48 protein-coding genes, 4 tRNA genes and 1 pseudogene (2 of these 53 running past the window's edge) are annotated in these 57,425 nt (G+C 62.6%); 12 read left to right on the top strand and 41 right to left on the bottom strand.

Features of this window, described 5'->3' with window-relative positions:
- Together THL1_RS21075 and THL1_RS21080 are read left to right on the top strand one after the other, a co-directional pair.
- A protein-coding gene (locus tag THL1_RS21075) for a hypothetical protein (RefSeq protein WP_069085054.1) crosses the window boundary here: on the top strand, positions 1-2,534 show its 3' portion. The gene continues 268 nt to the left of window position 1, outside the view; only the last 2,534 of its 2,802 coding nucleotides appear in the window; its start codon lies off the left edge, out of view; it ends in the stop codon at positions 2,532-2,534.
- Positions 2,535-2,627: 93 nt separating this feature from the next.
- The gene (locus THL1_RS21080) at positions 2,628-2,828 is read left to right on the top strand and encodes a helix-turn-helix domain-containing protein (protein ID WP_069085055.1); all 201 of its coding nucleotides are present in this window, start codon (positions 2,628-2,630) and stop codon (positions 2,826-2,828) included.
- Between the two features lie 134 nt (positions 2,829-2,962).
- Here THL1_RS21080 and THL1_RS21085 read toward each other — a convergent pair whose 3' ends face one another.
- The 5 genes from THL1_RS21085 to THL1_RS21105 form a co-directional block, all read right to left on the bottom strand.
- Positions 2,963-3,607 (bottom strand): BRCT domain-containing protein, encoded by a 645-nt coding sequence (locus THL1_RS21085; RefSeq protein ID WP_069085056.1) that lies wholly within the window; start codon positions 3,605-3,607, stop codon positions 2,963-2,965.
- Positions 3,600-4,010 carry a hypothetical protein gene (locus tag THL1_RS21090; RefSeq protein WP_237234741.1) on the bottom strand — a complete coding sequence of 137 codons (411 nt, stop codon included), beginning with the start codon at positions 4,008-4,010 and terminating at the stop codon, positions 3,600-3,602. Before THL1_RS21090 ends, THL1_RS21085 begins: the two co-directional genes overlap by 8 nt.
- 474 nt (positions 4,011-4,484) lie before the next feature.
- Positions 4,485-4,561 (bottom strand) — tRNA-Arg (locus THL1_RS21095).
- A gap of 108 nt (positions 4,562-4,669) precedes the next feature.
- The gene (locus THL1_RS21100) at positions 4,670-5,722 is read right to left on the bottom strand and encodes a Glu/Leu/Phe/Val dehydrogenase dimerization domain-containing protein (RefSeq protein ID WP_069085057.1); all 1,053 of its coding nucleotides are present in this window, start codon (positions 5,720-5,722) and stop codon (positions 4,670-4,672) included.
- A 108-nt stretch (positions 5,723-5,830) separates the two neighbouring features.
- Complete coding sequence (locus tag THL1_RS21105; protein WP_069085058.1) at positions 5,831-9,298, bottom strand: indolepyruvate ferredoxin oxidoreductase family protein; 3,468 nt, start codon at positions 9,296-9,298, stop codon at positions 5,831-5,833.
- Positions 9,299-9,498: 200 nt separating this feature from the next.
- Between THL1_RS21105 and THL1_RS21110 the strand changes: the two genes are divergently transcribed.
- The gene (locus tag THL1_RS21110) at positions 9,499-9,966 is read left to right on the top strand and encodes an Lrp/AsnC family transcriptional regulator (protein ID WP_069085059.1); all 468 of its coding nucleotides are present in this window, start codon (positions 9,499-9,501) and stop codon (positions 9,964-9,966) included.
- A gap of 3 nt (positions 9,967-9,969) precedes the next feature.
- Here the strand turns inward: THL1_RS21110 and phnN are convergent, their stop codons facing one another.
- Positions 9,970-10,554: a phosphonate metabolism protein/1,5-bisphosphokinase (PRPP-forming) PhnN gene (gene phnN / locus THL1_RS21115; protein WP_069085060.1), complete on the bottom strand. Its 585-nt coding sequence runs from the start codon at positions 10,552-10,554 to the stop codon at positions 9,970-9,972.
- Between the two features lie 497 nt (positions 10,555-11,051).
- Here phnN and THL1_RS21120 point away from each other — a divergent pair, with 497 nt between their 5' ends.
- Complete coding sequence (locus THL1_RS21120; RefSeq protein ID WP_041770386.1) at positions 11,052-11,378, top strand: Arc family DNA-binding protein; 327 nt, start codon at positions 11,052-11,054, stop codon at positions 11,376-11,378.
- Between the two features lie 124 nt (positions 11,379-11,502).
- Here THL1_RS21120 and mgtE read toward each other — a convergent pair whose 3' ends face one another.
- Positions 11,503-12,945, bottom strand: a complete 1,443-nt coding sequence (mgtE, locus tag THL1_RS21125) for a magnesium transporter (protein ID WP_069085061.1) — start codon at positions 12,943-12,945, stop codon at positions 11,503-11,505.
- A 316-nt stretch (positions 12,946-13,261) separates the two neighbouring features.
- Between mgtE and THL1_RS21130 the strand changes: the two genes are divergently transcribed.
- Complete coding sequence (locus tag THL1_RS21130) at positions 13,262-13,765, top strand: DUF4124 domain-containing protein (protein WP_069085062.1); 504 nt, start codon at positions 13,262-13,264, stop codon at positions 13,763-13,765.
- A 134-nt stretch (positions 13,766-13,899) separates the two neighbouring features.
- Here the strand turns inward: THL1_RS21130 and THL1_RS21135 are convergent.
- The 23 genes from THL1_RS21135 to THL1_RS21245 form a co-directional block, all read right to left on the bottom strand.
- Positions 13,900-13,976: transfer RNA gene (locus THL1_RS21135), tRNA-Arg, on the bottom strand.
- Positions 13,977-14,046: 70 nt separating this feature from the next.
- Positions 14,047-14,123: transfer RNA gene (locus THL1_RS21140), tRNA-Arg, on the bottom strand.
- A gap of 107 nt (positions 14,124-14,230) precedes the next feature.
- Positions 14,231-14,321: transfer RNA gene (locus THL1_RS21145), tRNA-Ser, on the bottom strand.
- Between the two features lie 61 nt (positions 14,322-14,382).
- Positions 14,383-14,568, bottom strand: a complete 186-nt coding sequence (gene csrA, locus THL1_RS21150) for a carbon storage regulator CsrA (RefSeq protein ID WP_003283978.1) — start codon at positions 14,566-14,568, stop codon at positions 14,383-14,385.
- Between the two features lie 185 nt (positions 14,569-14,753).
- Positions 14,754-15,989, bottom strand: coding sequence for an aspartate kinase (locus THL1_RS21155; RefSeq protein ID WP_069085063.1), 1,236 nt, complete (start codon positions 15,987-15,989; stop codon positions 14,754-14,756).
- 100 nt (positions 15,990-16,089) lie between these two features.
- A complete protein-coding gene (gene alaS, locus THL1_RS21160; RefSeq protein ID WP_069085064.1) occupies positions 16,090-18,714 on the bottom strand; it encodes an alanine--tRNA ligase in 2,625 nt (874 codons plus the stop codon).
- Between the two features lie 263 nt (positions 18,715-18,977).
- Positions 18,978-19,982: a low-specificity L-threonine aldolase gene (gene ltaE, locus THL1_RS21165; protein WP_069085065.1), complete on the bottom strand. Its 1,005-nt coding sequence runs from the start codon at positions 19,980-19,982 to the stop codon at positions 18,978-18,980.
- Positions 19,983-20,279: 297 nt separating this feature from the next.
- Positions 20,280-21,278, bottom strand: coding sequence for a succinylglutamate desuccinylase (gene astE / locus THL1_RS21170; RefSeq protein ID WP_069085066.1), 999 nt, complete (start codon positions 21,276-21,278; stop codon positions 20,280-20,282).
- A gap of 9 nt (positions 21,279-21,287) precedes the next feature.
- Positions 21,288-21,578 carry a topoisomerase II gene (locus tag THL1_RS21175; protein ID WP_069085067.1) on the bottom strand — a complete coding sequence of 97 codons (291 nt, stop codon included), beginning with the start codon at positions 21,576-21,578 and terminating at the stop codon, positions 21,288-21,290.
- A 10-nt stretch (positions 21,579-21,588) separates the two neighbouring features.
- Positions 21,589-22,935, bottom strand: a complete 1,347-nt coding sequence (astB, locus tag THL1_RS21180) for an N-succinylarginine dihydrolase (RefSeq protein WP_069085068.1) — start codon at positions 22,933-22,935, stop codon at positions 21,589-21,591.
- Positions 22,932-24,395, bottom strand: coding sequence for a succinylglutamate-semialdehyde dehydrogenase (gene astD / locus THL1_RS21185; RefSeq protein ID WP_069085069.1), 1,464 nt, complete (start codon positions 24,393-24,395; stop codon positions 22,932-22,934). Before astD ends, astB begins: the two co-directional genes overlap by 4 nt.
- Positions 24,396-25,418 carry an arginine N-succinyltransferase gene (gene astA, locus THL1_RS21190; RefSeq protein WP_069085070.1) on the bottom strand — a complete coding sequence of 341 codons (1,023 nt, stop codon included), beginning with the start codon at positions 25,416-25,418 and terminating at the stop codon, positions 24,396-24,398. It lies immediately after the preceding gene.
- Between the two features lie 115 nt (positions 25,419-25,533).
- Positions 25,534-26,550 (bottom strand): arginine/ornithine succinyltransferase subunit alpha, encoded by a 1,017-nt coding sequence (gene aruF / locus THL1_RS21195; protein WP_069085071.1) that lies wholly within the window; start codon positions 26,548-26,550, stop codon positions 25,534-25,536.
- A gap of 141 nt (positions 26,551-26,691) precedes the next feature.
- Entirely contained in the window at positions 26,692-27,912 is a 1,221-nt protein-coding gene (locus THL1_RS21200; RefSeq protein ID WP_069085072.1) for an aspartate aminotransferase family protein, read from the bottom strand.
- A 621-nt stretch (positions 27,913-28,533) separates the two neighbouring features.
- Positions 28,534-29,520 (bottom strand): transcriptional regulator ArgR, encoded by a 987-nt coding sequence (argR, locus tag THL1_RS21205; protein ID WP_069085073.1) that lies wholly within the window; start codon positions 29,518-29,520, stop codon positions 28,534-28,536.
- A gap of 96 nt (positions 29,521-29,616) precedes the next feature.
- Complete coding sequence (gene aotP, locus THL1_RS21210) at positions 29,617-30,381, bottom strand: arginine/ornithine transport ATP-binding protein AotP (protein WP_069085074.1); 765 nt, start codon at positions 30,379-30,381, stop codon at positions 29,617-29,619.
- 19 nt (positions 30,382-30,400) lie between these two features.
- Positions 30,401-31,513, bottom strand: a complete 1,113-nt coding sequence (locus THL1_RS21215; RefSeq protein ID WP_069085075.1) for a succinylglutamate desuccinylase/aspartoacylase family protein — start codon at positions 31,511-31,513, stop codon at positions 30,401-30,403.
- A 4-nt stretch (positions 31,514-31,517) separates the two neighbouring features.
- Positions 31,518-32,216 (bottom strand): ABC transporter permease, encoded by a 699-nt coding sequence (locus tag THL1_RS21220; RefSeq protein WP_069085076.1) that lies wholly within the window; start codon positions 32,214-32,216, stop codon positions 31,518-31,520.
- A complete protein-coding gene (locus tag THL1_RS21225) occupies positions 32,213-32,902 on the bottom strand; it encodes an ABC transporter permease (RefSeq protein WP_069085077.1) in 690 nt (229 codons plus the stop codon). Before THL1_RS21225 ends, THL1_RS21220 begins: the two co-directional genes overlap by 4 nt.
- Positions 32,903-33,010: 108 nt before the next feature.
- Positions 33,011-33,793, bottom strand: a complete 783-nt coding sequence (locus THL1_RS21230) for an ABC transporter substrate-binding protein (protein WP_069085078.1) — start codon at positions 33,791-33,793, stop codon at positions 33,011-33,013.
- 622 nt (positions 33,794-34,415) lie between these two features.
- Positions 34,416-36,371: an acetate--CoA ligase gene (gene acs, locus THL1_RS21235; protein ID WP_069085079.1), complete on the bottom strand. Its 1,956-nt coding sequence runs from the start codon at positions 36,369-36,371 to the stop codon at positions 34,416-34,418.
- 301 nt (positions 36,372-36,672) lie between these two features.
- Positions 36,673-38,166, bottom strand: coding sequence for a sodium/proline symporter PutP (putP, locus tag THL1_RS21240; protein WP_069085080.1), 1,494 nt, complete (start codon positions 38,164-38,166; stop codon positions 36,673-36,675).
- Between the two features lie 646 nt (positions 38,167-38,812).
- On the bottom strand, positions 38,813-39,565 hold the full coding sequence (locus THL1_RS21245; RefSeq protein WP_069085081.1) for a helix-turn-helix transcriptional regulator: 753 nt from the start codon (positions 39,563-39,565) through the stop codon (positions 38,813-38,815).
- Between the two features lie 147 nt (positions 39,566-39,712).
- Between THL1_RS21245 and lon the strand changes: the two genes are divergently transcribed.
- From lon to cmoB, 6 genes and pseudogenes are all read left to right on the top strand, one after another.
- Entirely contained in the window at positions 39,713-42,112 is a 2,400-nt protein-coding gene (lon, locus tag THL1_RS21250) for an endopeptidase La (protein ID WP_069085082.1), read from the top strand.
- A 165-nt stretch (positions 42,113-42,277) separates the two neighbouring features.
- On the top strand, positions 42,278-42,682 hold the full coding sequence (locus THL1_RS21255) for a protease inhibitor I42 family protein (protein WP_069085083.1): 405 nt from the start codon (positions 42,278-42,280) through the stop codon (positions 42,680-42,682).
- A gap of 82 nt (positions 42,683-42,764) precedes the next feature.
- Positions 42,765-43,067 (top strand): annotated as a pseudogene (locus tag THL1_RS21260) (lysoplasmalogenase family protein); the annotation flags it as partial.
- A 26-nt stretch (positions 43,068-43,093) separates the two neighbouring features.
- A complete protein-coding gene (locus THL1_RS21265) occupies positions 43,094-43,666 on the top strand; it encodes a hypothetical protein (protein ID WP_069085084.1) in 573 nt (190 codons plus the stop codon).
- A gap of 65 nt (positions 43,667-43,731) precedes the next feature.
- A complete protein-coding gene (cmoA, locus tag THL1_RS21270) occupies positions 43,732-44,475 on the top strand; it encodes a carboxy-S-adenosyl-L-methionine synthase CmoA (protein ID WP_069085085.1) in 744 nt (247 codons plus the stop codon).
- Positions 44,472-45,440: a tRNA 5-methoxyuridine(34)/uridine 5-oxyacetic acid(34) synthase CmoB gene (gene cmoB / locus THL1_RS21275; protein ID WP_069085086.1), complete on the top strand. Its 969-nt coding sequence runs from the start codon at positions 44,472-44,474 to the stop codon at positions 45,438-45,440. Before cmoA ends, cmoB begins: the two co-directional genes overlap by 4 nt.
- 98 nt (positions 45,441-45,538) lie before the next feature.
- Here cmoB and pdxJ read toward each other — a convergent pair whose 3' ends face one another.
- The 11 genes from pdxJ to rpoE all read right to left on the bottom strand — a co-directional run bounded on the left by pdxJ (position 45,539) and on the right by rpoE (position 55,652).
- Complete coding sequence (pdxJ, locus tag THL1_RS21280; RefSeq protein ID WP_069085087.1) at positions 45,539-46,285, bottom strand: pyridoxine 5'-phosphate synthase; 747 nt, start codon at positions 46,283-46,285, stop codon at positions 45,539-45,541.
- The gene (gene recO, locus THL1_RS21285) at positions 46,278-46,976 is read right to left on the bottom strand and encodes a DNA repair protein RecO (protein ID WP_069085088.1); all 699 of its coding nucleotides are present in this window, start codon (positions 46,974-46,976) and stop codon (positions 46,278-46,280) included. Before recO ends, pdxJ begins: the two co-directional genes overlap by 8 nt.
- Before the next feature lie 8 nt (positions 46,977-46,984).
- The gene (gene era / locus THL1_RS21290; RefSeq protein ID WP_069085089.1) at positions 46,985-47,887 is read right to left on the bottom strand and encodes a GTPase Era; all 903 of its coding nucleotides are present in this window, start codon (positions 47,885-47,887) and stop codon (positions 46,985-46,987) included.
- Positions 47,880-48,569, bottom strand: a complete 690-nt coding sequence (gene rnc / locus THL1_RS21295) for a ribonuclease III (protein ID WP_069085090.1) — start codon at positions 48,567-48,569, stop codon at positions 47,880-47,882. The genes era and rnc overlap by 8 nt, the downstream gene beginning before the upstream one ends.
- Positions 48,566-48,943, bottom strand: coding sequence for a DUF4845 domain-containing protein (locus THL1_RS21300; RefSeq protein ID WP_069085091.1), 378 nt, complete (start codon positions 48,941-48,943; stop codon positions 48,566-48,568). Before THL1_RS21300 ends, rnc begins: the two co-directional genes overlap by 4 nt.
- A gap of 115 nt (positions 48,944-49,058) precedes the next feature.
- Positions 49,059-49,913 (bottom strand): signal peptidase I, encoded by an 855-nt coding sequence (gene lepB, locus THL1_RS21305; protein ID WP_069085092.1) that lies wholly within the window; start codon positions 49,911-49,913, stop codon positions 49,059-49,061.
- Positions 49,914-49,918: 5 nt separating this feature from the next.
- Positions 49,919-51,718, bottom strand: coding sequence for a translation elongation factor 4 (gene lepA / locus THL1_RS21310; protein WP_069085093.1), 1,800 nt, complete (start codon positions 51,716-51,718; stop codon positions 49,919-49,921).
- A gap of 154 nt (positions 51,719-51,872) precedes the next feature.
- Positions 51,873-53,297 carry a DegQ family serine endoprotease gene (locus THL1_RS21315; RefSeq protein WP_069085094.1) on the bottom strand — a complete coding sequence of 475 codons (1,425 nt, stop codon included), beginning with the start codon at positions 53,295-53,297 and terminating at the stop codon, positions 51,873-51,875.
- Between the two features lie 192 nt (positions 53,298-53,489).
- Positions 53,490-54,440, bottom strand: coding sequence for a MucB/RseB C-terminal domain-containing protein (locus THL1_RS21320; protein ID WP_069085095.1), 951 nt, complete (start codon positions 54,438-54,440; stop codon positions 53,490-53,492).
- 8 nt (positions 54,441-54,448) lie between these two features.
- The gene (locus THL1_RS21325) at positions 54,449-55,039 is read right to left on the bottom strand and encodes an RseA family anti-sigma factor (RefSeq protein ID WP_069085096.1); all 591 of its coding nucleotides are present in this window, start codon (positions 55,037-55,039) and stop codon (positions 54,449-54,451) included.
- 31 nt (positions 55,040-55,070) lie between these two features.
- A complete protein-coding gene (gene rpoE, locus THL1_RS21330) occupies positions 55,071-55,652 on the bottom strand; it encodes an RNA polymerase sigma factor RpoE (protein ID WP_069085097.1) in 582 nt (193 codons plus the stop codon).
- Between the two features lie 380 nt (positions 55,653-56,032).
- Here rpoE and nadB point away from each other — a divergent pair, with 380 nt between their 5' ends.
- Positions 56,033-57,425: the 5' portion of an L-aspartate oxidase gene (gene nadB, locus THL1_RS21335; protein ID WP_069085098.1), read on the top strand. It continues 224 nt past the right edge of the window; the window shows 1,393 of its 1,617 coding nt (coding positions 1-1,393); it begins with the start codon at positions 56,033-56,035; the stop codon falls past the right edge of the window.

A 57,425-nucleotide genomic window follows, 5' to 3' on the forward strand; every position in this document is an offset into this window, starting at 1 on the left:
TGACCAAGATGGGTGTGCCGAAGTCCATGATCCAGGTCTACCTGTCGGGCTCCAAGGGCCTGCATGTGCTGGTCCCGGAAAGCCTGTTCACCGGCAGCCGGTTCATGCTGCGCCTGCCGGAAATCTACAAGGAGATGGCCCGCGAATTGTTCGTCATCGGCCTCGACTACGCGGTGTACAGCGGCGGCCGGGGCAACTGCTTCCGCATCGCCAACCTGCAGCGCGCCGATGGCAACTACCGCGTGCCGGTGACCGCCGACGAGCTGGAGACCCTGGACGAGGCGACCTACCGCGAGTGGGTGAAAGGCCCGCGCAACGTGGAGTTCGACGACCCGCAGGGGCTGGTGGCGCATGAGCTACAGGCCATGTTTGAAGAGGCCAAGAAGCGCGTCAACACCAAACGCAAGATCGTGATCATCGCCAGCTCGTCGGACATGGAGAAGATCCGCGAGCCGGTGCCGGCCTGCATCCAGATGCTCTGCGACAACAAGGACATTAAGGGCGACGCCAGCTTCAACCAACAGGCCACCCAGCTCGCCACCTACCTGGTGCGCGCCGAGGTGCCGCAGACCGTGGCCGACAGCCTGGCCTCGCGCTTGGCGAGCAACGGTAAGTCGAGCACGTACAGCACGGCCAAGGCGCGCCGCGACCACATCGAAGCCCAGGTGCGCTACATCGAGCACACCCCCAGCTTCAGCTTTGGCTGCAACCCCATCCGCGCCCTGCTCAGCAAGCGCCCGTGCGACGGCTGCCCGATCTCCGAGGGGGCCAGCGCCGAGGACGGCGACACCGCCCAGTGCGCAGAGGCGCTGGCCGACGGGTACTACGTGAAGGCCGGTGAAGGCCGGCGTCAGCTCTGCAACTACACCCTGGAAGCCGTCGACATGTTCATGGAGACACCCGAGGACGGCACCGCCGAGCGCCGCGTGGCCACCCGCGTGAAGGTGATCAAGGGCGGCGTGGAGCTGGGCCAGGCGGTGATTAAGGAATCCTCGTTCATCAGCCGCTCGGCCTTCGTCCGCGAATTCGAGGGTATGAAAAACCTGATGTTTTGGGGCAACGACGTAGACGTGCAGCGTATCAAAGGCGCGCTTTTCCAAGAGGATCAGGTCATGGGCGAGATTTACCAGGTCTACACCGCCGGGGTTCACCTCGATTTCGTTGGCGACATCCCCGTGTTCACCTATGTCGAGCCGGACATGAGCGTGAACAGCGTCAAGGTGCGCGGCACCCACCAATACCTCGGCACCCTGCAGGCGCGGCCGTACTTCGCGCACTGCACCATGGCCGAGAAGGGTGACCAGGAGGTGGACAATGCACTCTGCCACCTGCTCCAGATCAATCAGCAGCACGAGATCGGGCTGATGGTCGGCTGGTGTGTGGCAGTGCACTTCAAGGCGCATCTGATGCGCCTGTTCAGCCAGTTCCCGATCCTCTCGCTGTGGGGCAGTGCCGGCTCGGGCAAGTCGATGACCGCAGGCCTGATCACCTGGCTGAACGGAACGGACTACATGCAGCTGCACACTGGCGTCAACGCCCCGTCGACCTCGCAATACGGCATGCTCGACTACCTCGCCAGCACCACGACCGTGCCGAGGATCGTCGAGGAATACAACAAGTCGAAGATGACCCGGTCCAGCTTCAAGGACATCGGCGAGCTGATCAAGGCGGCCTGGAACGCCGAAGCCACCCTCAAGGGTCGCCCCAACGCGCGCTCCATGAGCCGGTTCGGCGCCGAGGCCATCGCCATTCCAGCCACCGCCCCGGTGATCGTGATCTCGGAGCAGGAGATCGAGATGCCGGCGATTCAGGAGCGCAGCATTTGCGTCCATCTGACCAAGGCCAAACGTGGCCAACGCCGTCCATATTTCGAGCAGGCCAAGAAGAACCGCGAACACCTGCGGCGCCTGGGTAAGACGCTCATGGCCAGCGCGCTGACTACCTCCCTTGCCGAGGTAGAGAACTTGATGAACGAGGCGTCCAAGTTGCTCCCGGAGGGCATGGATGACCGTCCGCGCTACTCGCTGCAGGTCGTCTTGGTGGGGCTGTGGAAACTGCGCGAAGTCTGCGTGCAGCAGCAATTGCTGGAGACCCTCGCCGTCCTCGAACCGATCATCAAGGTCATTGAGCGCTCTAGCGGTGCCGGCACCGCCTACGTGCAGAGCGAGATCGACCTCGTGATGGAGAAGATCGCGGTGCTTGTGGCGATCTCCCGCGCCGCCGACGAGGCGAAGAACGGCCAGGTTTATCTGCACGAAGGCCTGCAGTACACGATCACTGAGCAGCACCTGATCCTCGACCCGGTCCTGGCCCACGCTGCCTACACCCGCTACTGCGCGCAGGAAGAGCGCAGCGCGCCGGTGATCGACAGCGGCAAGCAATTCCTGAAACTGATCCAGGAGGAACCCTACTTTGAGAAGTGCGAGCCGTATGCCGGTATGGCCGACGGGCGGGAAATGCTCTTCCTGTCGCTGAAGATGCTGAAGGAAAATGGGGTGAACATCAGCCTGCTGGGCTGCGGGAGTGCTGTATGAATCGCCAACTAGCCCCGTAATAGCCCACTCCAACCAAGACCAGTCCCTAGTAAACAATTACCAGTTCATCGTAGGTGTGTAAGGAGAAAAATAATGAATAATGCCAACCCCATCACCCCTATCGCCGTGAGTGTCGAAGAAAGCACTCGTTACTCCGGCCACACCCGCTCCGCGACCTATGAAGCCATTGCCAAGGGGGAACTGATTTCGTTCAAATCTGGAAAGCGCCGTCTCATCCTCGTCAAGGAATTGGAGGCTTGGCTGAACCGCCTCGCAAAAGAAAACGCCCGGTAAATGCCCGGCTGGCCCCAGACATACTGATGGGATGCCCCCTTACTCCGCCCTTCACCAATACCCCTTTGGTGAAGGGTAGCCCTCTTTGTCCCCGCCTTTACGCCCTTCCTGAAACGCAGAGTCCTGCAAAGGCATCAGCCAAACACCGCCTTCTGCCAGTGTTCCTCGCTCACGATCGCAAGTGGCACTCCGGCTTCACGAAGCTCAACGGCTTTCTTGATCTTGGTGCCGTAGGTGCTGTGCAGCCATTGCTCATTGCCGATGGCGCCGACCACCAGGTAGTGGATCTTCTTGCTAACGCCCGCGCCAATCTGGCCGCCGCGATCAATGACCAGCGATTCGCAGTTCTTACGTGGACCGTAGGCCATGACGCCGGTAAACACGAACAGACGACCGTTCCACTGAAGTTCCGGAGCCGGCCTGCAGAGTGGTAGATCAGTGGGCGGGGCGTAGGCATTGTCGCTGGCGCGAGGCACGGAAGTGCTCAAGCCGGCGAAATTGCGCAGGGTGGTCAGCAGTTCGGCTGCTTCCTCTGCATCAAGCACGCCGTCAGCGAGCATGTCGGAAAGGCGGCGGTAGAGAAGGTTGATTACTGGGTCATCAAGCTGTGCAAGATTGCTGGCGATCCAGTTCTCCAGAAACTCGGCCTCTTGCTGGTTAATCCGTCCGTCCGCGGTGATGCCAGCGGCAAGACCGACCAAGGCATCGGCGGAGCGTCTGTCGATGCGGGCTTGATGGAAGAAGCGGCTGTTCTGGAACTCCCCATGCAGATCAACCATTGTTCTCTCCTTCGTCTGCGCTGTTCTGTTGCTCGGCCAGCTTTGCAACGTCGGGCGTGAACGTCACGACCATGCCGGTAGCAGAGCATGTAAGGGTGACTTCAGCTTCTAGGTCGATTTCCAGATCTTGGCCACACAAGCCCTGCCATTGGGCCAGATAGGAGAGCGCGCCGAACTTTTCCTTCTTCTTCAGTTGACGCGCAACACCACCCTTCCAATGTAGGGGCGGCAGTTCTCCAGCTTTGCAGCGCGCGGCCAAGTCAGGATTCTGGGTGGCTAGAGCGCGGCCTGTTTCCCAGCACTTGATCAGGCCACGGTCGGGCCCTTGCCAGGTATCTGCCCAGCCTTGCTTTGGACGGTCAGGTTCCGAGAAGAGATGACGAATGAGGGAGGTGCCTACCATGGTGAACTCCGCTGTCCATGCATTTAGGGCATTCTGCCATCACGCGAAGCCAGTGAACTACAACTGCACCAGACTAAACGCGTCGGTCAAAATCTTGAGCTCCGCTACAGAAGTGATTCCCAGAACATCAGAAGGCGATGGGTGAACGGAAATGCAAGGTGGGCATCCGTTCGACTCAGATCGGCATAAGTGGTGCTAAAGGTAGACATGGGCATTCGGGCCACCCAGTGACACGCAAATTGTTCAACGACTACGGTTTCGAATAGTAGACGCTGGGCAAACACCTGTCGTTAAGCGGGCTTGCCGAAGCAGTCATCTGGGTCGTAACCGTTCGCGCGAAGCAGTATTTAGTGCCGAGAATCCCAAGCAGGGCAGCCTGGCTAGTGCAGTGATGCAGCAGTTCCTTTTGCACCCACCATGCACCCATGGGAAAAGGCTTAACTGACTGCGAGTAGCTGGAGGCCCCTGAATATATGGCGTCCCAGAGTGGGTTCGAACCACCAACCTTCCCCTTAGGAGGGGGATGCTCTATCCAATTGAGCTACTGGGACGTAGCGGGCCCGCCGGAGCCGGCGAGGTCCTGAGGACGGGCGGCATGTTAGCGACGTCCGCGCATTTTGTCATGCCTCGCGGGACAGGTGTCCCGCGAGGCATTTGCCTCAGCGACCGAAGCGCTCTTCGGCGAGGCGGTCGGCCACGGCGGTGGTGGTACGGCCTTCGCTGTCGGCGCGGACGAAAATCTCCCGCAGGGTCTCGCCGATACCTTCGACGTGCTGACGCAGCGCCGCTTCGGTGCCGTTGCTGCGCTCGTACCAGACGTCGATGATGCCACCGGCATTGATGGCGTAGTCCGGCGCGTAGAGGGTGCCTCGACGGCGCAGCTCCTCGGCCAGGCCGGTGTCGGCCAGCTGGTTGTTGGCGGCCCCGGCGATGATGGGGGCGCGCAGGGCTTCCAGGGTCTGCAGGTTGACGATGCCGCCCATGGCACAAGGCGCGAAGACATCCACGTCGAGGCCGTAGATTTCGTTCTGCCCCACCACCTGGGCGCCCAGTTGCTCGGCGGCGCGGCGGGCATTGGCTTCGTGGATGTCGCAGACCCAGAGTTGCGCGCCGGCCTCTTTCAGGTACTGGGCCAGGCTGAGGCCCACCTGGCCAACACCCTGGATGGCCACGCGCAGGCCGGACAGGTCGTCGCGGCCGAGGCGATGCTTAACCGCCACGCGGATGCCGACGAAGGTGCCGTAGGCCGTCGACGGCGAAGGGTTGCCGTCGCGCACGCCACCACCCAGGGCTTCGCGGGTGCCGGCCCCGGCCACGTGCCGGCTGCGCTCGGCCATGATGCGCATTTCGGTGACGCCGGTACCGGAATCAGCGGCGGTGATGTAGCGGCCGCCCAGGCTGTCGACGAAGTCGCCCATGGCCTGGAACAGCGCCTCGCTCTTGTCGCGGTGCGGGTCGCCGATGATCACCGCCTTGCCGCCACCAAGTGGCAGGTTGGCCAGGGCGGATTTGTAGGTCATGCCGCGGGACAGGCGCAGCACGTCGCGCAGGGCCTGTTCGTCGTTCTGGTAGGGCCACATGCGGCAGCCACCCAGGGCCGGACCGAGATTGCTGTTGTGAATGGCGATGATGGCCTTGAGGCCGGTGGCCTTGTCGTGGCCGAAGACCACCTGCTCGTGATGATCGAACTCGACATGGTTGAAGACGGACATGGATGTACCTCGAATCGGTGTTGGCATGTTTCAAGTCGAAGGGGGCCCTCTCCCCCGGCCCCTCTCCCGCAAGCGGGAGAGGGGGGAGGTCTGAGGTCGTAACTGTGTTCAGGCAGCAGGGTCGAACAGGTGCAGCACCTGGATTTCGCTGGCGGTGAGGCGGGCGCGGAGCTGTTTCTCCTGCTCGCGGACCTTGGCCAGGGCGCGTTCCTTCACCGGGCCGTAGCCACGGATCTGCTCCGGCAGTTCGGCGAGGGCGACGGCGGCGGCGTAGTTGCCCGGTTTCAGCTCCTTGATGAGCAGGTCGACCGTGGCCTCGTACTCGGCGATCAGTTGGCGCTCGAGCCTGCGCTCCTCGCTGTAGCCGAAGAGATCGAACGCGGAGCCGCGTAGGAACTTGAAGTTGGCCAGCACGCCAAAGGCCTTGAGCATCCAGGGCCCGAAGCGACGCTTGCGCGGCTCGCCGGTGACCGGATCAGCCTTGGCCAGCCAGGACGGCGCCAGGTGGAACTCCAGGTGGTAGTCGCCCTGGAACTGGGCTTCCAGTTGCTTGCGGAAGGTGGCATCGCTGTAGAGGCGCGCCACTTCGTATTCGTCCTTGTAGGCCAGCAACTTGGCGTAGTAGCGCGCGACGGAACGGGTCAGGGCCTTGTCCTCACCGCTGTCGGCCTTGCGCACACGCTCCACCAGGGCGCGGTAGCGCTCGGCGTAGGCGGCGTTCTGGTAGGCGCGCAAGTGGTCAGCGCGGTACTGGACGATCTCTTCCAGGGTTTCGCAGCGCGGGGCTTCCGCTTCCGCCGGTTTGGCCAGTTTTTCCACGGCGGCCAGGTCGTGGGCAGCACGACGGCCCCAGAGGAAGGCCTGCTGGTTGAGGACGACCGATACACCGTTGAGCTCGATGGCCTTGTCTATGGCTTCAGCGGAGATGGGCACCAGGCCGCGCTGATAGGCGTAGCCGAGCATGAACAGGTTGGTGGCGATGCTGTCGCCCAGCAGGCGGGTGGCCAGGCGGGTGGCGTCGACGAAATGGGTCTTGGCCTCGCCCACCGCTTCCACCAGCGCTTCGCGCATGGCCTGGCCCGGCACCTGGGCGTCGGGATTGCGGGTGAACTCAGCGGTGGCGGCTTCATGGCTGTTGACGACCGCATGGGCGATGCGGTCGTTGAGCTTGGCCAGGGCCTCCTCGCTAGCGGCGACCACCAGGTCACAGCCCAGCAGCAGGTCAGTCTCACCGGCGGCGATGCGCACGGCGTAGATGTCGCCCTGCTTGGCAGCAATTCGGATGTGGGTGACCACCGGGCCGAACTTCTGCGCCAGGCCGGCCTGGTCAAGCACAGTACAGCCCTTGCCTTCGATGTGGGCGGCCATGCCCAGCAGCGCGCCGACGGTGGTCACGCCGCTGCCGCCAACGCCCGGCAGGAGGATGTTCCAGGGGCGGCTCAGGTTCGGCTGACGCGGCTCCGGCAAGGCCACGAAGAGCGCCTTGGCACCCGCGGCTTCCGGCTGGCGCAGGCTGCCACCATGCACGGTGACGAAGCTCGGGCAGAAGCCTTCGACGCAGGAGAAATCTTTGTTGCAGGCGTTCTGGTCGATCTGGCGCTTGCGCCCCAGCTCGGTTTCCAGCGGCAGTACGGAAAGGCAGTTGGACTTGACGCTGCAGTCGCCGCAGCCTTCGCACACGGCCGGGTTGATGAAAGCGCGCTTGGCCGGGTCCACCAGTTTGCCGCGCTTGCGGCGGCGGCGCTTTTCGGTGGCGCAGGTCTGGTCGTAGATCAGCACCGACACGCCCTTGAACTCGCGCAGTTCGCGCTGCACGGCATCCAGTTCGCGGCGATGGTGGAAAGTGACGATGGGCGCGAAGGTGGCGCGGGTCGGGTATTTCTCCGGCTCGTCGGTCACCAGAGCGATGCGCTTCACGCCTTCGGCGAAGACCTGCTGGCTGAGCTGGTCGACGCGCAACTCGCCATCGATGGGCTGGCCGCCGGTCATGGCCACGGCATCGTTGTAGAGAATCTTGTAGGTGATGTTGACCCCGGCGGCGACGGCCGCGCGCAGGGCCAACTGGCCGGAGTGGAAGTAGGTGCCGTCACCCAGGTTCTGGAAGATGTGCGGGGTGTCGGTGAACGGGGCCTGGCCGATCCAGGTGGCGCCCTCCCCGCCCATCTGGGTGAAGGTGTCGGTGTTGCGATCCATCCACTGGGTCATGTAGTGGCAGCCGATGCCGCCCTGGGCGCGGCTGCCTTCGGGCAGCTTGGTGGAGCTGTTGTGCGGGCAGCCGGAGCAGAAGTGCGGGGTGCGCGTGGTGGTGTGCTTGGGTGCGGCCAGGGCCTTTTCCTTGGCGGCGAGGAAGGCCAGGCGGGATTCGATCTGCTCGCTGGAATAGATGGGCGCCAGGCGCTTGGCGATGACGCGGGCGATCATGGCCGGGGTCAACTCGCTGAGGTTGGGCAGCAGGGAGTTGCCTTCCTCGTCGAACTCGCCCACCACGCGCGGGCGCTTATCCACAGGCCAGTTGTAGAGCTGGCCGGTGAGCTGGTCTTCGATGATGCTGCGCTTCTCTTCCACCACCAGGATTTCGTCCAGTCCTTGGGCGAACTCATGCACGGAGATCGGTTCCAGCGGCCAGCTCATGCCCACCTTGAGCACCCGCAGGCCGACCTTGGCGCAGAGTTCGTCATCCAGGCCCAGGTCGTTCAGGGCCTGGCGCACGTCGAGGTAGGACTTGCCGGTGGTGATAATGCCCAGGCGCGGGTTCGGCGAATCCAGGGTGACCTGGTTGAGCTTGTTGGCATGGGCGAACGCGCGGGCGGCGTAGATCTTGTACATGTTCAGGCGCTTTTCCTGCGCCAGGGGCGGGTCCGGCCAGCGGATATGCACGCCGTCTTCCGGCAGAACGAAGTCGTGCGGAATCTTCACCTCGACCCGCAGCGGGTCCACGTCCACCACGGCGGAGGAGTCGACGTTCTCTGCGATGGTTTTCAGCGCCACCCAGCAGCCGCTGTAGCGCGACAGCTCCCAGCCGATGATGCCGTAGTCGAGGATTTCCTGGACGTTGGCCGGGTTCAGCACCGGGATGGAGGCGGCAATAAAGGCATGCTCGCTCTGGTTGGCGATGCTGGAGGATTTGCAACCGTGGTCGTCACCAGCCAGCAGCAGCACACCGCCATGGGCCGAGACACCGGCAGAGTTGCCGTGTTTGAAGACGTCGCCGCAGCGGTCCACGCCCGGGCCCTTGCCGTACCACATGGCGAACACGCCGTCGTAACGGGCGCCGGGGAACAGGCTGGTCTGCTGGCTGCCCCAGCACGCGGTGGCGGCCAGTTCTTCATTGACGCCAGGCTGGAAGTGGACGTCGTTGTCCTTGAGGAAAGACTTGGCCTCCCACAGGCTCTTGTCGAGGTTGCCGAGCGGCGACCCCCGGTAGCCGGAGATGAAGCAGGCGGTGTTCAGGCCGTGGGCCTTGTCCCGTTGCTTCTGCAGCATCGGCAGGCGGGTGAGTGCCTGGGTGCCGGTGAGGTAGAGGTGACCGGTTGCGAGGCGGTATTTGTCATCCAGGCGGATCTCGGCCAGAGACATGCGGGCGCTCCTTTTATTTTTATGGCGACCTCGATGGCAACGGTAGGTGCCATCGTTCGTTCAGTCCGGAGCAGGATCACTGCTTCGGACGCATGCCAAGAATATGACCGGACGGTGCTGATTTTTTCTTTCTATTTTTGGTCTCTGAAGCCAGACTTCCGCATGATCCTTCCAACAAAAACAAAATTTCGGACTGATTCATGCAAAGCCTTCTAAGCCCCATCGACCGCAAGATCCTGCGCCTGCTGCAACATGACGCTGACCTGTCCGCCGCCGAGGTGGCGGAAAAGGTGGAACTCTCGCAATCCCCCTGCTGGCGGCGCATCCACCGAATGCAGGAGGAAGGGCTGATCGAGCGCAAGGTGGCGCTGCTCAATCCGAAGCTGCTGGGGTTTTCGATCACTGTGTTCGTGAACATCAAGCTGTCGGCCCATGGGCGCAACAACCTCACCGAGTTCGAGGAGGCCATCGTCGGCTACCCGGAGGTGTTGGAGTGCTACACCATGGCCGGCGGCTCGGACTACCTGTTGAAAGTGGTGGCCAAGGACATCGCCAGCTACGAGCGCTTCCTGCGCGACCAACTGTTGCAGCGGCCACATGTGCTGGAAGCACACTCGAATATCGCAATGAGCGAGGTCAAACGCACCACGGAGCTGCCGCTGGAGTGAGCCTCAGGCCGAGTCCGGCCAGGCAAGGGAGCGGTGGTCCTCGATGAGTTGCAACAAGCGCTGGCAGGTCTCGGCAATGGAGCCGGAGTTGTCCAGCCGGCAGAGGTCAGGGTTCTCGCCGGCCAACAGGGTGTCGGCGAATCCGGCATTGCGCGCCAGACGGGCTTCGATCTCTTCCGCCGACTCCCGCCCGCGGGCGTGCAGGCGCTGGCGCAGCACTTGGTCATCCACGGTCAGCAACACAGCCAGCAGATGCGGGTAGCGGCGCCGGGCCTCTGGAAGGTAGCCGCGGGAGCCATTCACCAGCACATCGTCGCCCGCAGCCAGCCAGTCGTCGATGACTCGGGGAATGCCATAGGAAAGGCCGTTGGCGAACCAGCTCATGGCGAACTCCCCCTGGGCCTCGCGTTCGGCGAACGCCTCCGCACTGACCGCCTCGGCCAGCTCGCCCCGGGCTTCGGCCGAGCGAGTGATGATTCGGCGCGCGACGCGGCAGCCCTGCCCGCCCCCGGCTCCGCGCACAGCATCGAGCAGGCTGTCCTTGCCCGAGCCGGATGGGCCTATGAGGTAGATCAGCCTGCCGTTCATGTGAGCACCTGGAGGGGTTGGGTCGTGGGCATGGGTCGCAACGAGGAGTCTCAGAGTCTGAGGCGAAAAGTCTGAACCGGTTTTGTGGCAGCGCAAAGGATTCTTTCGTGCAGGGCGTGGTCAGACAACAGCGACTATCATTTGCCGTAATGGCCAGACAGCATCATCGTGCCTTCATTGGACAGGTGAGGCAGTAACGGCTCCGCGACGGTCGGATCGCGGTCAAGGCGGAGGACAGTGCAGCTCCGGCGGGGCACGGCAGAATGCCTGGATAATGTTCAGCCACTCGCAATTCGGACAATTGGTGCTGGCCAAAAGCCGCCATAGCGATCACAATCTGACACCAAATTGACGTCAAGGAAACGTTTTGCTGACCTTAGGGTCATACCGATTCGAATCGCGAAACTGGTGAACAATTGCTGCTAAGAACAGTCAAACCGGTGACAATCTTGCAGCTCATTGCCAGCATCGCTTTCCTGAACTAACCGGTTGAATGTATGCGCCCTATGAAACAGGCTATCTATTCCAGTCGCACGGCTGACAAATTCGTCGTTCGTCTCCCCGAGGGCATGCGCGAACGCATTGCTGTCGTGGCCCGCAACCACCACCGCAGCATGAACTCCGAAATCATCGCCCGCCTCGAGCAGAGCATGCTTCAGGAGGGTGCGCTGGACGAAGGTGTTTCCATGCGCCTGGACAGCCCAGAATTGACCCTGCACGAACGCGAACTGCTGCAGCGCTTCCGCCAACTGTCGCGTCGCCAGCAGAATGCCTTGGTGGCCCTGATCGCCCACGATGCGGAACTGGCGGCCGAGGAATCGTGAGGCCACCCCGCATTGAATGAAGAAGCCGGCAAACGCCGGTTTTTTCTTGCCCGCAGTTTGTGTGTCGAAGCGAGGGAATTGAAAAAGCCGCCCTTGCGAGGCGGCCGCTTCATACGCGCGAGGGTCAGAGCAGGAACAGGGTGGCAAGCCCGAGGAAGATGAAGAAGCCGCCGCTGTCGGTCATGGCAGTGATCATTACGCTGGAGCCCATTGCAGGGTCCCGCCCGATGCGCACCAGGGTCATGGGGATCAACACCCCCATCAACGCTGCCAGCAACAGGTTCAGGGTCATGGCACCCGTCATCACGACACCCAGCGACCAGCTCCCGTACAGGTAGTAGGCGACCAGGCCGATCACCCCACCCCAGACCAGGCCATTGATCAGGGCTACGCCCAATTCCTTGCGCATCAGGCGCGAGGTATTGCCGGTGCCCACCTGATCCAGCGCCATGGCGCGCACGATCATGGTGATGGTCTGGTTACCCGAATTGCCGCCGATGCCAGCAACGATGGGCATCAGCGCGGCCAGGGCCACCAGCTTCTCGATGGAGCCTTCGAACAGGCCGATCACCCGCGAGGCAATGAAGGCAGTGACCAGATTGACTGCCAGCCACGCCCAGCGGTTGCCCACCGATTTCCAGACCGAGGCGAAGATGTCTTCCTCCTCACGCAGACCGGCCATATTGAGGACTTCGGTCTCGCTCTCCTCACGGATCAGGTCGACCATCTCGTCGATGGTCAGACGGCCGATCAGCTTGCCGTTCTTGTCCACCACAGGCGCCGAAACCAGGTCGTAACGCTCGAACGCCTGGGCAGCGTCGTAGGCATCCTCATCCGGATGGAAGCTCACCGGATCGGTCGCCATGACCTCAGCCACCTGCTTGTCCGGATCGTTCACCAACAAACGCTTGATGGGCAGCACACCCTTGAGCACACCGTCGTAGTCGACCACGAAGAGTTTGTCGGTGTGGCCAGGCAGTTCCTTGAGCCGACGCAGGTAGCGCAACACCACTTCCAGGGCCACATCGTCGCGAATGGTGACCATCTCGAAGTCCATCAGCGCGCCGACCTGGTCTTCCTCGTAGGACAGCACGGAGCGAACACGCTCGCGCTGTTGCGCATCGAGGGATTCCATCAGCTCATGGATAACGTCTCTCGGCAGCTCGGGCGCGAGGTCGGCCAACTCGTCGGCGTCCATTTCCTTGGCGGCTGCGAGCAGCTCGTGATCATCCATGTCGGCGATCAGCGATTCCCGAACGGCGTCGGAGACTTCAAGGAGGATGTCGCCGTCGCGCTCGGCCTTGACCAGCTGCCAGACGGTCAGGCGATCGCCCAACGGAAGGGCTTCGAGGATGTGGGCGATGTCAGCCGGGTGCAACTCGTCCAGCTTGCGTTGCAGCTCGACGAGGTTCTGCCGGTGAACGAGGTTTTCAACGAGGTCGCGGTGCTGGCCTTCCTGACGGTGGGTCAGGTCTTCCACCAGCTTGTGGCGATGCAGCAACTCGATTACCTGGGCCAGACGGTCCTGCAGGCTCTCTTGCGGCTTTTTGGCTTCTACTTCAGTCATATAGCGCGCTCCACCCCCAGTGGCAGAGCACGCCAAGAGGGGTCAGACAGTCATTTCGCGATTGTTCAATCGGGATTCTGAGTAACTACTGGGTAATTCCATGATGGTTGTCCGAAGGCCCCGGCGGGGCTGACCGCGCAATGATAACACCGCTGTTCGACTCGGGCGTTACAAAATCATGGAAAGAACAATCGCTTGCATCGCAAAGCTGAGATCGCTTTCACCGTGCTGCGACGACGGCAGCCCGTTGTAGGACACGCCCACGGGCACGAAATCACCCGATACCCTCGAAAGCCCACGCCAAGGAGATGGCACCATGCGACGGCTCTCGATTTTCATCATCAGCACCCTCCCCTATTGCCTCTGGACTCCAGCGCACGCGGCCTCCGTGTATCGCTGCAGCGATGCCGAAGGGGCCATCAGCTTCACCCAGCATGGCTGCCCACCAGGCAGCCAGGTGGAACAACAGCGCACTCGAACACCGAATCTACTGAGCAGCACGCCGATTCCGGATGAAACGTCCGGCCAGTACGTTCCGATTCAGAAATGGGAAGAACCTGAACGAGCACGAGAAATAGTAGTGGTCGGCGAGCAGGACGCCGTATGCGGTAACCAGATTTCAGCGCAGGAACGACGCCTGGCCATCATCCGGAAGCAGATTCGCAGCGGCATGACCCGTGCCGACGTGGAAAGCGCCCTGGGAAAACCGGACCGTATCAGCGGCCGCAATGGCCAGGTTCGGTATCACTATCAACCGAGCAAAAGGACGCGCTATCAGGTGCAGTTCGATGAGGAAGGCTGCGTAAAAGGCGGACGCTGACACAGCACGCCGGAAGGAAGAAGACCTACTGCTCAGCGGCGGGCGCCTTCGCCCAGACAAAGAACAGATGTCCTACTTCTGAGTTTTCTCTGGACAAAAGAAAAGGGCCTGCATTTCTGCAGGCCCTTTCGATATGGCGCACTCAGGAGGATTCGAACCTCCGACCGCCCGGTTCGTAGCCGGGTACTCTATCCAGCTGAGCTATGAGTGCGTGTGGTGTTTTTTAGACCAGATCACCACTGGTTTTCCAAGCGTCCGGACCAAGCCGTACATCTTGAATATGGCGCACTCAGGAGGATTCGAACCTCCGACCGCCCGGTTCGTAGCCGGGTACTCTATCCAGCTGAGCTATGAGTGCGTTGTGGGCGCGCATTATAGGGAACTTTCCGCTTCGGTCAACTGCTTTTTCGAGAAGTTTCAATAACTTATCGATCTAGCGATTGAACCACCCTACAACACGAAATATGGCGGAGAAGGGGGGATTCGAACCCCCGACACCCTTTTGAGGTGTACTCCCTTAGCAGGGGAGCGCCTTCGGCCACTCGGCCACCTCTCCGCAACACGGGGCGCATGATATCCATGTTTTCCCCGTTTGCAAAGCAAAAAATGCAGAAAAATTAGTGGCTTGGTTCTTGGTCTTTCTCTTTCTGTATGCGCTGGTAGATTTCTTCACGGTGCACGGCTACCTCCTTGGGAGCATTCACTCCAATGCGCACCTGATTACCTTTCACGCCTAACACGGTCACAGTGACATCGTCACCCACCATCAGGGTCTCTCCGACCCGGCGAGTCAGAATCAGCATTCCTTTCTCCTTAGGGATTCGTTTCGGGACAACAGTCTGCAAAAAAGAAATGGTTACGGCCCCGACGCGAATTGCCGCCAGAGCTTACACCCAAGTATTGACCAGCCCCGGCAAAAGGAAAGTTCCACCGTAGCGGCCAAAAACGACAAAAGGCGCGGGGTGAGCCGCGCCTTTTGAAATTTGCCTTACTCGCCCTGTCGGGTCGGGGCGTCCAGCTCGAAGGCGGTGTGCAGGGCACGGACCGCCAACTCCAGGTATTTCTCTTCGATGACCACGGAAACCTTGATTTCCGAGGTGGAGATCATCTGGATGTTGATGGTCTCCTTGGCCAGGGCCTCGAACATGCGACTGGCAACGCCAGCGTGGGAGCGCATGCCGACGCCGACGATGGACACCTTGGCGATCTTGGTGTCGCCGATCACTTCGCGAGCGCCGATTTCGCTGGCGGTCTGCTCCAGCACGCGCTGGGCGTTCTGGTAGTCGTTGCGGTGAACGGTAAAGGTGAAGTCGGTGGTGTTATCGTGCGCGACGTTCTGCACGATCATGTCCACTTCGATGTTGGCGGCACTGATCGGGCCCAGAATCTTGAAGGCCACGCCGGGGATGTCCGGCACGCCACGGATGGTCAGCTTGGCTTCGTCGCGGTTGAAGGCGATGCCGGAGATGATCGGCTGTTCCATGGATTCCTCTTCATCAAGGGTAATGAGGGTGCCCGGACCCTCCTGGAAGCTGTGCAGCACGCGCAGCGGGACATTGTATTTGCCGGCGAACTCCACCGAGCGAATCTGCAGCACCTTGGAGCCGAGGCTGGCCATTTCCAGCATCTCTTCAAAGGTGATCTTGTCCAGGCGCTGGGCCTGAGGCACCACGCGCGGATCGGTGGTGTAGACGCCATCTACATCGGTATAGATCTGGCACTCGTCGGCCTTCAGGGCCGCCGCCAGGGCTACGCCGGTAGTGTCGGAACCGCCACGACCGAGGGTGGTGATGTTGCCGTGCTCATCGACGCCCTGGAAACCAGCCACCACGACGACACGCCCGGCCTTGAGGTCGCTACGAATCTTCTGGTCGTCGATCTGCAGGATGCGCGCCTTGTTGTGGGCGCTGTCGGTGAGAATGCGTACCTGGTTGCCGGTGTAGGACACCGCCGGTACGCCGCGCTTGATCAGCGCCATGGCCAGCAGGGCAATGGTCACCTGCTCGCCAGTGGAAACCATGACGTCCAGTTCGCGCGGTACCGGCTGCTCGCTGATCTGTTTGGCCAGATCGATCAGGCGGTTGGTTTCGCCGCTCATCGCGGAAACCACGACGACGATGTCATCGCCGCCTTCGCGGAACTTCTTCACTTTCTCGGCCACCTGCTCGATGCGCTCGACAGTGCCGACCGAGGTCCCCCCAAACTTCTGTACGATCAAAGCCATTTCAAAAGCCGCCTAATCCCGTGAAGGGCGCCCATTAAACAATCAACGCAGAACACTGCCAAGGCCCGCCGGGCGTGGGGCGGGCCATTGGCGGCGGGCCTTAGAGGCCCTGCTCGACGAACGGTACGGCCAGGGCCAGTGCCTGCTCCAGCGCCGCGGCATCGGTACCACCGCCACGGGCCATGTCAGGGCGACCACCGCCCTTGCCGCCTACCGCCGCTGCGGCCTGCTTCATCAGATCGCCGGCTTTGAGTTGGCCGGTCAGGTCCTGGGTGACGCCGGCGACCAGTGTCACCTTGCCCTCCAGCGCACTGCCGAGCAGGATCACCGCGCGGCCGAGCTTGTTCTTCAGTTGGTCGACCAGCGCCAGCAGCGCATCGCCGTCCAGTCCGTCCAGGCGCGCAGCCAGCACCTTCACGCCTTTCACGTCGAGGGCGGAAGAAGCCAGGTCGTCGCCAGCAGCACTGGCCGCCTTGGCCTTGAGTTGCTCCAGCTCTTTCTCGAGCTGGCGGTTGCGCTCCAGCAGGACGGACAGCTTGTCCAGCAGGTTGTCGCGGCTGCCTTTGACCAGGCCCGCGGCTTCCTTGAGTTGTTCTTCGGCGCCGTTCAGGTAGGTCAGCGCAGCCGCGCCGCTCACCGCCTCGATACGACGCACGCCAGCAGCTACACCGCCTTCGCTGGTGATCTTGAACAGGCCGATGTCGCCGGTACGAGCCACGTGGGTACCACCACAGAGTTCGACGGAGAAATCGCCGCCCATGCTCAGTACACGTACCTGCTCGCCGTACTTCTCGCCGAACAGGGCCATGGCGCCCTTGGCCTTGGCGGTGTCGATGTCGGTTTCTTCGGTCTCGACTTCGCTGTTCTTGCGGATCTCGGCGTTGACGATGTCTTCCAGGGCCTTCAGCTGATCGGGCTTGATAGCCTCGAAGTGGCTGAAGTCGAAGCGCAGGCGCTGGCTGTCCACCAGAGAGCCCTTCTGCTGGACATGGTCACCCAGCACTTGGCGCAGAGCGGCGTGCAGCAGGTGCGTGGCGGAGTGGTTGAGTGCGGTAGCCTGACGAACGGTAGCGTCCACCTGGGCGGTGATGACGGCACCGACGCGCAGGGCACCGTGATCGACCACGCCGTGGTGCAGGAATGCGCCACCGGCTTTAGTCGTGTCACGCACATCAAAGCGCAGGCCTTCGGCGGCGACGAAGCCGCAGTCGCCCACCTGGCCGCCGGATTCGGCGTAGAACGGGGTGCGATCCAGGACCAGCACGCCCTCCTCGCCTTCGGCGAGCTGCTCGACAGCCTGGCCGTCCTTGAACAGGGCAATCACCTTGCCTTCGCCAGAGGTGCAGACGTAACCCGTGAAATCGGTATCGGCGTCCACTTTGACCAGGGCGTTGTAGTCCATGCCGAAAGCGCTGGAAGCACGGGCGCGTTCACGCTGGCCTTCCATTTCGCGCTCGAAGCCGGCTTCGTCGATGGTCAGACCGCGTTCGCGGGCGATGTCGCCGGTCAGGTCCACGGGGAAGCCGTAGGTGTCATAGAGCTTGAACAGGGTTTCGCCGGGGATCATCTTGCCCTTCAGGCCGACCAGATCCTGCTCGAGGATCTTCAGGCCCTGCTCCAGGGTCTTGGCGAACTGCTCTTCCTCGGTTTTCAGCACGCGCTCGATGTGTGCCTGCTGTTGCTTAAGCTCGGGGAACGCCTCGCCCATCTCGCCCACCAGTGCGGCGACGATCTGGTGGAAGAAGCTGCCTTTGGCGCCCAGCTTGTTACCATGGCGGCAGGCGCGACGGATGATGCGGCGCAGCACATAGCCACGACCTTCGTTGGACGGCAGCACGCCGTCAGCGATGAGGAAGCTGCAGGAACGGATGTGGTCGGCCACCACTTTCAGCGACGGGGCGTCGTCATTGGCGCAACCGATGGCCTCGGCAGAGGCCTTGAGCAGGCTTTGGAACAGGTCGATCTCGTAGTTCGAGTGCACGTGCTGCAGCACAGCGCTGATGCGCTCCAGGCCCATGCCGGTGTCCACGCTCGGCGCCGGCAGCGGGTGCATCACGCCGTCAGCGGTGCGGTTGAACTGCATGAAGACGTTGTTCCAGATTTCGATGTAACGGTCGCCGTCTTCTTCCGGCGAACCGGGCGGGCCGCCCCAGATTTCGGGACCGTGGTCGAAGAAAATCTCGGTGCAGGGACCGCAGGGGCCGGTATCGCCCATGGCCCAGAAGTTGTCGGAGGCGTACGGGGCACCCTTGTTGTCGCCGATGCGCACCATGCGCTCGTTCGGCACGCCGACTTCCTGGGTCCAGATGTCGTAGGCCTCGTCGTCACTGGCGTAGACGGTGACCCAGAGTTTCTCTTTCGGCAGTTTCAGCCACTTGTCGCCGGTGAGGAATTCCCAGGCGAAATGGATGGCGTCGCGCTTGAAGTAGTCACCGAAACTGAAGTTACCCAGCATTTCGAAGAAGGTGTGGTGGCGCGCGGTGTAGCCGACGTTTTCCAGGTCGTTGTGCTTGCCGCCGGCGCGCACGCATTTCTGGCTGGTGGTCGCACGGGTGTAGGCGCGCTTTTCCAGGCCAAGGAAGCAGTCCTTGAACTGGTTCATCCCCGCGTTGGTGAACAGCAGGGTCGGGTCGTTGCCCGGAATCAGGGAGCTGGAAGCGACACGGGTATGCCCCTTCTCTTCGAAGAAGCTCAGGAAGGCTTCACGGATTTCTGCGCTTTTCATAGGTTCTTCCACGGAAGCTGAGGCCACGACGGTGGGTGCTAATCGTTATCGGCGAAGGACGGCAAGCGGAAACTGGCAAGAAAGCGACAGGTTTCAAGGGAATCCCGGCATTTCCAGCCCGTTTCCAACATTGCGCGCAAAACTCGCAGCCGTCAGGCGACGGGCAGACGAATCACCGGCAAAGGGCCGCATTATATCGGCCCTGCGCCGGCGGGATAGTCTCTTTGTGCGATAGAAGGGGGCTATTTACGCGCGCGTTCCACTCAGGCCTGTCGGAAAGCGGCAAAAGCCTCGATCACGCGGGGAATATCAGTGGCCTGCACGTCCAGGTGAGTCACCAGACGCAGGCGCGCCGCCGGGCTCACGCGGATGCCGCGGCCAGCAAGGAACTCGCCGAGGGGGCGTGCCTGGTCGCCGATCTGCACGTAGACCATGTTGGTCTGCACCGGCTCGACAACATAACCCAACGCTTGCAGCCCGACCCCCAACCGCTCGGCATTGGCGTGATCGTCTGCCAGACGCGCCACCTGATGGTCCAGGGCGTAGAGCCCGGCTGCCGCCAGAATCCCGGCCTGACGCATCCCGCCGCCGACCATCTTGCGCAGGCGTCGAGCCTTGGCGATCAGCGCCGTGCTGCCGCAGAGCACCGACCCCACCGGGGCGCCGAGCCCCTTGGACAGGCATACCGAAACCGAGTCGAAGTGCCGGGTGATCTCGCGGGCGTCCACACCCAGCCTCACCGCCGCGTTGTACAACCGGGCGCCATCCAGGTGCAGGCCCAGGCCGCGACGGCGCGTCAGTTCACGGGCCGCAGCCAGGTAATCCAGCGGCAGCACCTTGCCCTGCATGGTGTTTTCCAGGGCCAGCAGGCAGGTACGTGCAAAGTGGAAATCGTCCTGTTTGATGGCCGCTTCGACCTTGCCCAGGTCAAGGCTGCCGTCAGCCTCGCCTTCGATCGGCTGCGGCTGAATGGAGCCCAGCACCGCGGCACCACCACCCTCGTATTTATAGGTATGCGCCTGCTGGCCGACGATGTACTCGTCGCCACGCTCGCAATGGGCCATCAGGCCAAGGAGGTTGCTCATGGTGCCAGTCGGCACAAAGAGCGCCGCCGCGAAGCCCAGGCGCTCGGCCAGGCTGGCTTCCAGGCAGTTGACGGTCGGGTCTTCGCCATACACATCGTCGCCCAGCTCGGCGCGCTGCATGGCGCCACGCATGCCGGCGGTAGGTTGGGTGACGGTGTCGCTGCGCAGATCGATCGGGCTCATGCCGCGCTCCTTGGATGGGCTAAGAGGCCGATCCTAAAGCCCGGCGCCAGATGGGTACAGGTACAGAAGGGAAGAAAGATCCAGAGCCTGCTCACGATCTCGCGAGCTAGAGTCATGCAAGGCGCAACGACCAACGGGAGTAACAGCCGAAGGCTGGCCCAAAGGGTGAGCGCCAGCGAATCAAAGCAGGCGAGGACGCGGAGTTTACGAGCTGTAAATGAGCATTCCGACCGGGCTGGCGCTCCAGCCTGCTTTTAACGCAGCAGGGCCGACGCGCAGCAGATCGTGGGCAGGCTCTCAGACGTCGGCAGGGACAATCAGGATTCCGGCACGCAGGCCGTTCCTCACCTTGGGATTGGGGAAGATGATCCGCGCGCCCTGCTCTTCCACCACCCAACGAGTGCCGGCGATGTCTTCGGCCAGCAGGTAACCCACGGGCAGCTCGCTGAAGTTTTCGATATCCGCAGCCAGGTGCAGCTGGAAAGATTCGCTGTGCTTGATGATTTCCCGCGATACGGAAAACACCTGCAAGCCATCCAGCGGATTACCGTCAGCCTCCGGCTCGCTCCCCTCGACCAGGCTGTGCAAGCGGGCTTCCAGGCGATCGAGATTGACCTCCTGATTGCTGCCGAAGGGCCGCGCCTTGCCCAGTTCCAAGGTGAAGGCCTCGGCATCCAGCCTTGCGTAGGTGTACGAGCTGAAGGTAATGCCCGTCTTGTTCTGCAGCAGCACGGCGTCGATGCCCGCCGCGCGCAGGCGCGCCAGCTCCTGGCGCGAATGCTCTCGGCCCTCGACATAGGGATAGAGCGCGAACTGCTCGATCTTCGAGCCACGGATGGCGGTGTGCAGGTCGTAGTGCAGGCGGGAGCGGTTGGGCTTGCTGAAGAAGGCTGCGGCGTAACGCTCCAACTCGCCGGCCCGCATGGCTTCGAAGCCACTGGACTCGGCGTGGCGGCCATCGAACAGCCGGTTGATGTCCTGCTCGACGAAACGTTCGCCACGACGCATGGCTTCCGGGTTGCCCAGCAGGAAGAGAATGCGTGCACGCGGTTTGAGCTGGCCACGGGCGATAGCCTGGAGCAGGCGGTCCAGCAATTCGATCGGAGCGGTCTCGTTACCGTGCATCCCAGCCGAAAGCAGCAGATCGAGCCCGCTGTCTTCGGCGGCCGGCGGGGTGACGTCGAGCGCTCCCTCGCCCAGCCAGTGCAGACGCACGCCCCCGGATGTCAGCTGGATCTTCTCGGTCGGTTCACGGCCGGCGAGGGTGAGTTCGAGCAGTTTTCCGAGGGCTAGCATCCTGTTACCTCAATGATCGTGATCGCAGTCGGGACCATGGACATGGTCGTCGTCAGCGTCGGCATCGGCCGGTTCCATTTCCAGCTGCAGGCTGACCAGGTTGGTGGCCAGCGGGCGCAGCAGGAGGTTGGCGTACTCGGTGTCGCCCTCCTCCACATCCACGCCGATCAGCAACTGACCGTTGCCCGCCTGCTGGATCCAGACTTCCTTGCCCTGCCAGACGACGGCGAACCGGGTGCAGGACGTTTCGAGCTGGGTGCCGTCGGTATCTTCGAGGATGAGTTGCAGGGCGTCGGACATTTCAGATTTCTCAGTTGAGCTGGAAGGGATAAACAGCGCCCAGTTTAAGGATCTGCGTCAGTTCATCCAATGCCGTCCGGCATTCCACCAGCAATTGTGGGTCGGCCAGGTCGGATTCGCTGAGGCGATCGCGATAATGCTTCTCCACCCAGGCCGTGAGGGTGGAATAAAGCGCCGGGGTCATGATCACCCCCTGGTTCACCGCCGCCAGCTCGTTTTCCTTCAGCGCCACACGCAAGCGCAGGCAGGCCGGACCACCGCCGTTTTGCATGCTCTGCTTGAGGTCAAAGACCTTCACCTCGCGAATCGGCCCTTGAGCCGATGTCAGCTCGTTCAGGTAGTTCCAGACGTTGGCGTTGCCACGGCATTCCTCCGGCACGATCAGCAGCATGCTGCCATCGGCGCGGCTGAGCAGTTGGCTGTTGAACAGGTAGGAACGCACCGCGTCCTCCACGCTCACCGCGCTGCGCGGCACACGCACTGCCTGGAAGCGACCGCCACGATTTCCGAGCTTGCCGTCCAGCTCCGCCAGGACCTTATCGGTCTCGAGGAAGGCATCCTCGTGGTAGAACAGCACCTCGCCATTGCCCACCGAAATCACGTCGTTGTGGAACACGCCCTGGTCGATCACCGCTGGGTTCTGCTGAGCGTAGACCACGCCTTCGGCGCCGAGGCCATGCAGGCGAGCGACCGCCTGGCAGGCTTCCAGGGTCTGCCGTGCCGGATAGCGCTGCGGCGCCGGGAAGCGGCTGTCGAAGGCGCTGCGGCCGAACACGAAAAACTCAACGCCAGCATCGCCGTAACCCTTGCAGAAACGGGTGTGGTTGGCCGCGCCCTCGTCACCGAACTGGCCCACGGCCGGTAGCGCGGCGTGGTGGGCGAAAACACTTTCGTTGGCGAACATCGCACCCAACACGCGGCTGGTGGTCGGATGTTCGATGGAGCGGTGGAACTTGCAGTTCAGGTTGGCAGCGGTGAAATGCACGCGGCCATCGGCGGTGTCAGCGCTGGGGCTCACGGTGCAGGAGTTGGCGGTCCACATGCTGGAAGCGGAGCTGCAGGCGGCCAGCAGCGGCATGGCTTCCTTGGCGGCCTGGGCAATCACTTCAGCGTCTGTGCCGGAGAAGCCCAGGCTGCGCAGGGCGGCGACATCCTGGCGCTCCTGCGGGGCGAACACGCCCTGCTTGAAGCCCATTTCCATCAGCGCCTTCATTTTGCCCAAGCCCTGCAGCGCGGCCTCCTTCGGGTTGGAGACGGCCTGACTGTTACTCTGCGAGGCGACGTTACCGTAGGACAGGCCACCATAGTTGTGGGTCGGGCCGACCAGTCCGTCGAAATTCACTTCATAGGCGTTCACAGGCTGACTCCTGGAGTAAGGGTTGCAGGCAAGGCAAGGGTTTCGCTTTCCAGCGAGGCGACCGGGTAGGCGCAGTAGTCAGCGGCGTAGTAGGCGCTGGCGCGATGATTGCCGGACGCCCCGACACCACCGAAGGGTGCGCTGCTGGCGGCACCGGTAAGTTGCTTGTTCCAGTTGACGATACCGGCGCGGCTCTCGATGAGGAACTGCTGGTAACGCTCAGCGGAATCCGACAACAGGCCGGCAGCCAGGCCGTACTGAGTGGCGTTGGCCTCGGCGATGGCGGCATCGAAGTCGCTGTAGCGGATCACCTGCAACAGCGGGCCGAAGAACTCTTCGTCCGGACGCCCTGCCACGGCAGTCACGTCGAGGATGCCGGGCGTGAGCAGCGCAGCGCCAGCCTCGGGCTGGGTCATCGCCAGCAGGGCCTTGGCGCCCTTGGCGACCAATTGCTCCTGGGCCTGGATCAGATGCTGGGCCGCCGCCAGGGAAATCACCGACCCCATGAAGGGCGCGGGCTGGGCGTCGAAGGCACCGACCTTGATGGAACCGGCGACTGTCACCAGGCGTGCCAGCAGGGCATCGCCCCAGGCGCCTTCGGGCACCAGCAGACGACGCGCGCAGGTGCAGCGCTGGCCAGCGGAGATGAAGGCCGACTGGATGATGGTGTAGACGGCAGCGTCCAGGTCCTGGACCTGGTCCACCACCAGCGGGTTGTTGCCGCCCATTTCCAGGGCAAGGATCTTGTCCGGACGGCCGGCGAACTGCTGGTGCAGCAGGTTGCCGGTACGGCTGGAGCCGGTGAAGAACAGGCCGTCGATGCCCGGATTGCCCGCCAGGGCAACGCCGGTTTCGCGGGCGCCCTGCACCAGGTTGAGCACGCCTGCCGGCAGGCCGGCTTCGACCCAGCACTTGACCGTCAGTTCGGCGACCTTGGGGGTCAGCTCGCTCGGCTTGAAGATCACCGCGTTACCGGCGAGCAGCGCCGGCACGATGTGGCCGTTGGGCAGGTGCCCAGGGAAGTTGTAAGGGCCGAACACCGCCACCACACCGTGGGGCTTGTGGCGCAGCACCGCAGTGGCGTCGGCCAGGGGGCCGCTCTTCTCGCCGGTGCGCTCGCGGTAGCTCTGGATGGAAATGGCGACCTTATTGACCATGCTGGTCACTTCGGTGGCCGACTCCCACAACGGTTTGCCGGTTTCCTCGCCTATGCAGCGAGCCAGTTCATCGGCGTGGTTGCGCAGGGTCACGGCGAACTGTTCGAGGATCGCGATGCGCTCTTCCAGCGGGCGACGTGCCCAGGCCGGAAACGCGGAACGCGCAGCCTTGACCGCTTCGTCCACTTGGGCGGCACTGGCGCCCCGGCCGGACCAGACGACGGCCTGGGTCACAGGGTTCAGTGAATCGAAGGCTTCGCCCTGCCCTGCCTGCCAGTTGCCAGCAACAAAATGGGTATTCATTTACACGGACTCCTTGGCCGACAGCGGCACGGCGCGCACCGAGGCGCCGGCAGAGAGTTTCAGGCGTTTGGCCGTCAGCGCGTCGACCACCAGGGTGCCAGCGGCCAGGCGGGCCGGCGCAGCAGTAATGCGGCAGTCTTCGCGCTTGCGGTTGTGAATCAGGAAAGGCGTGGCGTCGTCACCCGGCGTACCAACGGCCAATACGAGGTTCTGGCTGTCGCGCACGGCACGGATCTTCGCGGTCTCGCTTTCGATGGCTGGACCGGCGTCGAAGATGTCGACGTAACCCTGGTAGCTGAAGCCTTCGCCCTTGAGCATGGCCAGCGCCGGCTCGGTGTCGGTATGCACGCGACCGATGACGTCGCGGGCGGATTCCGAGAGGAAGCAGGTGTAAAGCGGGAACTTGGGCATCAGTTCAGCAATGAAGGCCTTGTTACCGACGCCGGTGAGGTAGTCAGCGCGAGAGAACTCCATCTTGAAGAAGTGCCGACCAAGGCTTTCCCAGAACGGGGAAACGCCGTTCTCGTCGGACATGCCGCGCATTTCGGCGATCACCTTGTCTCCGAACAGCTCCGGGAACTCGGCGATGAACAGGAACCGTGCCTTGGATAACAGCCGGCCGTTCAGGCCGCTGCGATGGCCCGCGTGAAGGAACAGCGAGCAGAGTTCAGAGTTGCCGGTCAGGTCGTTGGCCAGGAACAGCGTGGGAATCTGCCGGTGGATGTGCAGCTCCTGGGAGGCACTGACGGTCAGGCCGACCCGATAATTGTACCAGGGCTCACGCAGGCCCACGGCGCCAGCTACGGCGGAAATGCCGATGACAGTGCCGTCGTCGTCCTCGAGGACGAACAGGTAATCCGCGTCGGCACGCTCGGCCTCGCCACGGAATGCCTTCTCCGCCCAACCAACGCGATGCGACAGGCGCTCCTCATTGGCCGGCAGCGTAGTCAGGCCTGCGCCAGTGCTGCGCGCCAGGTCGATCAGGGCCGGTAAATCGGCGCTGCGTACGGGACGAACGATCATAGTGCCTCCAGAAAATGCGCCCCCTTCCGTCCGGGAAGGGAGCCAGGGAGAGAGCCGTGCTCTCATCCGGCCCAACCAGGGGCCACCTCCTCCCGACGGGAGGAGGGTCAAAGACTCAAACCGCTATCAGGCGGACGCTGGCGCCCTCACCGACAGCCAGGGCTTCGGCGGCTTCCTCGCCAAGCACCACAGGCTTGCCGGGCACCCAGTCGAGCTCGGCGACGATGGCGCGAAAATCCTGCAGTTGGCCATTGCACACCAGGTACTGGCGACCGCCTTTGCCCTGCTCGCCGATTTTCACCGGCACCTGCCGGCTCTGGGCGATGGAACGGATACCCGAGGTGCGGGCATGAAGGGTCGGACCGCCGTCGAAGATGTCGATGTAGTTGTCGGTCTCGAAGCCTTCGCGCATCAGGATGTCGAAGGTGATCTGCGCGCGCGGGTGAACCTGGCCCATGGATTCCTGGGCGTCATCCGGCAGCAGCGGCACGTAGATCGGGTAATGGGGCATCAGCTCGGCGAGGAAGGTGCGGCTCTTCAGGCCCGACAGGCGCTCGGCCTCGGTGTAGTTGAGGTCGAAGAAGTTGCGCCCTACCGCATCCCAGAACGGCGATTCGCCCTTCTCATCGCTGTAGCCGACGATCTCCACCACCACGGCGTCCGCGAATCGCTCCGGATTACTCGCCATGAACAGCAGGCGGCCTCGGGAGTTGAGCTCGGCGATGGGTGTGTTCACCAGGTCGCGCTCGACGTAGAAGCTGGTCAACAGGCTGTTGCCGGTGAGGTCATGGCAGAGCGACAGGACGTGGATCTTGTTGTGGATCGAAAGCGAGCGAGAGGCGTGCACGAACGTCTCGTTGCGGAAGCTGTAGAAGGGCTCGGAGAAACCGGCGGACGCCACGATCGCCGAGCAGCCGACCAAGCGACCGGTCTTGCTGTCTTCAAGGACGAAGAAGTAGCTCTCTTCACCGTTGAAGCTCACTTCGGCGGCAAAGGATGCTTCGGACGCGGCGATTTTCTCGCCCAGCACCTGGGCGTCGTCCGGCAACGAAGTAACACCCACGGGGCTATCCGCGGCCAGGCGCTGAACTTCAGCGAGATCGGCCATTTGCGCGGGGCGCATCACCAGCATGGGGGGTCACTCCTTTTCTTGTTAAAAACTCCGAACGAACCAGTGGTTCCATCCGGAGAAAAGCCAGGCCCCAATGGCCCGGGCTCACGCATGAATCCGTACAGTCGCCGAACGCGGTGCAAGGCCGCGCCCGGCGAGGTCTTACGCCTGGGTCAGTTTGGCGACGGCGCGCTCGAAACGATCCAGGCCTTCATCGATGTCCGCATCCGGGATCACCAGACTGGGCGCGAAGCGCACCACGTCCGGGCTGGCCTGCAGAACCATCACGGCCTCCTTCTCGGCGGCGTTCAGCACGTCTTTCGCCTTGCCCATCCAGGCTTCGGAAAGGACGGCGCCGATCAGCAGGCCGAGACCACGAACTTCGGAGAAGATGCCGTACTTGCTGCCGATCGCTTCGAGACGGGCCTTGAAACGGTCATGTTTGGCGTTGACGCCAGCGAGCACGTCCGGGGTGTTGATCACGTCCAGCACGGCTTCGGCCACGGCGCTGGCCAGCGGGTTGCCACCGTAGGTGGTGCCGTGGGTGCCGACGGCAAGGTGCTTGGCGATCTCGGTGGTGGTCAGCATCGCGCCGATGGGGAATCCGCCACCCAGGCTCTTGGCGCTGGAGAGGATGTCCGGGGTGACGCCGTAGTGCTGGTAGGCGAACAGGTGGCCGCTACGCCCCATGCCGCTCTGTACTTCGTCGAAGATCAGCAGCGCGTTGTGCTCGTCGCACAGCTTGCGGGCGCCTTCCAGGTAGGCCTTGTCTGCCGGCAGCACGCCGCCTTCGCCCTGCACGGGCTCCAGGACAACGGCGCAGGTCTTGTCGGAGATGGCGGCCTTCAAGGCTTCCAGGTCGTTGTAGGGAACGTGGCTGATGCCTTCCATCTTCGGCCCGAAGCCGTCGGAGTACTTCGGCTGGCCGCCAACGGTCACGGTGAACAGGGTACGACCGTGGAAGCTGTTGGTGGCGGAGATGATCTCGTGCTTCTGCGGGCCATAGACGTCGTGGGCATAACGACGGGCCAGCTTGAAGGCCGCTTCGTTGGCCTCGGCACCGGAGTTGGCGAGGAACACGCGCTCGGCGAAGGTGGCATCCACCAGTTTCTTGGCTAGGCGCAGGGCCGGCTCATTGGTGAACACGTTGGAAACGTGCCAGATCTTGTTGGCCTGTTCGGTCAGCGCCTTGACCAGTGCCGGGTGCGCATGGCCGAGGGAATTCACAGCGATGCCGCCGGCGAAATCGATCAGCTCGCGACCGGATTGGTCCCAGACTCGTGATCCCTCACCACGCACCGGAATGAAAGCGGCGGGGGCGTAGTTGGGAACCATCACCTTGTCGAAATCGGCGCGCTCGACCTGCGCATGCTCAACGGACATCAGTTTCTCCTGCCATGTACGGCTAGTGATGAAAGGATTGTAGGGACTGATTCGGGGTTGGCATTGCCGCCATGCGACAACTTCTTACAGCGCCAACCCCGCGAAATCCGGCGCTTATGGAAATGCGACAGAAAGCGTCGGGAAGGCGCAGTTTAAACGCTGACCGCCACGGCCATGCACCCGTGGGGAAAATTTCTCCACGGGGTGACTGATGGGTATTCATGCACGAGGGAGTTGGAAAACTTGTGGGCGAATTCATTGGCCAAGGGCAGCGCAGCTGCCCCATGGGAATCCGAAAGGCAGGCCTGCTTGGCGAGTAAACATCCACATTCGTAGAACGTGGACTTGCTTTGGCCCCCGATAAGGGGGCCCGGCCTACCTACGCGACTCAGGCCCCACCGTAGGGTGCGCCATGCGCACCGGGGATTCGTGCCAGCGGACCTTCATTCGATTGACGGCCCGTGGTGCGCACGGCGCACCCTACCTGCTCGGCTCCGTCCCTCTATCCAGACAACTTGAGTCGTCACAGGCAGAGCCGGTGACTCATGGCATCCTCAGGACGTGGCTGCCCAAGTTCACATGAATTCGCCCCCACAAGAGAGAAGCAGGGAGAGAGAAGGATCAGCCGCGTTCGGCCACGGCGACCGGCTGCTGGGTGTCGAAGGGGCTGGAGCCACGACGCTGGTTGCGGTCTTCGCGAGGGGTAACGCCGAAGAAGTTGCGGTAGGCGCTGGAGAAGTGCGGGCCGGAGGAGAAGCCGCAAGACAGGCCGATCTGGATGATCGACTTGCTGGTCTGCATCAGCATCTGGCGTGCTTTATTGAGGCGCAACTCCAGGTAGTACTGACTGGGCACCCGGTTCAGGTACTGCTTGAAGATCCGCTCCAGCTGGCGACGGGACACACAGACGTGCTGGGCGATTTCGTCGGTCGTCAGCGGCTCTTCGATATTGGCTTCCATCAGCAGCACGGCCTGGGTCAGCTTCGGATGGCTGGAGCCCAGACGGTTCTGCAGCGGAATGCGCTGGCGCTCGCCACCCTCGCGGATGCGCTCGACCACCAGTTCCTCGGACACCGCGCCAGCCAACTCCGCCCCGTGATCGCGAGCGAGCACCGCCAGCAGCAGGTCAAGTACGGCCAGGCCGCCACATGCGGTAAGGCGATCCCTGTCCCAGTCGAACAGGTGACTGGTTGCAATCACCTTGGGGAAGCGCTCGGCGAAATCGTCCTGCCAGCGCCAGTGCACCGCCGCGCGATAACCGTCCAGCAGCCCCAGTTGCGCCAACGGGTAAACACCCGCAGAGAAGGCACCGACTACACAGCCGGAACGCATCAGTTGCTTGATGGCCGCGGAAAGCGCCGGAGCGACCTGCGCCGGCGGCTCGTCCGCCACCAGGAACAGGCGCTGTTGCCCCTCGAGCTTGCCGGCCCAGGCTTCGCCGGGCAGGCGCCAGGCGCCTTCGGCGGCCGGCTCGGCCTGCAGGAAGGTTATCTCGTATACCACTTCCGGATGGAGTCGCTGGGCAACGCGCAAGGCTTCCTCCGCCAGCGCCAGGGTCAGCGCCTTGGTACCGGGCCAGAGGAGAAAAGCGATTCGATGGGCAGTCATGGCAGGCAGCTTAGCAGACCCCGGCAAAAGGAATGGGACAAGACGGACACAGGCTTGGAATGCAGTGCGGCGACCCTGGGGCCGCCGCGTCGGGAGTCACTTCAGGCTGCCGGAAAGGAATTGCTTGAGGCGATCGGATTGCGGGTTGGCCAGCACTTCCTTCGGACAACCACGCTCTTCCACCAAGCCCTTGTGCAGGAACACCAACTGGTTGGACACCTCGCGGGCGAAGCCCATTTCGTGGGTCACCACCACCATGGTGCGGCCTTCTACGGCCAGGTCCTTCATGACCTTGAGCACTTCACCCACCAACTCCGGGTCAAGGGCCGAGGTGGGCTCGTCGAACAGCATCACCTCCGGTTCCATGGCCAGGGCACGGGCGATGGCCACGCGCTGCTGTTCGCCACCGGACATGTGCGCCGGGTAGGCGTCCTTGCGATGGGCCACGCCCACCTTGGCCAGGTAATGCTCGGCCTTTTCGATGGCTTCCTTCTTCGGCACGCCGAGCACATGCACGGGCGCCTCGATCACGTTTTCCAGGGCGCTCATGTGCGACCAGAGATTGAAGTGCTGGAACACCATCGCAAGACGCGAACGCATGCGCTGCAATTGCTTCGGATCAGCTGCCTTGAGCCCCCCGTCCCTGTTGGCGACCAGTTTCAGCTCCTCGCCATTAAGGAGGATCTTGCCGCCGTGAGGCTGCTCCAGCATGTTGATGCAGCGCAGGAAGGTGCTCTTGCCCGAGCCGCTCGAGCCGATGATGCTGATGACGTCGCCGGCCTTGGCCGCCAGGGACACACCCTTGAGCACTTCGTGGGTGCCATAGCGCTTGTGCAGGTCTTGGACTTCCAGTTTGTACATGGTTTCGGTCTCGTTTGGCTCAGTCGCTCAGCAGGCGTCCCTGACGAATGGGTTCACGGCCGGCCACCTTGGCCAGCCACAGTCCAGGTTGCGCGAAACGCATCCGCTCGCGCGCGAACAACACTCCATCCACCGAAGCGCACACCAAAGCGTGGCGGTCTTCCAGCGGATCGATCACCTCGAACACGGGGTCGCCCGCCCTGACCTTGGCCCCGGCGGGTTGCAGGAAACTCACCACACCGGAATGCGGCGCATAAAGGTACTCGGCGCCCTCGAACGGCGTGGCCTCGCAGCAAGCGTCCGGCGCTGCCGGCCATTCACCGCTGATCAGGCCTTGGCCTGCAAGGAAGGCCAGGATGGCTTCGGCACGGGCCTCGGCCAACGGCTTGTCGGTGTCAACCATGCTGCCCAGCTCGACAGTAGTCGCCATGCATGCGGGCGGAATCGACGCTTCGGGGAATCGCTGGGCCAGGCGCAACCAGGGCAGCGAGCAGGACTCGTCGAAAGAGCTGCCACCGGAATCTTCAGCAGTCAGCACCGCACCGGCCTCCAGGCGCGCCGCCAGCGGGCGCAACTCGCTCCAGTGCTGCGGCAGGCAATAGAGGTGCACGGCCGCCTCGAAGTCGCAGTGCAGGTCCAGCACCAGATCAGCGTCGCAGGCATGTTGCAGCAGCAAACGTTGCAGGCCTGCCAGCTCGGAGCCCGCCGCAGGCAGTGCGGAGAAGGCGTCGTGCATCGCTTGACGGATCAGCACCACGTTCGCGTTTCCATCCGTACCCAGGCGCCCCTCCACCGAGCCCGCCACCAGGCTGGCCAGATCGAGGAAATCGCGGTTGAAGTTCTTGCCGCTGCCGAACTCGAAACGCCCCTGCTGGTTCGCCTGCAACAGCTGGCCGAGACCGATGGGGTTGGCCACCGGCACCAGCTCAATCAGGCCGGCCAGACGGCCCTGCTCTTCCAGCTCTCCGAGACGGCGCTTGAGCTCCACCGCCACGCGCATACCCGGCAGTTCATCGGCATGCAGCGAGGCCTGGATATACGCCTTGCGCCCGCCACTGCCAAAGCGAAAGACACTCAGTTGGCGGCGGGTCCCCAGGCACCCCCAGGGCAATTCATGGTCGATACGTTGCATGGCATCAGGCCTTGCGAGGGGCCAGGTAGGCCAGGTAGCGGTGCTCGGCAGCCTTGAACAGCCGCACCAGGACGAAGGTCAGGCACAGGTAGAACGCGCCGGCGGTGATGAAGGCCTCGAACGGCAGGTAGTACTGCGAGTTCACGGTGCGAGCAGCGCCGGTGATGTCGATCAGGGTCACGATGGACGCCAGGCTGGTGGTGTGCAGCATCATGATGACTTCGTTGCTGTACTGCGGCAGCGCGCGACGCAGGGCCGACGGCAGCAGGATGCGACGGTAGAGCTTGCCGCGGGACATGCCCATGGCCTTGGCCGCCTCGATCTCGCCATGGGGCGTGGCCTTGATGCTGCCTGCGAGGATTTCTGCGGTGTAGGCGCTGGTGTTGATGGCAAAGGCCAGGCAGGCACAGAAGGTCGCATTGGACAGGTAAGGCCAGAGCACGCTCTCGCGCACCGCCTCGAACTGGGCCAGGCCGTAATAGATAAGGAACAGCTGCACCAGCATCGGGGTGCCGCGGATCACGTAGGTATAGAGCCAGGCCGGGAAGTTCACCCAGGGCTGCCTGGACACGCGCATCAGCGCCAGCGGCACGGCCGCAGTCAAACCCAGGGCCAGGGAAATCGCCAGGAGCTTGAGGGTTACCAGTACGCCGCCAAGGTAGAGCGGCAGGCTCTCCCAGATCACGTTGTAGTCGAAGATCATAGTTCAGCCGCCTTGATGCCTGCCGAATAGCGACGCTCCATGTAACGCAGCGCCAGCAGGGAAACGCTGGTCAGCACGAGGTACAGGGCAGCTACCGCAAGATAGAAGGTGAAGGGTTCACGGGTCGCATCCGCTGCGCTCTTGGCCTTGAACATCATGTCCTGCAGGCCGACCACCGAGATCAGCGCGGTGGCCTTGGTCATCACCAGCCAGTTATTGGTGAAGCCGGGAATCGCCAGGCGGATCATCTGCGGCACCAGGATGCGAAAGAACACCTTGGTCCCGCTCATGCCATAGGCCAGGCCAGCCTCGCCCTGCCCTTTCGGGATGGCCATGAAGGCACCACGGAAGGTTTCCGAGAGGTAGGCGCCAAAGATGAAGCCAAGCGTGAACACGCCGGACCAGAACGGGTCGAGGTCGATGTAGTCCTCGTAGCCGACCATGGGCGCCACGACGTTCACCACCTGCTGACCGCCATAGAAGATCAGCAGGATCAGCACCAGGTCAGGGATGCCGCGGATCACTGTGGCATAGGTCTCGCCCAGCAGGGATAACCACTTGATCGGGGAAAGTCGGAAAGCTGCACCGACCAGGCCGAGCACCGCTGCCATGGTTATGGAAGACAAGGCCAGCAATAAGGTGAGCCAGGCACCCTCGAGAATGGTCGAGCCGTAGCCGTTGAGCATGATTCAGATCCTCATGCAGCGCGCCGGGATGTTCCGGGCGGCACCGCCACAACGAAAAAGTGGCACAAACCGCTATGTGAAGTTTGTGCCACTTTCAGGGAAAAGCGATTACTCGCCGTAGACGTCGAACTTGAAGTACTTGTCCTGCACTTCCTTGTACTTGCCATTGGCGCGAATGGCGGCGATGGCAGTGTTGATCTTCTCGGCCAGGGCCTTGTCGCCCTTGCGCACGGCGATACCTGCGCCTTCGCCGAAGTACTTCTTGTCAGTGAAGGCCGGACCTACCAGGGCAAAGCCCTTGCCGGCGTCGGTCTTGAGGAAGCCATCGTCGATGTTCACGACGTCCGCCAGGGTGGCATCCAGGCGGCCTGCGGTCATGTCCAGGAAGATCTCGTTCTGAGAGCTGTAGCGCACCACTTCGACACCCGCCGGCGCGAAGACATCGGTGGCGTAACGGTCATAGATGGACGCGCGCTGCACGCCGACTTTCTTGCCCTTGAGGTCGGTCAGCGGGTCATTGATGACAGCGCCTTCCTTCATCGCGAGTCGCGCGGGGGTGTGGTAGTACTTCTTGGTGAAGTCCACCGACTTCAGGCGCTCTTCGGTGATGGTCATGGACGACAGCACGGCATCGAACTTGCGAACTTTCAGGGCGGGAATCAGACCGTCGAACTCTTGCTCGACCCACTTGCACTCAACCTTCATCTCCGCGCACAGGGCGTTGCCGATGTCGTAGTCGAAGCCAGTGATGGTGCCTTCCGGGGTCTTGAAGGCAAAGGGCGGATAAGCCGCTTCAATACCAATGCGCAGAGGCTTGGCGTCATCGGCAATGGCGGCCAGCGGCGACAACAGGGACAGCGCCATGGCGCCGAGAAGTGCAATCTTCTTCATATTATGACTCCTTCAAAGGGTATGGCTTCTGTTGGCAGCGCGCGAGTTCGCCCAGACGGTCCACAAATTGTAGAAAGAGTCGTCGTCTTTGCCGGCGAGTGGCGGCAGGCAAAAGGCTCCGACTGGGTGTGCGGCATTCTAGCCACACCCCTTAAGCCGATATTTCTTCAATGCGACAACAAATTACAGAAGCGCAGGAGAGGGGGATGAAGACGATTGACAGGCACACAGAAAAGTGCCGAAAAGATGAGGCACAAAACCAATATTAAAAGCAATTATCGGACCATAAAATATAGGCGCCTTTTATTCCGAGGCCTGTCGAATTCCAACTTGTTTCCCAAGCCCCGAAGAACGCCCTGAAAGGGAGCGCCGCGTTTCCATTGGAACCAGATAGGGGCGCCCCGTAACACCGACTGTTACTCCACAGCCCCTCTCCCGCCCAAAACTCGATAAAAAATCGGCATTTGCGGCGCCGAACTGATGCGCCTCCCTTGGCAGCGATTTCAATCGCAAAACCAGCCCACGCAAGCACGCACCGTCACTCTCCGCCGTTGATGCCCCGTGAAAATGCAAAACCCCGCCCCGGCTTGTGGCCGGAGCGGGGTTTTGCCTCAGGGCCGGGTCAGGCTGCCCGCATGGTGCGATGAGTATCGATGAGGTGCTGCACCACTCCGGGATCGGCCAGGGTGGAGATGTCGCCGAGGGCGTCGTACTCGGCAACGGCGATCTTGCGCAGGATACGGCGCATGATCTTGCCCGAGCGGGTCTTCGGAAGGCCCGGAGCCCACTGGATTACGTCTGGCGTGGCAATCGGACCGATTTCCTTGCGCACCCAGTTTCTCAGTTCCTGACGCAGTTGCTCGGAAGACTCCTCGCCAGCGTTCAGGGTCACGTAGACATAGATGCCTTGCCCCTTGATGTCGTGCGGCACACCAACCACTGCAGCCTCAGCGACTTTCGGGTGGGCAACCATCGCGCTCTCGATCTCAGCGGTGCCCATGCGGTGGCCGGAGACGTTCAGCACGTCATCCACACGGCCGGTGATCCACCAGTAGCCGTCTTCGTCGCGACGAGCACCGTCGCCCGTGAAGTACATGCCCCTGAAGGTCTTGAAGTAGGTGTCGACGAAGCGGTCGTGGTCGCCGTACAGGGTGCGCGCCTGGCCCGGCCAAGAGTCGATTATCACCAGGTTGCCTTCGGCCGCCCCTTCGATGATGTTGCCAAGGTTATCCACCAGCGCCGGCTGGACACCGAAGAAGGGACGCGCGGCGGAGCCCGGCTTCATGGCGTGTGCGCCCGGCAGCGGAGTCATCAGGCAGGCGCCGGTTTCGGTCTGCCACCAGGTATCGACGATCGGGCAACGGCTCTGGCCGACGTTCTCGTAGTACCAGTGCCAGGCTTCCGGGTTGATTGGCTCGCCCACGGAGCCAAGCAGACGCAGGCTGGAGCCGTCGGCGCCTTGGACCGCTGCCTTGCCCTCGGCCATCATGGCGCGGATGGCGGTCGGCGCGGTGTAGAGGACATTGACCTTGTGCTTGTCGACGATCTTCGCCACGCGAGTCATGTCCGGATAGTTCGGCACACCTTCGAACATGACGGTCGTAGCGCCGTTGGACAGCGGCCCGTAAACCAGATAGGTGTGACCGGTCACCCAGCCGATGTCAGCGGTGCACCAGAACACTTCACCCGGACGGTAATCGAACACACGCTCGTGGGTCAGTGATGCATAGGTGAGGTAGCCGCCAGTGGTGTGCAACACGCCCTTGGGCTTGCCGGTGGAACCGGAGGTGTAGAGGATGAACAGCGGATCCTCGGCGCCCATCTCCTTCGGCGCGCAGGTGCTGCCCGCCACTTTCATCAGGTCTTCGTACCAGACGTCGCGGTGCTGGTTCCACTTGATCTCGCTGCCCGTGCGCTTGACGACGATGATCTTCTGCACGCTGCTGGTTTCCGGGTTGGTCAGCGCGTCATCGACGTTGGCTTTGAGCGGAGTCTTCTTGCCGCCGCGCAAGCCTTCGTCGGCGGTGATGACCACCTTGGACTTGCAATCGATGATGCGGCCGGCCAGGGCTTCAGGGGAGAAGCCGCCGAATACCACGGAGTGGATGGCACCGATACGGGTGCAGGCCAGCATGGCGACGACGGCTTCCGGGATCATCGGCATGTAAATGGTCACCACGTCGCCGCGATGCACATCCTGGCCGCGCAGGGCGTTGGCGAACTTGCAGACGCGCTCGTGCAGGTCGCGGTAGGTGATGTGCTCGTGCTCGGAAGGATCGTCGCCCTCCCAGATGATCGCGACCTGGTCACCGCGCTCGGCGAGGTGGCGGTCCAGGCAGTTGGCGGAGACGTTGAGGGTGCCATCGGCGAACCACTTGATGTCGACATGGTGGTCGTCGAACGAGGTCTGCTTCACCTTGGTGAAGGGCTTGATCCAGTCGAGGCGCCTGGCCTGTTCACGCCAGAAGCCGTCGGGGTTGATGACCGACTGCTGGTACATGGCTTTGTAGGTCGCTTCGTCGGTGAGGGACTTGGCGGCCACTTCAGGGCGGACCGGATACAGAGAAGCAGCACTCATGGGTCTTACCTCGGTGGGTAGTTGTTTTTGTATGGCGCCTTTTGTATCCCCCGCCCCTCTGTAGGGCCATTCGACCATGGTCTTACCAAACCCGGACTATGGTCGAAGCTCCGAAAATGACGTACGGCCGGGGCTTGGCGAACATGCGCCACCCAAGCACGCCGCCCCCTTTTTCCAGCGCGCAAAAAAAACCGACCCATATCCAGGGATATGGGCCGGTGAAGCACTATCGGGTCGTAGGTGAGAGCCCGGGCAAGCCCGGATGACAGCACGCGGACGACCGGCCGCGTGCCGCACAGAATCAGACGTGGGCGTCCTGGTATTCCTTCTCGGCCTCATCGAAGCGCTTGAGCATGGCGGCGGACGGGCCGTTGCCGATGCGGCTGAAGATCAGGATGCCGAGGGTGCAGAGGATGAAGCCCGGAATGATTTCGTACAGGCCAGTCCAGCCGAAGAAGTTCTTCCACAGGACAACGGTCACAGCACCGAGGATCATGCCGGCCAGGGCGCCGTTACGGGTCATGCCTTTCCAGATCAGAGACAGGATGACCACCGGACCGAAGGCGGCACCAAAGCCAGCCCAGGCGTAGGACACCAGGCCCAGCACCTTGCTTTCGGGGTCAGCGGCAATGGCAATGGAGATCACGGCCACCAGCAGCACCATGGCGCGGCCTACCCAGACCAGTTCGGCCTGGCTGGCGTTCTTGCGGAAGAAGGCCTTGTAGAAGTCTTCGGTCAGGGCGCTGGAGCAGACCAGCAGCTGGCAGCTCAGGGTGGACATCACGGCCGCCAGGATGGCGGACAGCAGCACGCCGGCAATCCAGGGGTTGAACAGGATCTTGGCCAGCTCGATGAACACACGCTCGTGGTTCTCGGTCACCGCACCAGCCTGCTCCGGGTGAGCGGAGAAGTAGGCAATGCCGAAGAAGCCAACGGCAACCGCGCCGCCGAGGCAGAAGATCATCCAGGTCATGGAGATACGGCGGGCGTTCGGGATGGACTTCACGGAATCGGCAGCCATGAAGCGCGCCAGGATGTGCGGCTGGCCAAAGTAGCCCAGACCCCAAGCGAGCAGCGAGACCACGCCGACGAAGCTAGCGCCCTTGAGCATGTCGAAGTTGGCCGCGTCCTTCATCTCGATAGCGATGAAGGTAGTGTCCATGCCACCGGTGGCGATCATCACGATGATCGGGGTGAGGATCAGGGCGAAGATCATCAGGCTGGCCTGGACGGTATCCGTCCAGCTGACAGCCAGGAAGCCACCAACGAAGGTGTAGCAGATGGTGGCGGCCGCACCGGCCCACAGCGCGGTTTCGTAGGAGATGCCGAAGGTGCTCTCGAACAGGCGGGCACCAGCCACGACACCGGAGGCGCAGTAGATGGTGAAGAACACCAAGATCACCACGGCGGAGAAGATGCGCAGGATGCGGCTGTTGTCTTCGAAGCGGTTGGTGAAGTAGTCCGGCAGGGTCAGGGCGTTGCCGTTGTGCTCGGTCTGTACGCGCAGACGACCGGCGACCAGCAGCCAGTTGAGGTAAGCGCCAATAATAAGGCCGATGGCGATCCAGCTTTCGGAGAGACCGGAGAGGTAGACGGCACCCGGCAAGCCCATCAGCAGCCAGCCGCTCATGTCGGAGGCGCCGGCGGACAGCGCGGTAACGAAGCTACCGAGACTGCGACCACCCAGGATGTAGTCGGAAAGGTTGTTGGTGGAGCGATAGGCGGCGAAGCCGATCAGCACCATGGCCGCGATATAGATCACGAAGGTGATCAGCATCGGGTTGCTCATACTCATGGGGGTCTCCCCTGCTCGTTTGTTTTTATTCGGGGCGGCGGGTTGTCCGCTCCCGGGTTGCTATTAGGCAGACGCTTGTGGCGACCACCGGTTTACGTCCCGACCGCGTCAGCCATGAGGCCGATGCAATCCCGATCGGGCAATGGTCACAGGGCATCCGGCCCTGTAAATGCGACAGCGGACCTTGCCTGGAGAGGAGCGGTCCGCCACGCGAATCAGTGATGTTCCCTGGTTGCCTCGCGAAGGTCGCTCATGGCGGTGCAGGCAGAAGACATGGGGGCCGACTGGCCCCGGGTTCGCTTCTGTTTGGGTCCAGTACAACCCCTCCGACCCGCAAGAGCGCTTCGAACTCCCGGCGGCCGCAAGGCGAGTGCGGAATTTAGAGATATGGCACTGCGCCTTTCTTGTCGGATTCTCTGATTCCTTTACTGAATCCTCTGATTCAGGGAACTTTCCGCCAAAAGGTGCAACCCACCCACAACCCCACGGCGCGGAGATTTCGCGAGTACCCCAATTCCCCATGAAGGGCGAGGTTGCCCAGAAGGTACAACCCAAAAGAAAAACCCAGGCAAAAGGTTGCTCCAAGAGCGCCTTAAAGGTTGCTCCAGCACAAAAATGCCGATAGCCGACCTTGGCAGGAAGGGACTTACTCGGCGCCGCGCAGCCGCTTGGGCGTCAAGCCAAGATAGCGGCGCATGGCCGTAGTCAGCGCGCTCTGACTGGAGAACCCGCATTCCTCGGCGATGCGCACGAGGGGTTGCTCGCTTTCGCGCAGCAGGCGGGCCGCGCGATCGAGGCGGGTTTTCAGCAGGTACTGGTGCGGTGTCAGCCCCACGCAGTCCTTGAACTGGGCGTGGAAATGACTGGGACTCAGGCAGGCGACCTGAGCCAGTTCCGCGACGCTGATGCGACGCGACAGGTTGTTGATGATGTAGCTATCCAGGCGCTCGATATCCAGGCTGCCTGCAGACCGCCGCCTGACTTCGCCGAACAGCCTGAGATAGAGGGCTCGCAGCAGGATTCCGCCGAGGGAGCGGGCCAGCAGCGGATCGCTGCCATAACGGGCCAGTTCGGCGCCGGCGTAACTCAGGAGATTCTGGAAGTCCGCATCCAGTTCGGGGTAGCGCGGTGTTTCGAACAGGCGGCCGAGCATGTCGAGGTCCTCGGCCGAGGTGCACTGTCCGTCCAGGTCAAGGATCAACATGCGGTTCTCGCCCACGCCGGCGAACTCATGTCCGGCATCACCCGGTACCAGGCAAGCTCGCATGCGGCAAACCTCGCCACCACGCCCTTCCACCTCGAACTCGGCACGGCCGGCAAGGGACATCACCAGTTGGTGATGATCGTGGGCATGGTGGTGGGCCTGATCGTCCAGGCACAGGAGGCGGGCTTCGAGCATCGGGCTACTTGATCAAATTTTGCGCATTCTAGCGGCGACACCCCGGATTGCCCAGCACCACCTGGCCGATGGCCAGGACTCCAGGTGGTTGAAATGCCCGGCGCAGTGCCCCATCTAGGTTGGGTAAGCCAATAGCCAGGTGCCCCCATGAGCGATCAGGACATCAACGCCGACTTCGTCGAAGAAGCCACTTCCAGCCAGCGGACAGGCCTGGTGTTGCCCGGTCAGACCCTGCCGGACAAGGTCTACATCATCCCCATCCACAATCGCCCCTTCTTCCCGGCGCAGGTGTTGCCGGTCATCGTCAACGAAGAGCCCTGGGCGCAGACCCTGGAGCTAGTGGCCAAGACCGAGCATCACAGCCTGGCGCTGTTCTTCATGGAGAATCCGCCGGAAGACCCGCGTCATTTCGACCCCAGCACCCTGCCCGAACACGGCACCCTGGTTCGGGTGCACCATGCCAGCCGCGACGGTGGCAAGCTGCAGTTCGTGGCCCAGGGACTATCGCGCGTGCGCATTCGCGGCTGGCTCAAGCGCCATCGCCCGCCCTATCTGGTCGAGGTGGACTACCCGCAAAGCCCTTCCGACCCGCGCGACGAGGTCAAGGCTTACGGCATGGCGCTGATCAACGCGATCAAGGAGTTGCTGCCGCTGAATCCGCTGTACAGCGAGGAGCTGAAGAATTACCTCAATCGCTTCAACCCCAACGATCCTTCGCCCCTGACCGATTTCGCCGCGGCCCTGACCACGGCGCCCGCCCGTGAACTTCAGGAAGTGCTCGACACCGTGCCGATCCTCAAGCGCATGGAGAAGGTACTACCGCTGCTGCGCAAGGAAGTGGAAGTGGCCCGCCTGCAGAGCGAGCTTTCCGCCGAGGTGAACCGCAAGATCGGCCAGCACCAGCGCGAATTCTTCCTCAAGGAGCAGCTCAAGCTGATCCAGCAGGAGCTGGGAATCACCAAGGACGACCGCAGCGCCGACAGCGAGCAGTTCGTCCAGCGCCTGGAAGGCAAAGTGCTGTCGGAACAGGCGAAAAAGCGCATCGACGAAGAGCTGAACAAACTGTCGATCCTGGAAACGGGCTCCCCCGAATACGCCGTCACCCGCAACTACCTGGATTGGGCCACCTCGGTGCCCTGGGGCGTTTACGGCGCCGACAAGCTCGACCTGAAACACGCACGCAAGGTGCTGGACAAGCATCATGCTGGTCTGGATGACGTGAAGAACCGCATCCTCGAGTTCCTCGCGGTGGGCGCCTTCAAGGGCGAAATCTCCGGCTCCATCGTGCTGCTGGTGGGGCCACCCGGCGTGGGCAAGACCAGCATCGGCAAGTCCATCGCGGAATCCCTCGGGCGCCCGTTCTACCGTTTCAGCGTCGGCGGCATGCGCGACGAGGCCGAAATCAAGGGCCACCGCCGCACCTATATTGGCGCCCTGCCCGGCAGGCTGGTGCAGGCGCTGAAAGAGGTCGAGGTGATGAACCCGGTCATCATGCTCGACGAGATCGACAAGCTCGGCGCCAGCTACCAGGGCGACCCGGCTTCGGCCCTGCTGGAAACCCTGGACCCGGAGCAGAACGTCGAATTCCTCGACCACTACCTGGACCTGCGCCTGGACCTGTCCAAGGTACTGTTCGTCTGCACCGCCAATACCCTGGACGCCATCCCCGGTCCGCTGCTGGACCGCATGGAAACCATCCGGCTCTCCGGCTACATCACCGAAGAAAAGCACGCCATCGCCAAGCGCCATCTCTGGCCGCGCCTGCTGGAACGTACCGGCGTGCCGAAGGGGCGCCTGTCCATCACCGACGGCGCCCTGACTTCCGTGATCGAGGGCTACGCCCGCGAAGCTGGGGTGCGTCAGCTGGAGAAGCAATTGGGCAAGATCATCCGCAAGGCGGTGGTCCGCCTGCTGGAGGAGCCAGAGACGAACATCAAGGTCGGCCAGAAGGACCTGGAGTACTACCTGGGCCTGGCGCCGTTCCGCAAGGAACTGATGCTGTCCGGGGTTGGCGTGATCACCGGCCTGGCCTGGACCAGCCTGGGTGGCGCCACCTTGCCCATCGAGGCAACGCGTATCCACACCCTCAACCGCGGTTTCAAGCTGACCGGGCAACTGGGCGATGTCATGAAGGAGTCGGCGGAGATCGCCTACAGCTACATCAGCTCGCACCTGAAACGCTATGGCGGCGACCCGAACTTCTTCGACCAGGCCTTCGTCCACCTCCACGTGCCGGAAGGCGCCACGCCCAAGGACGGCCCAAGCGCGGGCGTCACCATGGCCAGCGCGTTGCTCTCCCTGGCCCGAAACCAGGTGCCGAAGAAGGGCGTGGCCATGACCGGCGAGTTGACCCTCACCGGCCAGGTGCTGCCGATTGGCGGCGTTCGGGAAAAAGTGATTGCAGCGCGTCGGCAGAAGATCTTCGAGCTGATCCTGCCTGAGGCCAACCGCGGCGCCTTCGAGGAGTTGCCGGACTACCTGAAGGACGGCGTCACCGCGCACTTCGCACGTCGCTTCAGCGATGTCGCCAAGGTGCTGTTCGACTGAGCCTCCGTCTCCGGCCCTGTGGGAGCGAATTCATTCGCGATTGAAATCGCTCCCACAGCCCCGCCGGATACCACTTCGCTGCTTCCCGAAGATTTCCCCTCGGAACCTACGCAAGGGCGAAGCCAGCCGTTATGCTGGCCCCGCCCTTGACCGACGGAGCCACCGATGCCACTCGCCCCTTCCCCTCGCCTGTTGTTGCCCCTGGGCCTGGCCCTGCTCGCCGCCTGCACCCAGCAATCGACGGGCCCCGTGGTGGTCCATGACCAGCAGGACGATTGCCCGCTGTCCCTCCGCCAGGGCCAGCCCCTGGTACTGACACTGCCCAGCAACCCGACCACCGGCTTCCGCTGGGTTGTGCGTGACGCCGCTGCACCGGTGCTGCAGAGCCTTGGCCCGGAGGTCTACTCGACGCCGGAAGATGCCGGACTGGTGGGCAGCGCCGGTCAGTCCACCTGGCGTTTCAAGGCGAACCAGCCTGGCGAGGGTCGCCTGCACCTGGATTACCAACGCCCCTGGGAAACCGACGTGGCGCCGGCGGAAAGCTTCGACTGCCAGATCAGCGTCAAGTAGCGCGAAATGACGGCAGCGCTGGCGTCCGCTGCCTGTCGGATATGGCAGCGCGCTTCCATAGTGGTGCACTGACGAACTCGCGGTAGCCTGCTATGCCGTTGCCATCAGCGCCATGCTCTGGCGAGCACTCGCCCGTCTGGGCACAGGTCTCGACCGCCAGTCGACAGCACAGGCAGCCGGCGGCGAGGCACTTTTCGTCCTGTCGGACAGCCTGATCGGCATCAATCGATTCGTCTCACCGTTCGACGGCGCGAGTTACCTCATTATCCTCAGCTACTGGCTGGGTCAGTGGGGAATAGCCGCTTCCACGCTGGCACTTTCGACGGTCCTTCCAGCCTCGAAAAAACCGTCGGCACTCTCTCGGGAAATCGGCTATAGCAAATAGGCGGTCACTCAAATACGGAGTATGAAATGGGTAGCCTGTTACGACTGTGGAGCTTGCTGTGCTGTGCAGTGCTTCTAGCAGGTTGCGGCAGCCTGTTGCCCAGCGAGCGCGCGGAAGTGCTGTCGCCATTCAGGGACTACACCGACGCGGAAATCCGCTACTCCCAGGCACAACCGGGCAGGACGAGCCGAACTGAACTGTTCTCGCTGGGCTTCGACCCGCTGACCCAGGGCAACGGCAAGATGCTCTCGTTCATCGATGTGCGCCTGATGTTCGTGCAGCCCAACGTCCCCATCGACTACTTGCCAGAAGGCTTGATGAGCTGCCTGGAAGCAAAGGACCGCTGCATCGGCTATGCCTTCGAGTTCACCAAGACCGACACCCAGCGGGTCGGCAGTTTCTGGGCGGATATCTTCAACTTCCGCAAGAACCGCGAATTGCAGGGCTGGGTGTTCCGTGCCGTATTCGTACTGGTGGATGACGTACTGGTACACAAGGTGAGCAATGGCGAGCCAAACATTCGCCGCTTCGAGGTCAAGCGAAATCCACTGGGCCCCCTGCAGGGCGCGGGCGAGTTCTTTTCCGATCAGCTGAAGTGAGGGAGGTTTGGCCGCGCCGCACAGTCCGTTAGAATGCCGGCCTTTTCCCTTGCTGGTACCGGCCCGTGACCGAAAGCCCCGATCGCATCTACGCCAATCCCCAGGCTCAAGTCGGCGACTTCGCCTTCAACGAAGACGTGGTTCGGGTCTTCCCGGACATGATCAAGCGCTCCGTGCCAGGCTACCCCACCATCGTCGAGAACATCGGCGTGCTGGCGGCGCAGTTCGCCCAGGCCGGCACCCCGCTCTATGACCTGGGCAGCTCCCTCGGCGCCGTGACCCAGGCCCTGCGCCGCCATGTGAAAACCGACGGCTGCCGGGTCGTTGCTGTGGATAACTCCAGCGCCATGGTGGAACGCTGCCGCGAGTACCTGCACGCCCAGGACGCCATGTTCCAGGAATTGCTGCCAGTAGATGTGCTGGAGGCCGACATCCTCGCCCTGGATCTGCACCCCTGCTCCTTCGTGGCGATGAACTTCACCTTACAGTTCGTGCCGCGCGAACACCGTACCGAATTGCTCGCCCGTATTCGCCAGGCCCTGCTGCCGGGTGGCGCGCTGGTCCTCTCGGAAAAACTGCGCTTCGAAGACAGCGACGAACACCAGCTCCTCACCGACCTGCACATCGCCTTCAAACGCGCCAATGGCTACAGCGAACTGGAAATCGCCCAGAAACGCAGCGCGCTGGAGAACGTCATGCACCCGGATAGCCTCGAGGAACATCGCGCACGCCTGCTGGAGGCAGGGTTCTCCAAGGTGGTGCCCTGGTTCCAGTGCCTCAACTTCGCTTCGCTGATCGCCCTGCCATGATTCGTACGCTGGACCTCGACGCCCTGCAGCAACGACTGGCGGGTACCCCGCTGCAAGACTGGGCCGCCGACCTGCCCGCGCAACTCGATGCCAAGCTGTCGGTCGGCCACGGCGACCTGGAGCGCTGGAGTGCCGCGGTCAATGCCCTCCCCTCTCTGCAGCCGCAGCACGTGGAGCTGGAACAGCGTTTCCTGCTCGATGCCCCCTGTGACGATGCCACCCGCGCGAGTGTGAAGAGCGCCCTGCAAGGACTGATTCCCTGGCGCAAGGGACCGTTCGAGCTGTTTGGCGTGCATGTCGACACTGAATGGCGCTCGGACTGGAAGTGGGCGCGGGTAGCCCCGCACCTCGACCTGCGCGGCCGCCGCGTGCTGGACGTAGGCTGCGGCAATGGCTACTACCAGTGGCGCATGCTCGGCGCGGGTGCCGACAGCGTGGTGGGCATCGACCCCAACTGGTTGTTCTTCTGTCAGTTCCTGGCAATGAAGCGATTCCTGCCCGACCTGCCGGCCTGGCACCTGCCCATGGCGCTGGAAGAACTCCCGCCGAAGCTGGAAGGCTTCGACACCGTGTTCTCCATGGGTGTGCTCTACCACCGGCGCGCCCCCATCGATCACCTGTTCGACCTCAAGGACTGCCTGCGCCGGGGCGGCGAACTGGTGCTGGAAACCCTGGTGGTGGAAGGCGACGCCCAGCAAGTCCTGGTGCCTGAAGACCGCTACGCACAGATGCGCAACGTCTGGTTCCTGCCTTCGGTGCCGGCCCTGGAGCTCTGGCTGCGCAGAGCGGGCTACGTGGATATCCGCTGCGTGGATGTCAGCTACACCAGCGTCGAGGAGCAGCGCAGTACCGAGTGGATGCGCTTCCAGTCCCTGCCGGAATTTCTCGATCCCGCCGACCACAGCCGCACCATCGAAGGCCTGCCGGCACCGGCCCGCGCCGTGCTGATCGCCCGCAAGCCCTGATACAGATCGCCTTGTGGGAGCGAATTCATTCGCGATTGAAATCGTTCCCACACTACCCGGCGAATTCATTCGCTGAACAGGCCGGAGGCCTGACTTGATCAGCCCTTGTCGGCCGCCGAGACGATCAGCTGCTTCATTTCCACCACGGCCTGCTTGAAGCCGACGAAGAGCGCGTGGGCTACCAGCGCGTGGCCGATGTTCAGCTCGTTGATGCCCGGAATCGCCGCGACCGGCTCCACGTTGTGATAGTGCAGGCCGTGTCCGGCATTGACGATCAGACCCAGTTTCAAGCCCAGGGCCACGCCCTCACGGATGCGCTGCAGCTCGCGGGCGGCTTCTTCCGGCGTATGCGCGTCGGCATAGCGGCCAGTGTGCAGCTCGATGGCCGGCGCGCCGACTCGGTGGGCGGCTTCGATCTGCTGCGGATCGGCATCGATGAACAACGAGACTTCGCTGCCAATCTTCGCCAGGCGCTCCACCGCTGCCTTGATGCGGGATTCCTGGCCGGCAACGTCAAGGCCACCTTCAGTGGTCAGCTCCTGGCGGGTTTCCGGAACCAGGCAGGTGTGTTCGGGACGAATTTCCTCGGCGAAGGCGAGCATTTCCTCAGTCACGCCCATCTCGAAGTTCATTCGGGTCTGCAGCACGTCCTTCAGCAGGCGCACGTCGCGTTCCTGGATATGGCGGCGGTCTTCGCGCAGGTGCACGGTGATGCCATCGGCACCTGCCTCTTCGGCATCCAGCGCCGCCTTGACCGGGTCCGGGTAGCGGGTACCACGGGCCTGACGAAGGGTGGCGACATGGTCGATGTTGACGCCGAGAAGTACGCGATTGGCTTCAGTCACGGGGAGGTTCCTTGATCGTCATGAATAGCTCGCGGCTGACCAGTGGCCGACCGCCCAAATGAGGTGCCAGGGCCTGACGCATCAGGCGCTTGGCCGCGCCGAGGGCACCAGGGGCGCTCCAGTCGGCTTCAGCCAGGGCGAGCAGTTCGCGCCCCTGGAACAGACCGGGTTGCAACTGTCCCACCGGTTCGAGTCCGGCATCGGGAAGCAGGCGATAGATACCGGTGGCGTCGATGGGATTGCCGGCCAGGTCGACATCCAGGGCGAAACCATAGCCCAGCTCGCCCAGCAGGCGCCATTCGAACGCACGCAACAAGGGTTCCAGCGGGCGGTTGGCCGCCAGCGCCTGGAGGGTGGCTGCGTAATGGTCGAAGAGGGCAGGCTGCGGATCTTCAGCCGGCAGCAGGCGAACCAGCAGTTCATTGAGATAGAGCCCGCTGAACAATGCTTCGCCGGCCAGCAGGTTGGGGATGCCCGCACTGTCCAGGCGGCCAACGCTCTTGAGCTCACCGCGGCCACGAAACTCGACTTCCAGCGGAAGGAATGGCCGCGCCAGGGTGCCAGTCTTGCCACGGGCACCCCGGAGCACGGCACGCAGCCGGCCTTGCGGGGAGAAGAAATCAACCAGCGCGCTGCTTTCCCGATAAGCCCTGCTGTGCAAGACGAACGCCGGTAGCGCCGCGCTGATCATGGCAAGGCTCAGAGGTCGTTATAGCCCAGGGAACGCAGGGCTCGCTCGTCGTCGGACCAGCCTCCCTTCACCTTCACCCAGAGATTGAGCATGACCTTGGAGTCGAACATGGTTTCCATGTCCTTGCGGGCATCCTGGCCGATGCGTTTGATACGCTCACCACCGTCGCCGATGATGATCTTTTTCTGACCATCGCGCTCCACCAGGATCAGGGCGTGGATGTGCAGGACACGACCTTCCTGCTTGAACTCTTCGATTTCCACGGTGATCTGGTACGGCAGCTCGGCTCCCAGCTGGCGCATGATTTTCTCGCGAACCAGCTCGGCGGCGAGGAAGCGGCTGCTGCGATCGGTGATCTGGTCTTCCGGGAAGAAGTGGTCGCCTTCCGGCAGACGCTCGGCCACAAGGCGCTCCAGCGTATCCAGGTTGTGCCCCTGGAGGGCGGAGACCGGGATCAGCTCGGCATTCGGCAGTTGCTCCTGGAGCCAGGACAGGTGCGGGATCAGGTCGCCCTTCTCTTCCAAGCGGTCGGTCTTGTTCACCGCAATCAGCACCGGGCCTTCCACGTACTGCACGCGCTCCAGGACCAGTTGGTCTTCTTCGGTCCAGCGGTCACGGTCGACGACGAAGACCACCACATCCACGTCCTTGAGCGCCGCCGAAGCACTGCGGTTCATGTAGCGGTTCAGGGCCTTGTCGCTTTTCTTGTGCAAACCGGGCGTGTCGACGTAGATCGCTTGCACATTGCCTTCGGTCTTGATGCCGAGCATGTTGTGGCGGGTCGTCTGCGGCTTGCGCGAGGTGATCGCCAGTTTCTGCCCGAGAATGTGGTTGAGCAGCGTGGACTTGCCCACATTAGGGCGGCCGACGATGGCAACGTAGCCGCAGCGGGAGGTATCGATATCAGTCATTGCCGTTCTCCACACCAAGGGCAACCAGGGCTGCAGCCGCAGCCACCTGTTCGGCGATGCGACGGCTGGCGCCCTGACCCTGGGTCTTGTCATTCAGCAGGGCGACCTGGCACTCGACGAAGAACGTCCGGCAGTGCGGTTCACCCTGGATATCCACCACTTCATAGCGTGGCAGTTCGCAGGCCCGGGATTGCAGGAATTCCTGCAGGCGGGTCTTGGGGTCCTTGTTGGTATCTACCAGGGTCAGGCCTTCGAGTTCGTTGGCCAGCCAGGCAAGCACGCGCTCGCGAGCGGCCTCCATGCCCGAATCCAGGTAGATCGCGCCAATCAGCGCTTCCAGCGCATCGGCGAGGATAGACTCACGGCGGAAACCGCCGCTTTTCAGCTCGCCCGAGCCCAGGCGCAAGTACTCGCCCAGCTCGAAACCGCGAGCCAACAGGGCCAGGGTCTCGCCCTTCACCAATCGTGCACGTAACCGCGACAACTGACCTTCACGGGCCTGGGGAAAGCGCTCGAACAGCGCCTCGCCGGCGACGAAGTTGAGGATGGCATCGCCGAGAAACTCGAGACGCTCATTGTTGCGCCCCGCGTAGCTGCGGTGGGTCAGGGCCAGAGTCATCAGACTCTGGTCCTTGAAGGTATAGCCGAGCTTACGCTCGAGACGGCTGAGAGATACGCTCACTGGGCTCGCACACGGAAATCTTTGTCGAAGCGCACCACCAGATCGAGATTCTCGATTAGGGATTCGCGTTTTTCATACTTGAGGTGCGCCTGGAACTCGTTGTTTTCCAGGGTCACCTTCAGCGCCTTGTCAAGGTCCAGGTCACGGATACCGTTGACCTGCATGCCCTTGGAAACATGGCTGTAGAAGTCGGGAATGGTCCTGATTTCCAGGGCCTTCTCGGTTTCCACCGAAGTGATGATCTTCTCCAGGGAGAAGAAATCGAGGTAATGCGGGATGATCTTGAAGGCGGTGCTGGCCAGGAAGGCCACTACGGCCAGAACCAGCAGCCAGCCCAGAACCGACATACCCTTCTGCTTACGCGCGAACGTCATGATCGACCTCAATGTCTATGTTTTTATGGAGGCCGAGTGGCCCGCAAGCAAGACTATATAGCGACTGCGGCGCTGTCATGAACAACGCCGCAAAACCACAATGGCGAGCGGGCGATCAGTGAATCAGGCCCACTCGAGAGAAGTTCGGCAGGTTGCGCATCTTCGGATCAGGCCAGCTCATCCAGACCGCGAAGGCCTTGCCGACGATATTGCGGTCCGGAACCATGCCAAGCAGGTCCTTCGGGATACGCGGGTCGTTCCAATAGCGGCTGTCGTTGGAGTTGTCCCGGTTGTCGCCCATCATGAAGTAATGCCCCTGGGGCACCACCCACTCGCGGCCCGGCTCCATGCGGTAGCGCTTCATTTCCTTGCGGATCAGGTGCTCGGCTTCGCCCAGCTTCTCCTCGTACAGCATGGCGCTGCCCAGGGTGCCCGGCTCTTCGCCCAGCAGCTTCTCGGCAACCGATTGACCATTGACGGTCAGGCGCTTGTCGCTGCTGTAGGCGATACGGTCGCCCGGCAAGCCGATCACGCGCTTGATGTAGTTGATGTTCGGATCGCTCGGGTAGCGGAACACCATTACGTCGCCGCGTTGCGGGTCACCCACCTCGACCACTTTGTTATCCAGCACCGGCAGGCGAATGCCGTAGGCGAACTTGTTGACCAGGATGAAATCGCCCACTTCCAGGGTCGGCTTCATCGAGCCGGACGGAATCTGGAAGGGTTCCACCAGGAAGGAACGCAGCACCAGCACGATGGCCAGCACCGGGAAGAAGGACTTCCCATACTCGACCAGCAGCGGTTCCTTGTTCAGCCTGTCGAGGACCTCCGGGTCGGGCTCGCTGACTTGCCCCTCGTAAGAGGCAATCGCGGAGCGCCGGCGCGGGGCCAGCAGAACCAGGTCGATAAGCGCAAGCACGCCGGAGACTGCCACGGCGATAACCAACAACAGCGGGAAATTGATCGACATAAACCCTAGCTATCCACTTTGAGCACAGCGAGGAAGGCTTCCTGCGGGATCTCCACGCTGCCGACCTGCTTCATCCTTTTCTTACCGGCCTTCTGCTTCTCCAGCAGTTTTTTCTTACGGCTGACGTCGCCGCCGTAGCACTTGGCCAGAACGTTCTTCCTGAGCGCCTTTACGGTAGTACGCGCAACGATCTGTCCACCGATCGCTGCCTGGATCGCCACGTCGAACATCTGCCGCGGGATCAGTTCCTTCATCTTCTCGGTCAACGCGCGGCCTTTGTAGTGGGCCTGATCGCGATGCACGATAAGTGCCAGAGCATCGACCTTCTCGCCGTTGATCAGTACGTCCAGCTTCACCAGATTAGCCGGTTCGAAGCGATCGAAGCTGTAGTCCAGCGACGCATAGCCACGACTTACCGACTTCAGGCGGTCGAAGAAGTCCAGCACCACCTCGTTCATCGGCAGGTCGTAGCAGACCTGAACCTGGGAGCTGAGGAATTGCATGTCGCGCTGGACGCCACGCTTCTCGATGCACAGGGTAATGACGTTACCAAGGTGCTCCTGAGGTACCAGGATGTTGGCACGGACGATGGGCTCGCGCATTTCGTCGATGGAGGCGAGGTCGGGCAGCTTGGACGGGTTGTCGACGTAGATGGTCTCGCCGTTCTTCTGCACGATTTCGAAGACCACGGTCGGTGCGGTGGTGATCAGGTCCAGGTCGTATTCGCGCTCCAGGCGCTCCTGGATGATCTCCATGTGCAGCATGCCGAGGAAGCCGATACGGAAGCCGAAGCCCAGGGCCTCGGAGCTCTCCGGCTCGTACTGCAGCGCGGCGTCGTTCAGGGTCAGTTTCTGCAGCGCTTCGCGGAAATCCTCGAAGTCGTCGGAGCTGACCGGGAACAGGCCGGCATACACCTGCGGTTTGATTCGCTGGAAGCCCGGCAGCACGCTCACATCCGGAGTGCCGGACAGGGTCAGGGTATCGCCCACCGGGGCGCCATGGATGTCCTTGATGCCGGCGATGATGAAGCCCACTTCACCGGCCTTGAGGTCGACCATTTCAGTGTGCTTCGGGGTGAACACACCGACGCTGTCCACCTGGTGGAGCTTGCCAGTGGACTTCACCAGGATCTTGTCGCCCTTCTTCACCCGGCCGTTCTTGACCCGCACCAGCGAGACCACGCCCAGGTAGTTGTCGAACCAGGAGTCGATGATCAGGGCCTGCAGCGGCGCATCGATCTCGCCCTCCGGCGCAGGGATCACCTCGACCAGGCGCTCCAGCACATCGATCACGCCCATGCCGCTCTTGGCGCTGCAGGGCACGGCGTCAGTGGCGTCGATGCCGATGATATGTTCGATTTCTTCCTTGACCCGTTCCGGCTCGGCCTGAGGCAGGTCCATCTTGTTCAGCACCGGCATGACCTCGAGGCCCTGCTCGATGGCGGTGTAGCAGTTGGCCACGGACTGGGCTTCAACACCCTGGCCGGCGTCCACGACCAGCAGCGCGCCTTCGCACGCCGCCAGGGAACGGCTGACTTCATAGGTAAAGTCCACGTGACCGGGGGTGTCGATGAAGTTCAGCTGGTAGGTCTTACCGCTCTGCGCCTTGTAGTGCAGCGTGACACTGTGGGCCTTGATGGTGATACCACGCTCACGCTCCAGGTCCATGGAGTCCAGGACCTGAGCCTCCATCTCGCGGTCGGACAGGCCACCGCACATCTGAATGAAGCGGTCTGCCAGGGTCGACTTGCCATGGTCGATGTGGGCGATGATGGAGAAATTGCGGATATGACTCAGGTCACTCACAGGTCAACACTCAAAAAAGCCGCAAGCAGGTTGCTCGCCGAAAAATAGCGGGGGAGTTTACCTGATCGGCGGCCGGCGCGTCACGCTCATGCGCCGGAAGGTTGAAACGAAAAAGGGGCGACCAGTGGCCGCCCCTTTTTTGACTGGAACCGTGTTACTCGGCCAGCTTGAAGGTAATGAAGCTGGCGCGCCCCTGGCGCAGCACGCGCATGGACACCGAGCGGTTCTTCGGCAGGTCCTTGGCGACCTGGGTGAAGGCCTTGGCGGACGTGATGGCCTGGTTGTTCAGGTGCGTGATCACATCACCCGGACGCAGCCCCATCATGGCAGCCGGGCCGTCCTGGACTTCCTTGATCACCACGCCACCCTGGATATCCAGGGCCTTCTTCTGTTCATCGGTCAGCTCGACGACGCTTACACCGAGACGGTTGCTGCTACGCTCGACACCGTCGCCACTGGCGGCGGCCATCTCGTCGCCGTCTTCCGGCAGAGCGCCGATGGCCATGTCCAGGGTCTTGCGGCTGCCGCCACGCACGACTTCGAGCTTGATCTTGCTGCCCGGCTTGAGGTTACCCACCAGGTGCGGCAGGTCGGCGGAAACCACGATCGGCTGGCCGTTCATGCTGAGGATGACATCCCCTACTTGCAGCCCACCCTTGGCGGCCGGACCACCTTCCTGAACCTGCGCAACCAGGGCGCCGGCCGGCTTGTCCAGACCGAAGGATTCAGCGAGGTCCTTGTTCACCTCCTGAATCACCACGCCCAGCCAGCCACGACTGACCTTGCCTTCGGCCTTGAGCTGGTCGGCCACGCCCATGGCCACGTCGATCGGGATGGCGAAGGACAAGCCCATGAAGCCGCCGGAGCGGGTGAATATCTGGGAGTTGATACCCACCACTTCGCCATCCAGGTTGAACAGCGGACCGCCGGAGTTACCCGGGTTGATGGCCACATCAGTCTGAATGAAGGGAACGTAGTTCTCGTTCGGCAGGCTGCGCCCCTTGGCGCTGACGATACCGGCGGTCACCGAGTGATCGAAACCGAACGGCGAGCCAATGGCCAGCACCCAACTGCCCACCTTGAGTTCATCGGACTTGCCGATTTTCACGATCGGCAGGTCCTTGCCCTCGACCTTCAGCAGCGCCACGTCGGTACGCGGGTCGGCACCGATCAGCTTGGCTTCCAGCTCGCTGCGGTCGGACAGGCGCACGATGATCTCATCGGCGCCAGCGACTACGTGGTTGTTGGTCAGGACGTAGCCGTCCTTGGAGACGATGAAGCCGGAACCCAGGGACTGCGCCTCGCGCTGACGACCACCCTGGGGATTTCGCGGCATCTGCGGCATGTTGCGCTCGAAGAATTCACGCAGCATGGGTGGCAGGCCTTCCAGGTCAGGCATCGCCTGGGCATTGGCGGCACTACGCGGGGGCAGCTTCTGCCGGGTACTGATGTTGACGACCGCCGGGGACGCCTCTTCGACCAGAGGCGTGAAGTCCGGCAACTCGGCACGGGCCACAAGGGTTTGACCGAGCAGCAGCAACGCTGCCATGGCGGTCATGCAGGATTTGAGGTTAAGCATCGACATACAGCTCCCGTCGCATAACGAGTGGTATGAACCCGCCGGGCCGCCCGGCCCTGCGAGCAAAACAGAAACACAAAAGCAAAACGAGCCTGGAGCGTCAGCCCCAGGCTCAATGGAACATCGTGAAAAAGACAAGGCGGGAGCCCTGGCTCCCGCACTCTAAAGCGATTGCAGATCCTGTAACAGGGATCATTGTGTCGCAGTGGCCTCCGCCGCCCGCATGGACAGGGCAACTCGCTCGGCCGTTCCCAGCGGGATTTCGCCGACCACCGTCACCATGACATCGCCACTCGGCGTACTGACCCGCTTGGAGACCATGACAGTTGGCCCAAGTTGGCTGCGAGCATCCTCGACCACCGCACCATGCAGCGGCTCAAGGAATACCGAGAAGCGGGCCAGGCCATCACTATAGAGCAGGCTGGATACCGGCTCGGACGACGCCGGACTGCGTCGCTCCTGGGCACTGGTGAGGCTGAAGCCGGGCGGCAACCATTCGGAACGCCAGTGAGCGGGCTTTTCACCCTGGACCTCGGTGACACGAACGGCCTTGCAAGCCGAGCTGGGTTGCAGCGCAGTGTCCGCCAGGTCGCTGGCAACCGCGATACGCGTGAACTGGAAGCGCTCCAGCAGCTGCCCCTTGTCACCCAGGAGCAATGACTTGAGTGGCAAGCCCGTGTCCCGGTCGAGGTGCAGCTCGAAGCCATAGCGATGCTGGTCGCGAGGCGCCAGGGTCAGGACTACCGCTGGCCGACCGGCAACGCGAGACTCGCCAGCCAGACGCAGGTCATACCATTCGGAGAGCTGCTTGGCGTCGAGTCCGCGAGCGGGCCAGACCTGGCCATCGGTCACTTGATCGGAAAGGGCGCCGCTCACGCATTGGGTGCGGCCATTGACGCGCACCACCTCTTGCGCCGGACCATCGAGCTGCAGCAAACGCTCGCGCACTTCCCCACCCTGCTGGACCCGATGCCAGACTTCGTGAGTGGAGAAACTCCCATTTCGTTCGTAGACGAAAGTTCCCTGGAAACTCTGGCGCTGCTCCGCGTCAGCGAGGCGTTGCAACCAGTCCTGAGCGTCGGCGGCGTGGGCTGATTGGGTCAGCCAGCCGCCAAGCAAGATGAATAGCGGAAGTGCGCGCATGTTCCTCCTCAGCGGCTCTCCAGACTGGCAGCGCGAGCATAAGGCAGTGCGCTGTCGCTACCGCTCATCGCGGCTTGCTGGGCATGCTGCCTCAGGTAAGCCGGCAAGCGCTTCTCGTGCCAGCCAGAAGACGACTGGGTCGCACCGATAGGCTGCTGCGCCTGCTGGGCATCTTCACTATAGCCAGCCAGAACGGCACCTTGCTGCGCTTGCGGCATCACCATCGCTGGCTGGCTGGTTTGCTGAGCCAGCTGCTGGGTACCGGCGACGTCGTCCTGGTTGTACAGGCGCACGCCGGCAAGCACCGCCACGGTCACCGAAGCGGCAACGGCAAGGCGACCCAGGCTGCGCCATGGCCCCCGCACCACCTTGGCCGGCGGAGCGGCTTCTTCGGCCAGCGCGGCCGAAACTGCAGCAGCGATGTCCAGGCGCGGCTCCAGCAGCTCCTTGTGCATCACGGCACGGGCAATCTGGTAACGCGACCAGGTAGCCCGCAAATCTTGATCTTCGCTGGCGGCGAGAACTCGACGCAGCTCCAGTTCGTCCGCCTCGTTATCCATCACCGCGGACAGCGATTCCTGCAAAGCTTCACGACTCATGGCGGTTCCCCTCTTGGCTGTCGCCGCTGTCTCAGGACCCCTGCAACAGAGGTTGCAAGGCTTTATCGATGGCTTCCCGCGCCCTGAAGATGCGGGATCGCACAGTACCCACCGGACACTGCATAACGCTCGCAATGTCTTCATAACTAAGACCATCGAATTCGCGCAGCGTCAGCGCCGTGCGCAAATCTTCCGGCAGTTGCTGGATGCTCCGGTGCACTGTGGCCTCGATCTCATCGCGAAGCAGGACTCGCTCCGGCGACTCGATATCCTTGAGGGCGTGGTCGCCGTCATAAAACTCGGCGTCCTCAGCACTTACATCACTGTCTGGCGGGCGTCGTCCACGCGCCACCAGATGGTTCTTCGCCGTGTTGATGGCGATGCGGTACAGCCACGTATAAAACGCACTGTCGCCGCGAAAGTTTCCGAGCGCGCGGTAAGCCTTGATAAAGGCTTCCTGGGCTACGTCCTGGGCTTCCTGGGCGTCATGCACGAATCGCACGATCAACCCGAGGATCTTGTGCTGATACTTCAACACCAGCAGATCGAAAGCCCGCTTGTCGCCCTGCTGCACCCGTTCGACCAGCTGCTGATCCTGTTCCTGGGTTAGCATGAACACTCCTCGTCGATCTCGAAGGGGTGTTGCGCCAGCCAGTGGATCGGCTTGCCAAAATAGACTCGGGCGTTGCGCAAAAGTTCTCCCCTCCAAGCAAGCTTCCTGCAGATTGTTTTCTTACCTGCACGGAATGACGCAGCAGAGCCTGCGGCCATGCTGCGCCGAATATATGTCGCTTGATCTACAGGCATCCGGGTTGCACATTTCAAGTGCATTCGTTGCATGAGCGTAAGCAAACACCGTCTTTTCAAAAGGTGACTCTGAATGGAACCCGAACGACTAAAAAAGTTCCGTGGCACCACACATGGTCATAAGCGCGCTATTGTGCCGCCCACCCTGGCTATATACTAGCCGCCGCTTTTTTTGCGGGTATCGACATGAGCCAACACTTCCAGCATGACGTACTGGTCATCGGCAGCGGCGCCGCCGGCCTGACCCTGGCCCTCACCCTGCCCTCGCACCTCAACATCGTGGTGCTGAGCAAGGCCGACCTCAGCAATGGCTCGACCTATTGGGCCCAGGGCGGTGTGGCGGCAGTGCTGGACGACACGGACACGGTCGATTCCCACGTCGAAGACACCCTGGTCGCGGGCGCGGGCCTGTGCCGTGAGGATGCCGTGCGCTTCACGGTAGAACACAGCCGCGCAGCCATCCAATGGCTGATCGACCAGGGCGTACCCTTCACGCGCGACGACGAACATTCCCGCGAGGATGGCGGTTTCGAGTTCCACCTCACTCGCGAAGGGGGCCACAGCCATCGACGCATCATCCATGCCGCGGATGCGACTGGTGCCGCCATCTTCAACACCCTGCTGGAGCAGGCGAAGAAACGACCGAACATCCAGCTGCTGGAGCAACGGGTCGCTGTCGACCTGATCACCGAACGCAAGCTCGGCCGCGAGGGTCAGCGCTGCCTCGGCGCGTACGTGTTGAACCGCAACAACGGCGAAGTGGATACCTTCCACGCCCGTTTCACGGTGCTCGCCTCGGGCGGCGCGGCCAAGGTCTACCTCTATACCAGCAACCCCGACAGCGCGTGTGGCGACGGTATCGCCATGGCGTGGCGCGCGGGTTGCCGGGTCGGCAATCTGGAATTCAACCAATTCCACCCCACCTGCCTCTATCACCCGCAGGCCAAGAGCTTCCTGATCACCGAAGCCGTGCGCGGCGAAGGTGGCCTGCTTAAGCTGCCCAATGGCGAACGCTTCATGCAACGCTTCCACCCGCGTGCCGAACTGGCACCGCGCGACGTGGTGGCCCGCGCCATCGACCATGAAATGAAGCGCCTGGGCGTGGACTGCGTCTACCTGGACATCAGCCACAAGCCCGCCGAGTTCGTAAAAAGCCACTTCCCCACGGTTTATGAGCGCTGCCTGGGCTTTGGCATCGACATCACCCGCGAGCCCATCCCGGTGGTGCCGGCGGCGCACTACACCTGTGGCGGCGTGGTCGTCGACCAGCACGGCCGTACCGATATCCCTGGCCTCTACGCCATTGGCGAGACCAGCTTCACCGGCCTGCACGGCGCCAACCGCATGGCCAGCAACTCGTTGCTGGAATGTTTCGTCTACGGGCGATCGGCGGCACACGACATGGTCAATCAGTTGGACGAGGTGCCGATGCCCGCCAACCTGCCCACCTGGGACGCCAGCCAAGTAACGGACTCCGACGAAGACGTAATCATCGCGCACAACTGGGACGAGTTGCGCCGCTTCATGTGGGACTACGTCGGCATCGTGCGCACCAACAAGCGCCTGCAGCGCGCCCAGC

Origin of the sequence: Pseudomonas sp. TCU-HL1 (assembly GCF_001708505.1) — a bacterium.
Lineage (GTDB): Bacteria > Pseudomonadota > Gammaproteobacteria > Pseudomonadales > Pseudomonadaceae > Metapseudomonas.

What these genes read in the sequence shown, in the direction of transcription:
- THL1_RS21215 (WP_069085075.1), bottom strand. Translation starts at nt 31,513, where the DNA reads ATGCAACGTATCGACCATGAATTGCCCTGGGGGTGCCTGGGGACCCGC.
- cmoB (WP_069085086.1), top strand. Translation starts at nt 44,472, where the DNA reads ATGATTCGTACGCTGGACCTCGACGCCCTGCAGCAACGACTGGCGGGT.
- lon (WP_069085082.1), top strand. Translation starts at nt 39,713, where the DNA reads ATGAGCGATCAGGACATCAACGCCGACTTCGTCGAAGAAGCCACTTCC.
- THL1_RS21320 (WP_069085095.1), bottom strand. Translation starts at nt 54,440, where the DNA reads ATGCGCGCACTTCCGCTATTCATCTTGCTTGGCGGCTGGCTGACCCAA.
- THL1_RS21255 (WP_069085083.1), top strand. Translation starts at nt 42,278, where the DNA reads ATGCCACTCGCCCCTTCCCCTCGCCTGTTGTTGCCCCTGGGCCTGGCC.
- THL1_RS21315 (WP_069085094.1), bottom strand. Translation starts at nt 53,297, where the DNA reads ATGCTTAACCTCAAATCCTGCATGACCGCCATGGCAGCGTTGCTGCTG.
- putP (WP_069085080.1), bottom strand. Translation starts at nt 38,166, where the DNA reads ATGAGTATGAGCAACCCGATGCTGATCACCTTCGTGATCTATATCGCG.
- THL1_RS21225 (WP_069085077.1), bottom strand. Translation starts at nt 32,902, where the DNA reads ATGCTCAACGGCTACGGCTCGACCATTCTCGAGGGTGCCTGGCTCACC.
- THL1_RS21090 (WP_237234741.1), bottom strand. Translation starts at nt 4,010, where the DNA reads ATGGTAGGCACCTCCCTCATTCGTCATCTCTTCTCGGAACCTGACCGT.
- THL1_RS21085 (WP_069085056.1), bottom strand. Translation starts at nt 3,607, where the DNA reads ATGGTTGATCTGCATGGGGAGTTCCAGAACAGCCGCTTCTTCCATCAA.
- rpoE (WP_069085097.1), bottom strand. Translation starts at nt 55,652, where the DNA reads ATGCTAACCCAGGAACAGGATCAGCAGCTGGTCGAACGGGTGCAGCAG.
- THL1_RS21200 (WP_069085072.1), bottom strand. Translation starts at nt 27,912, where the DNA reads ATGTCCGTTGAGCATGCGCAGGTCGAGCGCGCCGATTTCGACAAGGTG.
- THL1_RS21325 (WP_069085096.1), bottom strand. Translation starts at nt 55,039, where the DNA reads ATGAGTCGTGAAGCTTTGCAGGAATCGCTGTCCGCGGTGATGGATAAC.
- mgtE (WP_069085061.1), bottom strand. Translation starts at nt 12,945, where the DNA reads ATGACTGAAGTAGAAGCCAAAAAGCCGCAAGAGAGCCTGCAGGACCGT.
- phnN (WP_069085060.1), bottom strand. Translation starts at nt 10,554, where the DNA reads ATGAACGGCAGGCTGATCTACCTCATAGGCCCATCCGGCTCGGGCAAG.
- THL1_RS21080 (WP_069085055.1), top strand. Translation starts at nt 2,628, where the DNA reads ATGAATAATGCCAACCCCATCACCCCTATCGCCGTGAGTGTCGAAGAA.
- acs (WP_069085079.1), bottom strand. Translation starts at nt 36,371, where the DNA reads ATGAGTGCTGCTTCTCTGTATCCGGTCCGCCCTGAAGTGGCCGCCAAG.
- csrA (WP_003283978.1), bottom strand. Translation starts at nt 14,568, where the DNA reads ATGCTGATTCTGACTCGCCGGGTCGGAGAGACCCTGATGGTGGGTGAC.
- astA (WP_069085070.1), bottom strand. Translation starts at nt 25,418, where the DNA reads ATGATCGTTCGTCCCGTACGCAGCGCCGATTTACCGGCCCTGATCGAC.
- astD (WP_069085069.1), bottom strand. Translation starts at nt 24,395, where the DNA reads ATGAATACCCATTTTGTTGCTGGCAACTGGCAGGCAGGGCAGGGCGAA.
- THL1_RS21155 (WP_069085063.1), bottom strand. Translation starts at nt 15,989, where the DNA reads ATGGCTTTGATCGTACAGAAGTTTGGGGGGACCTCGGTCGGCACTGTC.
- THL1_RS21130 (WP_069085062.1), top strand. Translation starts at nt 13,262, where the DNA reads ATGCGACGGCTCTCGATTTTCATCATCAGCACCCTCCCCTATTGCCTC.
- alaS (WP_069085064.1), bottom strand. Translation starts at nt 18,714, where the DNA reads ATGAAAAGCGCAGAAATCCGTGAAGCCTTCCTGAGCTTCTTCGAAGAG.
- recO (WP_069085088.1), bottom strand. Translation starts at nt 46,976, where the DNA reads ATGATCAGCGCGGCGCTACCGGCGTTCGTCTTGCACAGCAGGGCTTAT.
- aruF (WP_069085071.1), bottom strand. Translation starts at nt 26,550, where the DNA reads ATGCTGGTGATGCGCCCCGCGCAAATGGCCGATCTCGCTGAAGTTCAG.
- THL1_RS21175 (WP_069085067.1), bottom strand. Translation starts at nt 21,578, where the DNA reads ATGTCCGACGCCCTGCAACTCATCCTCGAAGATACCGACGGCACCCAG.
- THL1_RS21245 (WP_069085081.1), bottom strand. Translation starts at nt 39,565, where the DNA reads ATGCTCGAAGCCCGCCTCCTGTGCCTGGACGATCAGGCCCACCACCAT.
- THL1_RS21230 (WP_069085078.1), bottom strand. Translation starts at nt 33,793, where the DNA reads ATGAAGAAGATTGCACTTCTCGGCGCCATGGCGCTGTCCCTGTTGTCG.
- THL1_RS21120 (WP_041770386.1), top strand. Translation starts at nt 11,052, where the DNA reads ATGCGCCCTATGAAACAGGCTATCTATTCCAGTCGCACGGCTGACAAA.
- aotP (WP_069085074.1), bottom strand. Translation starts at nt 30,381, where the DNA reads ATGTACAAACTGGAAGTCCAAGACCTGCACAAGCGCTATGGCACCCAC.
- ltaE (WP_069085065.1), bottom strand. Translation starts at nt 19,982, where the DNA reads ATGAGCCCGATCGATCTGCGCAGCGACACCGTCACCCAACCTACCGCC.
- THL1_RS21100 (WP_069085057.1), bottom strand. Translation starts at nt 5,722, where the DNA reads ATGTCCGTCTTCAACCATGTCGAGTTCGATCATCACGAGCAGGTGGTC.
- THL1_RS21300 (WP_069085091.1), bottom strand. Translation starts at nt 48,943, where the DNA reads ATGACGTTCGCGCGTAAGCAGAAGGGTATGTCGGTTCTGGGCTGGCTG.
- astE (WP_069085066.1), bottom strand. Translation starts at nt 21,278, where the DNA reads ATGCTAGCCCTCGGAAAACTGCTCGAACTCACCCTCGCCGGCCGTGAA.
- THL1_RS21220 (WP_069085076.1), bottom strand. Translation starts at nt 32,216, where the DNA reads ATGATCTTCGACTACAACGTGATCTGGGAGAGCCTGCCGCTCTACCTT.
- lepB (WP_069085092.1), bottom strand. Translation starts at nt 49,913, where the DNA reads ATGTCGATCAATTTCCCGCTGTTGTTGGTTATCGCCGTGGCAGTCTCC.
- THL1_RS21105 (WP_069085058.1), bottom strand. Translation starts at nt 9,298, where the DNA reads ATGTCTCTGGCCGAGATCCGCCTGGATGACAAATACCGCCTCGCAACC.
- THL1_RS21265 (WP_069085084.1), top strand. Translation starts at nt 43,094, where the DNA reads ATGGGTAGCCTGTTACGACTGTGGAGCTTGCTGTGCTGTGCAGTGCTT.
- era (WP_069085089.1), bottom strand. Translation starts at nt 47,887, where the DNA reads ATGACTGATATCGATACCTCCCGCTGCGGCTACGTTGCCATCGTCGGC.
- argR (WP_069085073.1), bottom strand. Translation starts at nt 29,520, where the DNA reads ATGACTGCCCATCGAATCGCTTTTCTCCTCTGGCCCGGTACCAAGGCG.
- THL1_RS21110 (WP_069085059.1), top strand. Translation starts at nt 9,499, where the DNA reads ATGCAAAGCCTTCTAAGCCCCATCGACCGCAAGATCCTGCGCCTGCTG.